Annotated in this window: 48 protein-coding genes and 1 pseudogene (2 of these 49 only partly in view); 21 read left to right on the top strand and 28 right to left on the bottom strand. The window is 73.0% G+C overall.

Translation table 11 applies throughout. The features are described 5' to 3' along the window. Both Mco01_RS14910 and Mco01_RS14905 read right to left on the bottom strand, forming a co-directional pair. A protein-coding gene (locus Mco01_RS14910) for an acyl-CoA carboxylase subunit beta (protein WP_204057564.1) crosses the window boundary here: on the bottom strand, positions 1-1,429 show its 5' portion. Its footprint begins 113 nt before the window's first position; the window shows 1,429 of its 1,542 coding nt (coding positions 1-1,429); it begins with the start codon at positions 1,427-1,429; its stop codon lies off the left edge, out of view. A gap of 307 nt (positions 1,430-1,736) precedes the next feature. Further along, a complete protein-coding gene (locus Mco01_RS14905; protein ID WP_204057485.1) occupies positions 1,737-2,780 on the bottom strand; it encodes an NAD-dependent epimerase/dehydratase family protein in 1,044 nt (347 codons plus the stop codon). A gap of 224 nt (positions 2,781-3,004) precedes the next feature. On the opposite strand from Mco01_RS14905, the gene Mco01_RS14900 reads away from it, so the two are divergent. From Mco01_RS14900 to Mco01_RS14890, 3 genes are all read left to right on the top strand, one after another. Continuing rightward, complete coding sequence (locus Mco01_RS14900) at positions 3,005-3,271, top strand: hypothetical protein (protein ID WP_204057484.1); 267 nt, start codon at positions 3,005-3,007, stop codon at positions 3,269-3,271. Between the two features lie 623 nt (positions 3,272-3,894). Beyond that, positions 3,895-4,323: a hypothetical protein gene (locus Mco01_RS14895; RefSeq protein ID WP_204057483.1), complete on the top strand. Its 429-nt coding sequence runs from the start codon at positions 3,895-3,897 to the stop codon at positions 4,321-4,323. After that, positions 4,320-7,235: a tetratricopeptide repeat protein gene (locus Mco01_RS14890; protein WP_204057482.1), complete on the top strand. Its 2,916-nt coding sequence runs from the start codon at positions 4,320-4,322 to the stop codon at positions 7,233-7,235. The genes Mco01_RS14895 and Mco01_RS14890 overlap by 4 nt, the downstream gene beginning before the upstream one ends. 199 nt (positions 7,236-7,434) lie before the next feature. Here the strand turns inward: Mco01_RS14890 and Mco01_RS14885 are convergent, their stop codons facing one another. From Mco01_RS14885 to Mco01_RS14860, 6 genes are all read right to left on the bottom strand, one after another. After that, positions 7,435-7,890, bottom strand: a complete 456-nt coding sequence (locus Mco01_RS14885; RefSeq protein WP_204057481.1) for an HK97 gp10 family phage protein — start codon at positions 7,888-7,890, stop codon at positions 7,435-7,437. A gap of 31 nt (positions 7,891-7,921) precedes the next feature. Continuing rightward, positions 7,922-8,434: a response regulator transcription factor FixJ gene (locus Mco01_RS14880; RefSeq protein WP_204057480.1), complete on the bottom strand. Its 513-nt coding sequence runs from the start codon at positions 8,432-8,434 to the stop codon at positions 7,922-7,924. Between the two features lie 330 nt (positions 8,435-8,764). Continuing rightward, entirely contained in the window at positions 8,765-9,001 is a 237-nt protein-coding gene (locus Mco01_RS14875; RefSeq protein ID WP_204057479.1) for a hypothetical protein, read from the bottom strand. Between the two features lie 155 nt (positions 9,002-9,156). Continuing rightward, positions 9,157-9,540, bottom strand: a complete 384-nt coding sequence (locus Mco01_RS14870) for a hypothetical protein (protein ID WP_204057478.1) — start codon at positions 9,538-9,540, stop codon at positions 9,157-9,159. Positions 9,541-9,830: 290 nt separating this feature from the next. Then, positions 9,831-10,781 (bottom strand): helix-turn-helix domain-containing protein, encoded by a 951-nt coding sequence (locus Mco01_RS14865; protein WP_204057477.1) that lies wholly within the window; start codon positions 10,779-10,781, stop codon positions 9,831-9,833. Between the two features lie 165 nt (positions 10,782-10,946). Next, positions 10,947-11,402 (bottom strand): MarR family winged helix-turn-helix transcriptional regulator, encoded by a 456-nt coding sequence (locus Mco01_RS14860; RefSeq protein ID WP_204057476.1) that lies wholly within the window; start codon positions 11,400-11,402, stop codon positions 10,947-10,949. A gap of 362 nt (positions 11,403-11,764) precedes the next feature. Here Mco01_RS14860 and Mco01_RS14855 point away from each other — a divergent pair, with 362 nt between their 5' ends. Further along, positions 11,765-12,262 (top strand): MarR family winged helix-turn-helix transcriptional regulator, encoded by a 498-nt coding sequence (locus Mco01_RS14855; RefSeq protein WP_204057475.1) that lies wholly within the window; start codon positions 11,765-11,767, stop codon positions 12,260-12,262. 11 nt (positions 12,263-12,273) lie between these two features. Here Mco01_RS14855 and Mco01_RS14850 read toward each other — a convergent pair whose 3' ends face one another. From Mco01_RS14850 to Mco01_RS14840, 3 genes are all read right to left on the bottom strand, one after another. Next, positions 12,274-13,305, bottom strand: coding sequence for a hypothetical protein (locus Mco01_RS14850; protein ID WP_204057474.1), 1,032 nt, complete (start codon positions 13,303-13,305; stop codon positions 12,274-12,276). 439 nt (positions 13,306-13,744) lie between these two features. Then, a complete protein-coding gene (gene cmdF / locus Mco01_RS14845) occupies positions 13,745-15,349 on the bottom strand; it encodes a tyrosine 2,3-aminomutase (RefSeq protein ID WP_204057473.1) in 1,605 nt (534 codons plus the stop codon). Positions 15,350-15,383: 34 nt separating this feature from the next. Further along, positions 15,384-18,725, bottom strand: a complete 3,342-nt coding sequence (locus tag Mco01_RS14840; RefSeq protein WP_239103620.1) for a non-ribosomal peptide synthetase — start codon at positions 18,723-18,725, stop codon at positions 15,384-15,386. 260 nt (positions 18,726-18,985) lie between these two features. Here Mco01_RS14840 and Mco01_RS14835 point away from each other — a divergent pair, with 260 nt between their 5' ends. After that, positions 18,986-19,339, top strand: coding sequence for a YciI family protein (locus Mco01_RS14835; protein WP_232326420.1), 354 nt, complete (start codon positions 18,986-18,988; stop codon positions 19,337-19,339). Positions 19,340-19,441: 102 nt separating this feature from the next. Here the strand turns inward: Mco01_RS14835 and Mco01_RS14830 are convergent, their stop codons facing one another. The 3 genes from Mco01_RS14830 to Mco01_RS14820 all read right to left on the bottom strand — a co-directional run bounded on the left by Mco01_RS14830 (position 19,442) and on the right by Mco01_RS14820 (position 23,505). Then, positions 19,442-20,821 (bottom strand): FAD-binding oxidoreductase, encoded by a 1,380-nt coding sequence (locus tag Mco01_RS14830; protein ID WP_204057471.1) that lies wholly within the window; start codon positions 20,819-20,821, stop codon positions 19,442-19,444. 16 nt (positions 20,822-20,837) lie between these two features. Next, positions 20,838-22,064: an acyl-CoA dehydrogenase family protein gene (locus tag Mco01_RS14825; protein ID WP_204057470.1), complete on the bottom strand. Its 1,227-nt coding sequence runs from the start codon at positions 22,062-22,064 to the stop codon at positions 20,838-20,840. A gap of 79 nt (positions 22,065-22,143) precedes the next feature. After that, a complete protein-coding gene (locus Mco01_RS14820) occupies positions 22,144-23,505 on the bottom strand; it encodes an FAD-binding oxidoreductase (protein WP_204057469.1) in 1,362 nt (453 codons plus the stop codon). A gap of 250 nt (positions 23,506-23,755) precedes the next feature. On the opposite strand from Mco01_RS14820, the gene Mco01_RS14815 reads away from it, so the two are divergent. Beyond that, positions 23,756-24,469, top strand: coding sequence for an SDR family NAD(P)-dependent oxidoreductase (locus Mco01_RS14815; RefSeq protein WP_204057468.1), 714 nt, complete (start codon positions 23,756-23,758; stop codon positions 24,467-24,469). A gap of 19 nt (positions 24,470-24,488) precedes the next feature. Here Mco01_RS14815 and Mco01_RS14810 read toward each other — a convergent pair whose 3' ends face one another. The 3 genes from Mco01_RS14810 to Mco01_RS14800 form a co-directional block, all read right to left on the bottom strand. After that, complete coding sequence (locus Mco01_RS14810; RefSeq protein ID WP_204057467.1) at positions 24,489-25,271, bottom strand: SDR family oxidoreductase; 783 nt, start codon at positions 25,269-25,271, stop codon at positions 24,489-24,491. A gap of 62 nt (positions 25,272-25,333) precedes the next feature. Next, entirely contained in the window at positions 25,334-26,857 is a 1,524-nt protein-coding gene (locus tag Mco01_RS14805; RefSeq protein ID WP_204057466.1) for a methyltransferase domain-containing protein, read from the bottom strand. Positions 26,858-26,891: 34 nt separating this feature from the next. Further along, positions 26,892-28,256 (bottom strand): extracellular solute-binding protein, encoded by a 1,365-nt coding sequence (locus Mco01_RS14800; protein WP_204057465.1) that lies wholly within the window; start codon positions 28,254-28,256, stop codon positions 26,892-26,894. Positions 28,257-28,494: 238 nt separating this feature from the next. Between Mco01_RS14800 and Mco01_RS14795 the strand changes: the two genes are divergently transcribed. From Mco01_RS14795 to Mco01_RS14780, 4 genes are all read left to right on the top strand, one after another. Continuing rightward, positions 28,495-30,087: a 4-hydroxyphenylacetate 3-hydroxylase family protein gene (locus Mco01_RS14795; protein ID WP_204057464.1), complete on the top strand. Its 1,593-nt coding sequence runs from the start codon at positions 28,495-28,497 to the stop codon at positions 30,085-30,087. A gap of 53 nt (positions 30,088-30,140) precedes the next feature. Next, entirely contained in the window at positions 30,141-30,431 is a 291-nt protein-coding gene (locus Mco01_RS14790) for a phosphopantetheine-binding protein (protein ID WP_204057463.1), read from the top strand. Further along, positions 30,428-31,792, top strand: coding sequence for a condensation domain-containing protein (locus tag Mco01_RS14785; protein WP_204057462.1), 1,365 nt, complete (start codon positions 30,428-30,430; stop codon positions 31,790-31,792). The genes Mco01_RS14790 and Mco01_RS14785 overlap by 4 nt, the downstream gene beginning before the upstream one ends. A 110-nt stretch (positions 31,793-31,902) precedes the next feature. Continuing rightward, positions 31,903-32,265, top strand: a complete 363-nt coding sequence (locus Mco01_RS14780; protein ID WP_204057461.1) for a YciI family protein — start codon at positions 31,903-31,905, stop codon at positions 32,263-32,265. 85 nt (positions 32,266-32,350) lie between these two features. Here Mco01_RS14780 and Mco01_RS14775 read toward each other — a convergent pair whose 3' ends face one another. The 4 genes from Mco01_RS14775 to Mco01_RS14760 form a co-directional block, all read right to left on the bottom strand. After that, positions 32,351-33,178, bottom strand: a complete 828-nt coding sequence (locus tag Mco01_RS14775) for an SAM-dependent methyltransferase (RefSeq protein WP_204057460.1) — start codon at positions 33,176-33,178, stop codon at positions 32,351-32,353. A gap of 47 nt (positions 33,179-33,225) precedes the next feature. Continuing rightward, positions 33,226-34,245 (bottom strand): alcohol dehydrogenase catalytic domain-containing protein, encoded by a 1,020-nt coding sequence (locus tag Mco01_RS14770; protein WP_036320318.1) that lies wholly within the window; start codon positions 34,243-34,245, stop codon positions 33,226-33,228. 124 nt (positions 34,246-34,369) lie between these two features. Further along, on the bottom strand, positions 34,370-35,620 hold the full coding sequence (locus Mco01_RS14765) for a cytochrome P450 family protein (protein WP_204057459.1): 1,251 nt from the start codon (positions 35,618-35,620) through the stop codon (positions 34,370-34,372). Positions 35,621-35,742: 122 nt separating this feature from the next. Continuing rightward, positions 35,743-36,924, bottom strand: coding sequence for an acyl-CoA dehydrogenase family protein (locus Mco01_RS14760; protein ID WP_204057458.1), 1,182 nt, complete (start codon positions 36,922-36,924; stop codon positions 35,743-35,745). Positions 36,925-37,325: 401 nt separating this feature from the next. Between Mco01_RS14760 and Mco01_RS14755 the strand changes: the two genes are divergently transcribed. From Mco01_RS14755 to Mco01_RS14705, 11 genes are all read left to right on the top strand, one after another. Then, positions 37,326-38,909, top strand: a complete 1,584-nt coding sequence (locus tag Mco01_RS14755; protein ID WP_204057457.1) for an MFS transporter — start codon at positions 37,326-37,328, stop codon at positions 38,907-38,909. A 257-nt stretch (positions 38,910-39,166) separates the two neighbouring features. After that, positions 39,167-40,720, top strand: a complete 1,554-nt coding sequence (locus Mco01_RS14750) for an FAD-binding oxidoreductase (RefSeq protein WP_239103610.1) — start codon at positions 39,167-39,169, stop codon at positions 40,718-40,720. A gap of 170 nt (positions 40,721-40,890) precedes the next feature. Then, entirely contained in the window at positions 40,891-41,310 is a 420-nt protein-coding gene (locus Mco01_RS14745; protein WP_204057456.1) for an SgcJ/EcaC family oxidoreductase, read from the top strand. Between the two features lie 34 nt (positions 41,311-41,344). Then, complete coding sequence (locus Mco01_RS14740) at positions 41,345-42,844, top strand: FAD-binding monooxygenase (RefSeq protein WP_204057455.1); 1,500 nt, start codon at positions 41,345-41,347, stop codon at positions 42,842-42,844. 303 nt (positions 42,845-43,147) lie between these two features. Then, positions 43,148-44,305 carry an epoxide hydrolase family protein gene (locus Mco01_RS14735; protein ID WP_204057454.1) on the top strand — a complete coding sequence of 386 codons (1,158 nt, stop codon included), beginning with the start codon at positions 43,148-43,150 and terminating at the stop codon, positions 44,303-44,305. 43 nt (positions 44,306-44,348) lie between these two features. Beyond that, positions 44,349-45,968, top strand: coding sequence for an outer membrane protein assembly factor BamB family protein (locus Mco01_RS14730; RefSeq protein ID WP_204057453.1), 1,620 nt, complete (start codon positions 44,349-44,351; stop codon positions 45,966-45,968). Positions 45,969-46,209: 241 nt separating this feature from the next. Further along, entirely contained in the window at positions 46,210-47,370 is a 1,161-nt protein-coding gene (locus Mco01_RS14725) for an inositol-3-phosphate synthase (RefSeq protein ID WP_204057452.1), read from the top strand. Positions 47,371-47,463: 93 nt separating this feature from the next. Further along, positions 47,464-48,801 carry a PQQ-dependent sugar dehydrogenase gene (locus Mco01_RS14720; RefSeq protein WP_204057451.1) on the top strand — a complete coding sequence of 446 codons (1,338 nt, stop codon included), beginning with the start codon at positions 47,464-47,466 and terminating at the stop codon, positions 48,799-48,801. 135 nt (positions 48,802-48,936) lie between these two features. Then, positions 48,937-49,665 carry a DUF2306 domain-containing protein gene (locus tag Mco01_RS14715; RefSeq protein WP_204057450.1) on the top strand — a complete coding sequence of 243 codons (729 nt, stop codon included), beginning with the start codon at positions 48,937-48,939 and terminating at the stop codon, positions 49,663-49,665. A 120-nt stretch (positions 49,666-49,785) separates the two neighbouring features. Continuing rightward, a complete protein-coding gene (locus tag Mco01_RS14710) occupies positions 49,786-50,019 on the top strand; it encodes a ribbon-helix-helix domain-containing protein (protein WP_204057449.1) in 234 nt (77 codons plus the stop codon). Further along, positions 50,016-50,468: a hypothetical protein gene (locus tag Mco01_RS14705; protein ID WP_204057448.1), complete on the top strand. Its 453-nt coding sequence runs from the start codon at positions 50,016-50,018 to the stop codon at positions 50,466-50,468. Before Mco01_RS14710 ends, Mco01_RS14705 begins: the two co-directional genes overlap by 4 nt. Positions 50,469-50,479: 11 nt before the next feature. On the opposite strand, the gene Mco01_RS14700 is transcribed toward Mco01_RS14705, so the two are convergent. The 7 genes and pseudogenes from Mco01_RS14700 to Mco01_RS14675 form a co-directional block, all read right to left on the bottom strand. Continuing rightward, a complete protein-coding gene (locus tag Mco01_RS14700; protein ID WP_204057447.1) occupies positions 50,480-51,097 on the bottom strand; it encodes an anthranilate synthase component II in 618 nt (205 codons plus the stop codon). Positions 51,098-51,222: 125 nt separating this feature from the next. After that, positions 51,223-52,467, bottom strand: coding sequence for a cytochrome P450 (locus Mco01_RS14695; protein WP_204057446.1), 1,245 nt, complete (start codon positions 52,465-52,467; stop codon positions 51,223-51,225). 132 nt (positions 52,468-52,599) lie between these two features. Next, positions 52,600-53,448, bottom strand: a complete 849-nt coding sequence (locus Mco01_RS14690; protein ID WP_204057445.1) for an alpha/beta fold hydrolase — start codon at positions 53,446-53,448, stop codon at positions 52,600-52,602. Positions 53,449-53,774: 326 nt separating this feature from the next. Further along, positions 53,775-53,902: pseudogene (locus Mco01_RS40200) on the bottom strand (IS256 family transposase); the annotation flags it as partial. Between the two features lie 179 nt (positions 53,903-54,081). Next, positions 54,082-55,089: a zinc-dependent alcohol dehydrogenase family protein gene (locus Mco01_RS14685; RefSeq protein ID WP_204057444.1), complete on the bottom strand. Its 1,008-nt coding sequence runs from the start codon at positions 55,087-55,089 to the stop codon at positions 54,082-54,084. Positions 55,090-55,178: 89 nt separating this feature from the next. After that, a complete protein-coding gene (locus Mco01_RS14680) occupies positions 55,179-56,765 on the bottom strand; it encodes an anthranilate synthase component I family protein (RefSeq protein ID WP_204057443.1) in 1,587 nt (528 codons plus the stop codon). Between the two features lie 12 nt (positions 56,766-56,777). Then, positions 56,778-56,953, bottom strand: partial view of a phenylacetate--CoA ligase family protein gene (locus Mco01_RS14675; RefSeq protein ID WP_204057442.1) — the final stretch only. It continues 1,303 nt past the right edge of the window; the window shows 176 of its 1,479 coding nt (coding positions 1,304-1,479); its start codon lies beyond the right edge, outside the window — the gene reads right to left on this strand; it ends in the stop codon at positions 56,778-56,780.

The following is a 56,953-nucleotide window of genomic DNA, read 5'->3' as shown; positions in this document are numbered from 1 at the left end:
CCACGAGCCCGCGCTCGGCGGCGTAGTGGGGGTGGACGAGCTGCCTCGAGTACTCGGCCACCAGTTCGGCCCGGAGGGCGGCGGGGTCGGCGGCGGACGCGAGCTCGCGCCGGTGGATCACGTTCACCGCGCCCTCGGCGCCCATGACCGCGATCTCGTTGGTCGGCCAGGCCAGCGACAGGTCGGTGCCGATCGAACGGGAGTCCATCACGATGTACGCCCCGCCGTACGCCTTGCGGAGGATGACCTGCACCCGGGGCACGGTCGCCTCGCAGTACGCGTACAGCAGCTTGGCGCCGTGCCGGATGATGCCGGCGTACTCCTGGTCGGTTCCGGGGAGGAAGCCGGGCACGTCGACGAGCGTGACGAGCGGGATGCTGAAGGCATCGCAGAAACGGACGAACCTGGCGGCCTTCTGCGACGCGGCCACGTCGAGCACACCCGCGAGCACGAGGGGCTGGTTGGCCACGACGCCGACCACCTCGCCGTCGATCCGGGCGAGCGCGCAGATGACGTTCCCCGCCCAGCCCTCGTGCAACTCCATGAACTCGCCGTCGTCGACCACCTCGGCGAGGACCTGCCGCATGTCGTACGGCTTGTTCGGCTCGACCGGGACGATCTCGGCCAGGCGCGGGCGCAGGTCGGACGCCGCGTCGCGGGAGGGTCCGCGCGGCGGCAGTTCGAGGTTGTTGGCCGGCAGCATCGAGACGAGGTAGCGCACGTCCTCCAGGCATGTCTCCTCGTCGTCGTGCACGAACGTGGCGATGCCGGAGCGGGTGCCGTGGACCTGGGCGCCGCCCAGCTCGTCGTGCGTGACGCGCTGGCCGCTGACGGCCTCCACGACGTCCGGGCCGGTGAGGTAGAGCTGGGCGGCGTCGCGCACCATGAACGTGAAGTCGGCCAGCGCCGTGGAGTAGGCCGCTCCCCCGGCGCAGGGCCCGAGGACCACGCTGATCTGCGGGATCACCCCGGACGCCTGGACGTTGCGCTGGAAGATGCCGCCGTACCCGTTGAGCGACATCACCCCCTCCTGGATCCGCGCGCCACCGCTGTCGTTGATGCCGATGAACGGCGAGCCGGTGGAGACGGCGAGGTCCATCACCTTCTGGATCTTCACGGCGTGGGCCTCGCCCAGGGAGCCGCCGAAGATGGTGAAGTCCTGCGCGTAGACGAACACCCTGCGGCCGTGGATCGTCCCGGATCCGGTGACGACGCCGTCGGTGTGCGGGCGGCGCCGCTCCATGCCGAGGCCGTGGGCCTGGTGCCGCCGGTACATGTCGATCTCGACGAACGACCCCTCGTCGAGCAGCAGCGCGAGCCGCTCCCTGGCCGTCCGCTTGCCGAGGGCGTGCTGGCGGTCGACCGCGGCGCGCGTCCCGGCCACGATCTCGTCGCGCAGGGCGTCGCGCCGTTCCCGCAGCGTCCGCATGGACGGGGACGGCGGCGGAGCCTGCGGCGCGGTCTGCGGCGTGGCCCGCGGTGCGGTCTGCGGACCCGCCGGGACGGGAACGGCGGGTGGCGCGGGCGGGGCCGGCGCGGCGACGCGGCCGGCCGGGGCGCCCCGCTCCGGGTCGCGCCGCCGCGGCACGGTCACCACCACGGGGTCGATGTTCGTGATCGTCATCAGCGCTCCTCGGCGTCGAGGTCGTCAATATGTCGGGCGGTTCGTGAAGGGTCTCGTTCGTACGGGGTGCGGACGGCGGCGCCGGGCCTCCGGCCGCAGGTCGTCCGGCGCGTCATCGGGCGGGCTCGGACGGGGAGCCCATCCGGGCGATCCCGGCCTGACGGGCCGACAGGTGACCGCGGTCGTGCAGCCACCGGACGGTGTCGGCGACGGTCTCGGCGAGCGGCCGGGCGGCGATGCCGCCGGTGTCGGCCGTCTCCGACGGGCGGGTGTCGCAGGCACAGGTGTAGATGCCGCCGTATTCGGCCGGGATGTGCCACGGCCACACCCGCTGCAGGAGGTCGGCTGCGCGCCCGACGGGGAGCATCGCCCGGGCCGGGAGGAACGCCGCAGGGAGCGCCCGGCCGGTCACCTCACGCAGCGTCTCCATGTAATCGCGGGTCGGCACGTGCCGCCCGGGCCCGAAGTGGCGTCCGGATCCTGCCACAGGCGAGGTGAGGACGCGCGCGTGCAACGCGGCCGTGTCCCGGACATCTCCGACGGGGAAGCCTCCCGAAGGCCACAGCGGCATCAGGCCGCGGAGCGCGTCGCGGAGACGGGCGTTCTGGTCCCCCAGGTGGGGGTCGTCCGGGCCGAGCAGCGCGGGCGGGTAGGTGATGACCACCGGCGCGCCCTCCTCCTGGTGGCGCCGGGCGACCGACTCGGCCGCGGCCTTGGTCGCCATGTAGGTCTCCTTGGGACGGCCGATGGGCGACCGCTCGTCGATTACCTGTCCGGGTGCGGGGAAGAGCGCCACCATGGTGGAGACATGAACGACGGGGTCGGCGCCGGCCCGCAGCGCGGCGTCCAGCACGATGCGGGTGCCTCGCTCGTTGACCTCGCGCATGCGGGCGTGCCGGCGGCTGTCGAAGGAGTAGACGGACGCGGCGTGCAGCGCGGCGTCCGCGCCGCGCATCGCCTCGGCGACGGAGGCGGCGTCGGTGACGTCGCCCCGCACCACCTCGACCGCGTCGGATTGGACCCCCAAAGGGGCCAGGGCGGGCTCGACCCTCGAAGGGTCGCGGACGAGCAGACGGGCCCGGTGGCCCGCGCGCACGAGGGCCGCGACGGAATGCGCGCCGACGAATCCGGTGCCACCGGTAATGCTCACCAGCATCGACATCTCCTCCAATACCCACTCCAGTCAAAGGCGGCCGCGTCGGCGCTGTCACCTTCTTGTGTGCCATCGCCCGGCCCCGTAGAAGCGCCGCGACGATGGCAGGAAGCTGTCGCCGCCCGGCAGCATGCTGCCGCCGTTTTATCTGGTTGCGGAGCCGCGAAAACCGCAGAGTTGGTTGTGCGAGAACAAAACACAACGACTCAGCGAAAAGGCGAAAAGAAATGAACACTCAGATTGTCACCCGGACCGTTTCCCCCCGCATTTCGGCCCGTTTCGTCAAGTGGTCGGTGGCCATCGCGTCCGGCGCCCTCGCCTGCGCGGTGGGGGTGGGCGGCTACCAGGCCGCGGCGGGCGGGACCACCTGGGACGCCCCACGCATCGTGGCCGCCGGCACGGACGGCACCACCTGGGACTCCGCCCCGGCGACCACGGACGGCACCACCTGGGACTCCGCCCCGGCCACGACCGACGGCACCACCTGGGACTAGGACACATCGCCGGAGGCGTGGAATCGCCGGATCGGCGGACAAAGGATCGGAAAAACGAGAAACGCCCCGCCACAGGGCGTCGAGAAACAGAAGAAAAGGCACGAAGAAAAGGCACGACCGCCGGGACGCCGGCGAAGAGGAAAAAGAAAAATCCTGGGCCCAGGAGAATGCGCGACCGGCTTGGCAGGCACCCGCGAGGCGGGCCCCCCGGACACCGCGCGAAACATCCCGAAGCACCCCGTGCAGCAGGCTCCAGCGCCACGGTGAAGCAGCCCGTGAAGCAGCCCGCGCATGACAGCCGCAGGCGCACCGCGCTGACGCATCCCGAAGCATCTCGCGGCACCCCCGTGCAGCAGGCCGCAGCGCCCGCGCCCCGGTGAAGCAGCCCGCGAAACAGCTCGCGCATGACAGCCGCAGGCAGCGCTGCATCAGCGTGGCGACGGCGCGTATCCGACCGCGATGCCGCGGCCGGGCGTGAGTTCGGCGTGCACCCGGCGGCCGCCGTAGACGCCGCGAGGGGCGGTGTGGACCTCGCGGATCATGTCAGTGAGCCAGGCATGGGATTGAACGATCCCTCCCCCGGGATGGACACTCGTGGCAGGCTTTACCCCCGAGGAGATCCGATGCTCGCAGAGGCTCTGTCCGCCCTGGCCGCCACCGCGGCCACCACCCTGGTGGGCGCGATGGCCACAGACGGATGGGAGAGCGCCAAGTCGGGCTTCTCCCGTCTGTTCTCCAGGCGCGGCCAGGCCGAACTGGACAGGATCGATGCCCAGCTCGACACCAACGCGGACCGGGTGGCGCGGAAGGACGAAGACCGGGTCCGCCAGGCGCTGATCGGCGTGTGGCAGCTGGAGGTCGAGGATCTGCTCGAAGAGCATCCGGAGCTGGCGGGCGAGCTGCGCGACCTGGTGACCGAGCTGCAGGCCGGACTCCCCGAGAAGTCGATGACGTGGGTGCAGAACAACATCGCCCGCGACCACAGCAGGCTCTTCGCCGCCCAGGGCGGCAACGTCATCATCCACGGCGACATCGACGACCCGGCTCGGTGAACGAGCCGCTCTTCCAGCAGACGGTCCAGGCCGAGGCCGGCTTCGCGTACGGCGTCATCGGCGCTGACCTGCACGTCTTCCAGGACGCGGGTCCCGTCTACACCCTTCTCGAGCGGGCAGGACCACCGGCCGCGGACGCCGCCTGGCTGCTCGAACAGCCGAGCAGGCTCCTCGACGCCCGGTACGAGGTCGTCGCCTTCGGCGGGCGGGAGGCCGAACTCGCCGACCTGACCTCGTGGCTGGAGGGGCCGCAGCTGGCGGCGCGCTGGGTGCACGGCCCGGGCGGCCAGGGCAAGACCCGCCTGGTGTCCGCGTTCGCCGACCTGGCGGCTGAGCGCGGCTGGAAGGTCGTGACCGCCGTCCACCGTGCCGTCCCGTCTCCCGGCAGCCAGGACCTCCTCCCCGGGGCGGCGCCCGGCCTGCTGCTGATCGTGGACTACGCGGACCGGTGGCCCCTCTCCCACCTGAGCTGGCTGTTCGCCAACGCGCTGCTGCACGCTCCTCGAACCGCGCGGGTGCTGCTGGTGGCCAGGTCGGTGCGCTCCTGGCCGGCGCTGCGTGCCGTACTGACCGAACATGGCGCGCGAACCGGCGACCTGCCGCTCGGACCGCTGCCCCGGACGGCGATCGACCGCGAACGGGTGTTCGCCGCCGCCCGCGACTGCTTCTGCGAACGGTACGGCCTGGCCGTACCGGATGAGGTTGCCCCACCTCGCCTTGACGGCCCCGGATTCGAGCTCGTGCTGACCCTGCACATGGCCGCCCTGGTAGCCGTCGACGCGCGTGCCAGAGGCGTCAGCCCGCCCGGCGATCCGTCGGAGTTCTCCGCCTACCTGCTCGACCGCGAACGCCGCCACTGGACAGAGCTGCACGGCAACCAGGCCATGTCGACACCTCCGCAGGTGATGGCCAGGACTGTGTTCACCGCTGTCCTGACCGGCGCCCAGAGCTACGAAGCGGCGACAGGGGTGCTGGGCGGGCTGGGCCTGCCGGGGCACCCGCACGAACTCATCGACGATCATGCCGTCTGCTACCCGCCGGCCGAGCCGGATCGGGTCCTGGAACCGCTCTACCCTGACAGGCTGGCGGAGGACCTGCTGGCGCTGGCCCTGCCCGGCCACGCGGCCAGCGGCGGCGCCGACCCGTGGACGCCGGGCGCGACCGCCGGGCTGCTGGCCCATGACGGCGACCCACCTGCCTACGCGGGACGGGCCATCACCTTTCTCGCTTCGTCGGCCACGAGGTGGCCGCACGTAGGCAAGAGCCTGGCCGACGCCCTTTCCGCGGATCCGGCCCTGGCGCTGGCTGGAGGTGGAGCGGCGCTCACCGCGCTCGCCGAGGTACCGGGCCTCGATCCGGCGGTGCTCGACGCGGTCGAGAGGCTCTTCCCCGAGCGCAGGAACATCGACCTCGACGCTGGAATCGCCGCCGTCACCGAGCGCGTCGTCGCCCACCGCCTGGCCACCGGCGTCGACCCCGCCATGCGAGCTGAGCTCCACGCCACTCTCGCCCGCCGCCTGCTGGTCGTCGACCGCACGCAGGACGCGGTCACCCACGAGGAGCGTGCGGTCGAGGGCTACCGCGCCCTCGTGGAAGAGGACCCGGCGCGGTTCACGGGCCCCTTGGCCATCAACCTGAACAACCTCGCCAACCTACTCCTGGGCACCGATCGCAACGAGGAGGCCATGTCGGCCGTGGAGGAAGCGGTGGACCTGCTCCGCGGCCTCGACGACCCGTTCAACCTCGCGATGGCACTGGGCAACCGCGCGATACTCGCCTTCCAGCTGGACAGGAACGATGAGGCGATCGAGTCGGCGCAGGAGGCCGTGCAGAACCACCGGCTGGCCGTGGCCGCCGACCCCGACGACCTCGACCTCCAGGGCGGCCTGGCCATGGCCCTGGGCAACCTCGCGTACCTGCGGATGACGCTGAAGCGGGGCGAGGAGCAGACGATCGAAGCCTCGCAGGAGGCGGTGACGCTGAGCAGGTGGCTGGCCGAGGCGGACCCTGACGCGTTCGGGCACCGGGTGGCGGCGATGCTCGGCACGCATGCCGCCCAGCTGTTCACCGTGGGACGCCACGACGATGGGGTGCGCGCTGCGATCGAGGCTGTGGCGCTGGCGCGTGAGACCGTCGTCAGACACCCGATCCGCTCCTTCCAGTCAGCGCTGGCCAGGAACGTGGTGAGCCTGATGGGCATGTACCAGCGGCTGGAACGGTGGGAGGAGGCCCTGGCCATCGGCCAGGAGCACCTGGTCGCCGTCCGAGACTTCGGCGGTCCCCTGCTCACCAACGTGCTGGCCGGGATGACGACCACACTCACCGCGCTGGGCAGGCAGGAGGAGGCGCTGCCCTACGCGCGGGAAACGGTGGAGCGGCTGCGCGCGACCGTCACGGAGGCGGATCCGTCCGATCCGAACGCGGAGGCAGCGGCCAGGCTGGAGCTGGCGCAAATGCTCAACCAATTCGTCACACTGCTGGTCGCGCTGCGCAGAAGGAAGGAGGCCGTGGCCGCGGCCGGCGAGAGGGTCGCGCTCTACGAACGGCTCGTCCAGGACGTCGGCGTGCTCAGAGCGGTGATCGACCTGCATCTGGCCCGCGAGCAACTGGCCAGTGTCCAGGGCAAGCGCAGGCGTGCGGCGGCCGAGGCACGGGAAGCGGCGCGGCTGCAGGAACAGATCGACAACATGTTCCCCAACCTGTTCGCGAACCTCCTCGGCCTTGGCCAGGACGAACCGCGAAGGCGTGCCATGGACCTGCGCACCAAGGTCGGCCTGGTAGCTGCGCCCGCGCTGGGGGCGGTCGCCTTCGTCCTCAGCTTGACGGCCGGGAGGGGGTCACTGGAGGCGACGCTCAGCGGGGTTGCGGTGGCGGTCCTGTTCTGGCTGGCCCGGCTACGTCCTCGAGGATGAGGCCGGCGCGGCTCACGGCCTTCGCAGGTCGGCCTGCATGGTGAAACGGATCGACGTCGTTCTCTGCGTGTCGATCACGAACTCGGTCGACTCCACGGCGGCCGCCGCTGCTGTTGCCATGCTTCCCCCCGGAAGATGCGATCTTGCCCCGTACGCGGGGAAGCGTATGGCCCGCCAAGCGGTAGCGCCAGGGGGGCCGTCACAGCATGGTCTTGCCCTCGTGCACGGGGTGGGGGCTCGCGGCCTTAAGCGCTTCCACGAGGAACGGTCGCGGCTTCATGCCCTTCACGTAGGCGGCGAACACCATGTTCCCCTTGCCCTTCGGCGTGGCCTTCGGGTTGCGACTCTTCCACGCGAGGACCTTCGCCGACATGGGGCGGATCAGGTGGTGCTTCGGCCCGTACAGGCCGGTGCCCTCGTGCACGTAGATCGCGTACTCCAGGTGCGACCCCACAGTGGCCCATACCCGGCCGGGACCGGCGTGCAACGCCATCTGGAGCGACGCGCGCAGGTGCCCCTCGTCGACGGGGCACCTGCGCCGCGCCTCGTTCAGCGTGCGGTTCGCGACCTGCCACACATGCCGGACGACCGGGCCAGTCGGGCTCTGCAGGAGTTCCCGCAGGGCCGTCTCGTCGATGTCGATCCGCACCGGCATGAGTCCATCATCGTGGCCTCGACGCTCAAGATCAACGCCTGTCCTGCTCGTCCTCGGGCCCACCCTGAGGAGGTTCGCCCAGGCTCCGCCGCGCTCGACCTTCTCTCAGCCTCTTCGCCAGAGCCGCACACGCCTCGAACACGAGCACGACCACCGGCACCGTGACCACGATGGCCTTGCTGTCGAACCCGAGCAGCTTCGCCAGGACGGCGACGAGCGACCCCACGGCCACAGCAAGGTGGAACCTGAGCCACCGGTCGCGAGTCCCTTCCCGGATCTTTGTGAGTGCTCGATCCCGATGCACCGGCACGCCCTTCGGGGAGAGGTCGTGCTCCTCGGCGACGTGTCGATGAGGGCGTCCTTGCTCGACCACCCCTTCGTAGACGACGCGCTCCGCCTTGGTCAGCTTCTCCTTCTTCAGCTGTTCGACGAGCTCCTTGAGCGCTTCACCGAGGACTTCCTCCTCTACCGGGGATCGTTCTTCGTCGCGCTCCTTGTCTTTCCCTTCTTGAACACCACCCTGCGGATCTTCCTTGGGCCACACGAATTCGAGTTCTTGCCCTTTGGGTACGTGTTTGAGGCCGTGCTTCTCGTTCTCCGTGCGAGCCTCGACGATCAGGCCGTCCGCGATGCTCCTCCAGACCAGCTTGGGGTTCGTAGCGGGATTGCCTCGGACCTCTGTTCCAGTCGTATCCAGGTCTTTTGCAGGACATCGTCGGGCCCGGTCGTGTGGTTAGGCAGCTGGGCAGAAACGTAGGCGAGGACGTCGTTCCGCAGGCGCGCCACCCACAGCTGCTCCAGACCTTCGACAGTCATTGGAGCTTGGGCGGCTGCCCCGCCGTCGTCGGACGGCGGGGCAAAGGGCAGACGCCGCTTAGACGGCACTTGCACCCTCCTGAGCGGCTCGCACTTCCGGGCGGTTCGGCACGCGCACGTGGCAGACGGACCCGGCCTCCTCAAGATGGATCTCCGTGCCAGGGGGAAGCTGCGCGGCTGCTTCGAGAAAGCGGGTGCGCGACCGGAAGACGAACGACTGGGCGTGCGCCTTGCCGTAGGACACCGCAAGAATCAGGCCGGCGCCGATGGCCCCGGCGGTCACAGGATCAAACATGGGGAACTCCCGAGGGTCGAGTGTGTAGACCGCTGCTGCGGCCTCACTCGTTAAGCCCGCTCAGACTCCCCGATTCATAACAAGCATCCCGGACTTTTCTGGGGACTACGGTCCGCTGCTCAGCGACCCCCGCCCTCTGAGTTGCGGTGGCCGGGTCAGCGGTGGCGGGTGATCGTCGTCTTCGAGCGGCGGGAGAGCCAGATGATCGGCCAGGCGAGGCCGCCGGTGAAGATGATCGCCATGATCTGCCCGACGGTCCAGGCCGGCTTGGTGACGGACATGCCGGTCATCTGGACCTGCAGCGGGTGCTGCGGGTACGGCTGGGCCGGGTAGGGCTGGGCGGGGTACTGCGGCTGCCCGTACGGCTGGCCGTACTGCTGCGGATACCCCTGCTGCGGGTAGCCCTGCTGCGGGTGGGGCTGCGGGGCGTACTGCGGCGGGTACGGCTGCGGCTGGCCCTGTGGGTGGCCTTGCGGGTGGCCCTGTGGCGGTCCGTACGGGCCGGGCTGGGGCTGCTGGGGGTACTGGGGGTGTCCCATGCGGCACTCCTGAGGGGTCTCGGTTTGCCGGGTGATCGTAAACCAGGACCGGTCCACAGGTGTCGCGATTCGCCCGGATACACAGAAAGGGCCGGACGGTTGCCCGTCCGGCCCTTTCTGTCAGGCCTTGCGCGCGGCGAGGACGCGCAGGCCGGTGGCGATGCTTCGCGAACCGCTGACACTCTCTTGTCGCTCACCACTGAGGCACTCAGGCACCCCGCGAGAAACAACCTCTGCCGGGCCGCCTCCTCGACGCCGAGAGGGTCCCCGTCAGGTGGAGGCCGTTCCCGTCAGATCCAGTGCTCTTCCTTGGCGCGCAGCGCCGCCTGGAAGCGGTTCACCGCGCCGAGCCGGGACATGAGGTCCGCGACGTACCGGCGGTAGGTCCGGACGGACACGTCGATCTCCCGAGCCGCGATCTCGTCCTTGTCGGCCGTGGCCATGACGGACAGGACCCGCCTCTCCAGCTCCGACAGCAGCGGCGGTTCCTTCGAGGGCTCGGTGAACTCCCGCAGGTCCGTCGCCGCGTCCCACACACCGTCGAAGTACGTGACGAGCTGGGAGACCAGCCCGGCCTCGCGGACCAGCAGCGCGCCCCGGGCGCTCTCCTTGGGGTGGATGGGGACGACGGCCACGCTGCGGTCGAAGACGACCATCCGGTCCATCGACTCCTCGGTGATGCGGACCTGGCCGCCCAGGCTGACCACGTCGCGCAGGTACGCCGCCATCAGCGGGTCGTCGAGCGCCTTGGGGTGGTAGACCGCCTTGACGGCGAGCCCGCGGCGCAGCGAGCGGGTGTCGAGCGGCAGCGCGGTCTCGATGGCGCCGCGCGACAGCGGCCCGCCGGGGTGCAGGCAGAGCGTCTCCTTGTAGGAGAAGAAGCCGAGGTCGTCCAGCCGCTGCCGGACCCGCTCCAGGCCCTCCACCCGTTCGATGTCGAGGACGCTCGCGGCCCGTTCGCCCTGCTGCTGGTCCTCCATCAAGACGGCGATGGCGTCCCGGGCGGCCAGGACGCGGCGGATCTCCGCGTTCAGCTCGTTGAGGCGCCGCTCGACGAGCCGTTCGATGCCGATCCTGGGCTCGGTGGCGACGACCTTGTGCCGGTCGCCGAGGTCGAGCAGCGACAGCCGCTCCAGATCCTCGATTGCGGCCTCGACGGTGTCGGGGTCCATGTCGAGGGCCTGCCGGGCCTCGCCGACGCCCTCTCCCCGGTGCCGGAGAAAGTACCGATAAATTTCCACCGATTCCGGTGAGATACCGATGACGGAAACGTCCATGGCACACCTCCCGGCATGCGCCACATTCCAGGGGGTGGCGGGGACGCCTCACCCTTTGCCAGGCACGCAATATGCGTATTCACAAACTATCAGAGCAGTGATAGTCCGGATCTTCTCGCAACGTGCGTATCAGGCGCCCATGACCAACTGAGCAAGAATGCGGTTGAGGCGTGTCCGGTCCTCGCGGGACAGCCGTTCCATGAGCCGGTCCTGTACGGCGGCGGCCGCCGGGTGGAGGACGTCCGCGAGGAACGCCCGGCCGCGGCCGGTGAGCGCGATCGAGTAGGCCCGGCGGTCGGCCCGGTCCCTGGTCCTGGCGACCAGACCACGGCCCTCCAGGACGTCGACGACGTGCACCATGGTGGACCGGTCGATCGCCAGACGCCGCCCGATCTCCTGCTGGGACAGCGGCCCGTCCGTCTCCAGGACGACGAGCACCCCGTACTCGCGCCGGCGCAGGGCCTCGCCCTTGAGGGCCTTCTCCATGCCCTGGGCGACCTCCCGGGCGGCGTCGCCGAGCAGCCAGCAAGTGGACGCGGCGAGCGGCCCGTCGACCGGTGCGGGCGGGTGAGCGTCTCCGTCCACGACCCCTCCCCCTCCTCGGCAGGTGCCCTCACCCTTCCCGGCCCTCGGCACTTTCCTCCAACGCTGCGTGGCTCGCTCCGTCCTGGGCCTGGTCCCAGGTGATACCGGCGCCCGGAGCCACTCTGGCCGCGGACATAACGTCCTCCTCACCGGAGCGGGCCGGAGCGCCGGACGAGGCGCGTACACCGCTCCGTACGTCAGTATCACTGACCATCATCTTTTGGGTCAATCAGCGATGCTGACGATTCGTTCTCCCCTGTTGCGCCACCGATTGCACACGTGTGACACTCGTGCAATATCTGCAGATGCCTAATTTGGCGCCCTTGCGTGGTATGCGACATATAGCGATCGAAGGGACATAGGTGAGCACCGAATCCCCCCGCACCGATCTTTCCGTCCCTGGGTTCCTGTCCAGCTCGACGAGCGTATTGATGAGCAAGGCCAACAATCTCTTCGTCGAGATTTTCGAGTCGGCCATGGAGCCCTTCGGGCTGCGGTCGAAGGATTTCGCCGTGCTCACCGCGATCGACGCGATGGGGCCGCAGTCCCAGCAGCAGCTCGCGCGCAGCCACGGCATCGACAGGACGACGATGGTCAGCGTGGTGGACGGTCTGGAGCGGCTGGGGCTGGTGCAGCGTTCGCGCGACCCCGACGACCGCCGCAAGTACGCGATCGCGCTGACGGGCGAGGGGGTGTCGTTGCTGCGCCACAAGCTGGGGCCGGCGATGCTGAGCGCGCTCGACGCGTTCCTCACCCCGCTGTCGCCCGACGAGCGGGAGCAGTTCAACAGGTTGCTATGGCGCCTGGTCCACGAGCGGGACGGCGTCGCCGCCGGCAACGGGCGGGCCCGGCAGGGCTGAGGGCGGCCCGGTCACGGGACGGGGCAGGGCAGGGTGGTGCCGGGCGGGGCGGTCCGGTAGCAGGCGGCCCCCGGGCAGACGACCTTGACCGGCTCCCCCGACGGGTTTCCGATCAGGATCGGCTCGTGCCCGAAGCGGCGGCAGGCGAGGTCGGGCCAGCTCATCAGCCTCTCCCAGACGGCCGGCTCGTCGAGCACCGGAGGGTCGGCGTCGATGGCGGAGCGCTCGAGGTAGGCGAGGTAGTCGGACTCACGGTGCCACACGGTGAGGCGCCGCAGCGAGTCGCCGGTGGGCAGGGTGTTCCAGGGCTGGGCCCGGGCGGCCATCGCCCGCAGGAACGCCTCCCCTACGGCCTCCCCGACCGTCCTGGCGGCGGCCGTGGCCACCGTCGTCCCCTCCCCGCCGACGCCGACGAGGGCGATGCGGAAGTCCGGGCCGGGCAGCACGAACGCCGAGACCCACAGACCGAGGGCGGACGCCGCGGCCACGACGCCGGGCGGGAGCAGCCGGTCGAGGTACGCGGACACGCGCAGCAGCGGGAAGCGGGGGCTCGACCACCAGCGGATCACCACGTCGTGGGCGAGCAAATCGGCGATCGCCTCGTCGATGCCGTCGTCGACGACGCCCACCAGCGTCGGCTCGACGCGGGAGCCGCGCTCGCCCAGCCAGACGACCTCGACGGGCAGGTTGTAGCGCTCCCGGCTGAGCAGGCCGACGCCGGTCACCCGCAAGCGGCTCTCCTCCGGGGGCTCGGGCACGAAGTCGGCCAGGCCGAGGGGCCGGTCGCCCTCCCCCACGGCGGACGGCGCGACGCCCTCGGGCAGCCGGTAGAGGCAGTCGAGCGCGGACGCCCTGGCCTCGGCCCGGGCCCGGGCGGTGTCCGGGGAGAAGCCCGCGGCGACGGTCATCGCGCCGCTGCCGGGCCGCTCGGCGTACGCGAGGTGGACCTCCCCATCGAGGCACTCGGCGATCTCACCGCGGCCTTCCGGCCACCCGGACGCGCTCGACGTGGCGGACCAGGGGCTCGCAGGTGTGGGGGCCATCAGTACCTCCTCGCCGGCGACCCCGGGGATCCCCCGGCGGAGCCGGCCGGCTCGCGTCCGCCGGACGGGGCACGCACCGGGCGGCCCCGCCAGGCGAGCTCCCCGGCTCTCGACGCTCCGATCGGCGCCGACGACGGCACGAGGGGCTTGCTCACAACCAATGGAAACGTCCAGCACGGGCACCGTCAATATGCACCGTCGATGTCGGGGTGGTATTCAGCAATGTGCGAGAAAGCCGCCATTAGGTGCCGGAATTCAGCGGCGTGAAAAAGCACGCAGAAAGGGCTCCGAGCGTTTGTCCGGCGATTTCCGGGGCCGTTCCCGGCCCATTTTCACGTGAAGACGGGGACGGCCGGGGAGACGGCCGCGCCGGCGGGGGAAGGGGGTGCGGCGCGGCCGTCTCCCCGGCCAGGCTCGGGGCCCGGCGGGGCGGGCTCGGTCAGCGGAGGCCGACGCCGGCCTGCGCGACCGCGTCCGCGAACCGGCCCTCCGACAGCGCGGCCGCGACGACCTCGATGTCGTCGGCCATGAAGCGGTCGGCGTCCAGGGTCGGCACGAGCGAGCGCACCGCCTCGTACGTCGCCTTGGCGGCCGGGCTCAGGCCCTCGTACCGGCCGGAGATGTCCACGGCCTGGGCGGCGGCGAGGAACTCCACGGCGAGGATCTTGTCGTTGTTCTGCAGGACCCGGCGGGCGTTGCGGGCCGAGATCAGGCCCATGCTCACGATGTCCTGGTTGTCGCCGTTCGACGGGACGCTCTGGATGCTGGCGGGGCCGATCGTGCGGTTCTCGGCCACCAGCGCGGTGGCCGGGTACTGCGCGCCGGCGAAGCCGCTGTTGAGGCCGGGGTCGCCCGCGACGAGGAACTCCGGCAGGCCGTAGCTGAGGTGGCGGTTGAGCAGCCGGTTGGTGCGCCGCTCCGACAGCACGCCGAGCTGGGTCAGCGCGATCGTGGTGAAGTCCATCGCGAACGCGATCGGCTGCCCGTGGAAGTTGGCGCCGTGGAAGATCTCCTGGCCCTCGAAGAACAGCGGGTTGTCGTTGGAGGAGTTGAGCTCGATCTCCAGCTTGTCCACCGCGTGGTAGAGGGTGTCGCGGACGGCGCCGAGCACCTGTGGGATGGCGCGCAGCGAGTACGCCTTCTGGAGGTAGACCTGGGTGCGGGCGACGACCTGGTCGTGCCGGCTCTCCTGGGCCTGACGGCGCAGGTCGGCGTGGTCGACGGTGAGCCCGCTGCCGTCCATGAGGGCGCGCATGTTGGCGGCGCTGTCGATCTGGCCGCGGTGGGGCCGGGCGATGTCGTGCCCGACGGCGAGGAACGGGCTGGTCGAGCCCTGCAGGGTCTCGATGACCAGCGCCGCGACGATCTCGCCGTGGCGGACCTGCTGGAGCGCCCGGCCGGCGACGAGCGCGCCGAGGCCGGTCATCGCGGAGGTGCCGTTGATGAGGGCGAGCCCCTCCTTGAACCGGAGCGTGAGCGGCTCGATGCCGAACTCGCGGAGCACCTGGCCCGTCGGGACCCGGTGCCCGTCGCGCAGGACGTACCCCTCGCCGATGACCGTGCTGGCGATGTGGGCCAGCGGAGCCAGGTCGCCGCTCGCGCCCAGTGAGCCGATCTCGGGGATGGCCGGGATGATGCCCTCGTTCAGGTAGAGCGCGAGCCGTTCGAGCACCACCGGCCGGACAGCCGAGTAGCCGCGGGCCAGCGCGTTCAGGCGGGCCGCGACGATCGCGCGCGCCTCGTCCTCGGCGAACGACGGCCCGACGCCGGCGCTGTGGCTGCGCACCAGGTTCGTCTGCAGCTCCACCTCCTTGGAGGTGCCCACCAGCATGTAGATCATCTCGCCGAAGCCGGTGGTCACGCCGTAGATGGGGATGTCCTGGCGGGCGATGTCCTCGAAGATCTCCCGGCTCCGCGTCGCCCTCTCCAGGGCGGCGGGGGCGATGCTGCACGGCGCCCGGTCCTCGGCGACGCGGCGGATGCCCGCGATGTCCAGGCTCTCGCCGTCGAAATCGACCGCAACCTCGGTCTCGAGCAGAGTCAACTCACTCACTCCTTCGTAGCCTTGCCGACAGCTGTCATGAACGGCGTTGCGCCGGCACCGAGCGGTTCGACGGGCCGGTGGTGCTCTCATCGGCCGGCTCTCCCCCGCCCGCCGCGTCGACCATCGCGGACAGGGCGGCCAGCGAGGGGTTGGCGAGGCAGTCGCGCGGCGACACCCGTACGCCCAGCCGCTCCCGGATCCGCCTGGCGAGCAGCGGGACGAGCATGGAGTGCCCGCCGACGGTGAAGAACGTGTCCTCCGTGGTGATCGTGTCGACGCCCAGCAGCTCCGACCAGATCGCCGCCATGGCCTTCTCCACGGGCGTCCGCGGCGTCGTCGCGTCCTCGTCGAGCAGCGGGCCGGCGTCGGGGAGGCGGCGCCGGTCGACCTTGCCCGCCACGTTGCGCGGCAGCGGCCCGTTCATGACCTTGAAGAGGGCGGGCAGCGTGAGGGCGCCGAAGCGGGCGCGCAGGTGGGCCCGCCAGGCGGCGGGCGAGCCCGCGACGGGCGCGTCCGGCCGCGGGACGACGTAGACGACGAGGCGGCTGACCAGGCCTTCCCGGTTGGCGACGGCCACGGCGGCGCACTCGGCCACCGCCTCGTGCGTGGCGAGCGCCGCCTCGATGTCGGTCAGCTCGATCCGGTTGCCGAGCAGCTTGATCTGGAAGTCCTTGCGCCCGCGGAACTCCAGCAGCCCGTCCGGCCGCCTGCGCCCGAGGTCGCCGGTCCGGTAGCACGGGACGTCCCCGCCGGCCCGCGCGTCGCGGATCGGGGCGAACGCCTCTCCCGCCTCCGCGTTGGTGTATCCGGGGGTGACGTACGGGCCGCGCACGACGATCTCCCCGGTCACGCCCACCGGGCAGGGCCGGTCGCGCTCGTCGAGCACGAGCACCTGGCGCCCGGGGATCGGACGGCCGATGGGCGCCGTCCCCCGGAGCGTCCGGGAGACCTCGTGCCAGGTCGCCGCGATCGTCTCGGTCGGGCCGTACAGGTTGACCAGCCGCGCGGCCGGCAGGGTGGCGCGCAGGCCGTTCGCCAGGTCCTCGCTGAGCGCCTCCCCCATCAGCACGAGGTAGGAGAGAGGCGTGAGGTCCTCGGCCGTGCCCCGGCCGGTGACGGCCGCGAGCAGTTCCCTGGCGAAACTCGGCACGGTCTGCAGGAACGAGATCCGCTCGCGCGCCAGCCAGTCGGCCAGCTTCTCCGGATGAACGCGGGTCCGCTCGGGCGGCGGGCAGAGCGTCGCGCCGGAGACCAGCGCCGCGAAGACCTCGCACAGGGCCGGGTCGTGGTCGGGGGCGACCCACTGCGCCACCCGGGAACCCGGGCCCATCCCGAAGCGGGCGGCCATCCACGTTGTGAACTGCGCCAGCGCCCGGTGCGACTGCGGGATGCCCTTGGGCCGCCCGGTCGAGCCGGAGGTGTAGGCGACGTACGCCCGGTCGTCGGGGCGGGCCGGAGGCGCGGCGTACGGCTCGACGCCGGACAGGTCCACGGCCGACAGGTCGGCCACCACGCCGCCCAGATCGTCGCGGAACCACGCGGCGAGGACGTCGGACGAGGGGTCGCCGTCGACCAGCAGGCAGGCCGGGCGCAGGTCGTCGAGCACGGCCCTCCCGCGCTCCCCCGTGTCGCCCGCGCCGAACCAGACGAGGTGCGCCCCCGCCTCCAGCACGCCGAGGAGGGCGGCGAACCGGCGCGGCCCCGCCGGCATGCGCACGGCCACGGCCGCGCCCTCCAGCGAGCCCTCCAGCGAGCCCTCCGCCAGGCCTCCCGCCGGGCCCTCCGCCAAGCCTTCCGCTGGACCGGCGACTCCCGCCGTCCGGCGCAGCCACGCGGCGATCCGCCCGGCCTGGTCGACCAGCTCCCGGTACGTGAGGTCGCCCTCGGGCCACGCGACCGCGACCGCGTCCGGGTGCAGCTCAGCCTGGGCGCGCACCAGCTCGTGCACGGCCCCGGCGGCGTGGGCGCCCTCCTCGATCAGGTCGGCCCCGCGCAGGGCCGCGCGGGCGGCCTCCGGCCCCTCCAGCGGCAGTTCGTCGACCGGCAGCCCGGGCTCGGCGACGGCGGCCGCCAGCAGCGTGCGGAGCTGGTCCGCCACGGCCCGCGCCGTCTCCGGGTCGAACAGGCTGCCGCGGTACGCGAGCGACCCCGAGCAGGAGCCTGGCGTCACCTCCACGGTGAGCGTGAGGTCGGTCGCCACCCAGCCGTTGTGCACCGGGATGCGGCGCACCTCCGTGCCGGGGAGGACGGGCTCGGCCTCCGGCTCCTCCCGTACGGCGAGCAGGACGTCGCACAGCGGGAAGCGGTGGGGGTCGCGCTCGACGTTCAGCGCCCGGACCAGGTGCGCGAACGGCAGGTCGCGCCGGTCGAGGGCGTCCCGCACGTGCCCGGCGACCCGGCCGAGCAGGTCGCGGAACGCGGGACCGTCCGACAGGTCGGCGCTCAGCACGAGCGGGTTGAGGAAGGGGCCGGCGAGGGACTCGGCCGCGCTCCCGCCCACCGGCACGGGCACCCCCACGGCCACCGGCCCCTCGGTGCCGTACCGGTGCAGCAGGGCCTGGAGCCCGGCGAGCACGACGGCGAGGGGAGTGGCGCCCTCCGCCTCCGCAAGGCGGGCGATGCCGCGGGCGAGGCCGGCGCCCCAGTCGAACCGGACGGCGCCGCCGCGGAAGCACGGCTCGGCGGGACGCGGCCGGTCGGCGGGCAGCGCCGGGGACGCGGGCGGCGGCGTGAGCGCCGCGGTCCACCACTCCAGCAGCTCCGGGGACGGTTCGCGCTCGCGCTGGGCACGGGCGTGGTCCGCGTACTGCGCGGGCAGGGCAGCCAGCACGGGCGATCGGCCCTCGGCGGCCGCGGCGTAGCCCTCGGCCAGCTCCCGCATGATCACGGCGGGGGTGCTCTCGTCGGCGACGGCCTGGTGCAGCACGAGCACCATGACGTGCTCGGTGGCGCTCTGCCGCGCGACGACCAGGCGGGCGAGCGGCCCGTCCACGAGGTCGAACGACCGGGCGGCCTCCGCGGCGCACAGCCGGTCGGCCCACGCCTCCCGGTCAGCCGGGGGCACCGCGCCCAGGTCGAAGAAGAAGACCGTGTCCCCCGCCTCGGCGGCGATCCGCTGCACCGGGCGTCCCTCGGCCTCCGCGAGCGTGGTCCGCAGGATCTCGTGCCGGTCGACCACGGCCTGCCACGCGCCGCGGACCGCGCTCAGGTTCAGCCGCCCCGAGATCCGGTACGCCCGGTACACGTTGTACGCCGGAGAACCGGGAAACAATTCGTTTAAGAACCAGGCCCCATCTTGCGCATACGACGTCGGAGCTTCCCCGGCGCCGAACTCATATCCGCGCGATAAACCGGTCGCAACCGCATCATTCAGCACGTTCACAGTTTCATCCCGGGTGTCGCCGGGGCGCCTCTTTCAAAGTGCGGTCCCGCCGTACGGCATTCTCGGAACGGGCGCGGATTCGGCGTCGTTTTTCGTTTCGCCGGCGCCGGACGGGACGCGCGGCGGCAGGCCGGCGGGCCGGCGCGAAAATTCCCCGCGCGGGGATGTCGAGGCCGCGGTCCCCGCTCCGACCTTTCCGTGAGAGGCGCCGGAACGGGCGCCGCCTACCGCGTGAGGAGCGGGACGTGAAGTACATGCTCTCCGTCTACGGGAACGAGGACACCTGGGGCGCGCTGTCGCCGGAGGAGTTCGCCGAGCTGATCGCCGAGGACGCGGCGTTCCAGAAGGAGCTGCGCGACTCGGGTGAGCTGGTGAGCGTGCACGGGCTGGCCGACGCCGTGAACGCGAGGACCGTGCGGGTGCGCGGCGGCAGGCTCGTCGTGGCCGACGGACCCTACCTGGAGACGAAGGAGCACCTGGGCTGCTTCTTCATCATCGACTGCGACGGCCTCGACCGCGCCCTCGAGCTGGCGTCCCGTTACCCGGCGGCCCGTGACAACGGCGTCGAGGTGTGGCCGCTGCTCGACCAGGGCGGGACGGAGATGTGACGGGCCCATGACGACCATTCCCGGCCGGGACCTGCCGGAGCGCACCGGCAGGTCCCGGGCCGCCGCGACGGACGCCCTGACGGGCCTCGACGGCCCGGCGGGCTATGCCGCCGCGGACGCGCCGGGAGTCACGTCCCCACGGAACAGGCCCGGCGGGTCGACCCGCCGCCTGACGCGGTCGAGGGTCTCGACCTGCTCCGCCGTGAGGTGCCCCTGCGGCCGTTGCGTGCTCTCCACGAACGTGGGAGCCGTGCGGCCGGTGTCCCAGGGCGCGAGCGCCGCGCGGACCAGCGCGAAGCGCCGCCCGATCGCCTCCTCGCTCTCCGGCCCCTCGGGAAGCCCCGCGCCCATGTACGCGTAGCACGCGTCGATGTGGTCGAGCGCGCCGCCGTCCGCCACGGGCACGGCCAGCGCGCCCCCGAGCTGCCGCAGCTCCGCCGAGACCAGCGGCGAGCCCGACCCCTCACCGGTTACCCGGCAGAACGCGTCCACGGCGTCGTCGCCGATCTCCCCCAGCAGCAGGTGGTCGCCGTGCAGGGCGACCGGCTCGGTGGGGTCCATGTGCGTCTCCAGCACCTCGGCCGGCCGGGCGGGCCGCCAGGTGTCGAGCAGCGGCGGGGCCGCCGACCGCAGCGGGCCGAGCAGCTCCTCCGCCTGCGCCGGGGCCGACGCCGGGTGGTCGCCCGCCAGCACGACGCCGGCCAGGCAGAGCACCGGGCCGGCGCGCAGCTCGGCCGGGATCTCCGGCAGGTCGGGCAGGTTCAGGATCCGCACGGACGTGGCGGCCTCCCAGGGCGCGTGCCGGGCCCACCGCCGCCACAGGCGCAGCAGCCGGGGCGCGTGCGCGGCCGGCCAGAACGCCGCCCCCGTCACCACACCCCTGGCCGGGAACAGGTCGAGCTCGACGGAGGTCACGACGCCGAAGCCGCCGCCTCCCCCGCGCAGCGCCCACAGCAGCTCGGGGTCGGACGCCGCGTCCACCCGGCGGACGTCGCCGCCCGCCGTCACCAGCTCCACCGCGCGCACGCCGTTTGCGGCGACGCCGACCTTGCGGCCGTAGAAGCTGACGCCGCCGCGCAGCAGGTAGCCCACCACGCCGACGGTCGGCGAGGAGCCGTGGGGCGCGGCGAGGCCGTGCGGCGCGGCCGCCTCGACCACCTCCCGCCAGCGGGCGCCCGCGGGCACCCGGGCCACGCGGCGGCCGGGGTCGACCTCGACGCCGCCCGCCAGCCGGGTGCGGATCAGCAGCGCGCCGTCCATGGGCGCCACGGACCCGGCGGCGTGCCCGGTCGCGTGCACCCGCACTCCCAGGCCCTCACTCTCGGCGTACCGGACGGCCGCCCGCACCTCGTCGAGCGTGCGGGCCGTCACGGCGGCCGCGGGCCGGGCGGGCGCCGCGAGGTTGAACACCCGGGTCGCCGTCTCGTACGCGGGCTCTCCCGGCGCCGCGACGAAGACGTGCCGGGGTCCGGCGATCGTCATCGGGTCAGCTCCCCCCTCAGGCGAACCGGGCCTTGGCCCGCTCGCGGGTGGCGACCGTGGCCAGCAGCACGGCGATGCCGGCGTGGCTGTGCAGGGTGGACATGTCCCGCCAGATCCGCTCCAGCCGCTCGCCGCGCCGCGCGGAGCTCGACCCCGCGGTCGGGAACAGGTACGACTCGACCGCCCGCCAGGACAGGGCGATCACCTCGCGGCAGATCGTGGCGATGCGGACGTCCTGCTCCCGGGTGAAGGCCGCCGGGCCGCGGGCGCAGGTCTCGCTCCACTGCCGGACGGCGTCCGAGACGGCGGCCTCGGCCGTGGCGATCATCCCGGAGGCCTGGCCGTACCAGAACTGGAAGTCGGGGTCGTCGGCGCGCAGGACGTCGGTGAACATCGTCCGCTTGGTGCGCATCAGGTCCTCGTAGGTGTCGAGCGCGCCCTTGGCCATGCCGACCGCCAGTGTGGCCGCCTCCAGCAGCATGAAGCTCAGCGGGCCGCCGCCGTACTGCGGGTTGCCGTGCAGGGTGCGGCCGACGCTGCCCGTGCTCACGTCGACCTCGCTCATGTGGAGCGCCTCGAACGCGTAGTGGGCGGGGATGCGGCCGTTCTCGATGACGACGCTGTGCGAGCCGCTGCCCCGCAGGCCGAGCTGGGCGCCCCAGTCGTCGAGCCGCCGCCACTCGCCGCGCGGGGCGATGAACAGCAGGGGCTTGGGCTCCCCGTCGGCGGAGGGCACGAGCGTGTGGCCGATGAAGTGCGTGGCGTACGGGACGCCCGAGCAGTAGCTCCAGGTGCCGTTGACCAGCCAGCCGTCGGCGGTCCGCTCGGCCGTGCCGCTCGGGGCGATGACGGCCGGGCTGATGAAGTCGCCGCCGGCGAAGATCTCGGCCTGGGCGCGCTCCTCGAACAGCGTCGCCACGAACAGCGCGTGCGCGGCGCCGAGGCAGTACATCCAGCCGGTGGAGGGGCAGCCGCGGGCGAGCGCCATGGACACGCGCAGGAACGTGTCGACGCCGAACTCGTACCCGCCGTAGCGCCGGGGCACGAGGATCCGGTAGAAGCCGGCCTCGGCGAACGCCTCGTGGGTGTCGGGGGCGTAGAAGGTGCGCTCCTCGGTCTCGGCCTGGCGCGCCACCAGGGACGGCGCCATCGCCTCGGCCCGCGCGACGATCTCGTCCGGGGTGAGCCCGGGCTCGGGCGGGAGCGTGGTTTCCCGTTCGGGGGCGTTCGTGGCGACTGTCATCGCTGCGCGGTCCTTCGTCTCGGATGGCCTGGCACTCGCGCGGCGCGGCCGCCGGTCCGGCGGCCACGCCCGGGGGTGGTCACGACGTCGCGCTGATCGGCTCGCGCACCGGCGTGACGTTGGGGTTGCGGCTGAAGACGTTGCCGGGGTCGTAGACGGTCTTGACGCCGCTCAGGCGGGCCAGCGTCTCCGGCGGGTAGACGGCCGCGACGTCGTCCTCGTCCACCTGGCTCAGGAAGTTGCTGTACGCGCCCTCGGTGTGCTCCGCGAGCGTGGCCCAGAACGCCTGGAACGCGGGCTCCTGCGGCCGGGTGTCCTCCACGGCGCCCAGCAGGACGGTGGTGAGCAGGACCTCGTTCGCGCGGTGGGCGAACGCCGTGGCGTCGCGGGGGACGCGGCCGACCGCCCCGCCGAGGCTGCGCAGCTCCACGAACAGCGTGTCGAAGGTGCGGGCGCCGGTGATGAGGGTCTCGACGAACTCGTCCCCGCAGACCGGGGCGAACGCGCTCTTCACGCGGGGGATCCAGCCGGGCGGCAGGTCGGACGGGTCCTCCAGCACCCCGGCGTACGGCATCGGCCTGATCGTGTTCTCGATCGGCTCGCCGAGCCGGAGCAGGGGGTCGACGGCGGCGGCCGCGGCCGCCGGGTCGTCGCCGGCGTAGCAGACCGTGATGATGACGGGCGGCGGCGCGTCGCCGAAGCCGGGGTACAGCGCCACGGTCGAGGTGACCTCGTCGGGCGCGGTCCGCATGGCGCGGCTCCAGTTCCGCACGACGGCGACCGCGTCCTCGGCCGGGTAGGTGACCGCGCCGAAGTGGACGCCGGAGTCCGGGCGGGCCACCACGTCGAAGGTCGTGACGACGCCGAAGTTGCCGCCGCCGCCGCGGATGGCCCAGAACAGGTCGGGGTTGTCGTCCGCGCTCGCGCGCAGCACCCGGCCGTCCGCGGTGACGACCTCGGCGCCCACCACGTTGTCGAGGGCGAGGCCGTCCCTGCGGACCATCCAGCCGATGCCGCCGCCGAGCAGGAGCCCGCCGACGCCTACGGTCGAGGTGTCGCCCGAGGAGATCGCCAGGCCGTGCCCGGCGAGGGCGGCCGCCACCCGGCCCCACCGGGCGCCGGTGCCGATCCGCACGACGTTCCGGGCGGGGTCGACGATCTCCACGCCGTCGATGAGGGACAGGTCGAGCACGAGGCCGCCCTCGTCGGTGCTGAAGCCGGCGTTGCTGTGGCCGCCGCTGCGCACCGAGACCGTCAGGCCGGCGTCGCGGGCGAACCGGAGAGCCGTGCGGACGTCGGCCGTGTCGCGGCAGCGGACGACGACGTCCGGGCTGCCGGGGTGCACGAAGACGTTCCGCAGCCGCTCGTAGGAGTCGTCGCCGGGGAGGACGACCTCGCCGGCGATCTCCTGCCTGAGCGCGGTCAGCGCAGCGGTATCCATGAACACTCCTGATCGGATCGCGTAAGTGGCGGGGGTGGCGGGGCGCCCTCGCACGCGCCGCCGAAGGCCGCCGCACCCCACGACCGTCCCACGCGCCCTTCCGGCGGCGCATCTTCTGGATTGCGGCCCGGGAACGCCATCCACGATCTTCCGACTGTTTGCCGGTCCCTCGTGGACAGCCGTCGGAGGTGGCCCCTAGCGTGGGAATAGTTGACCGGTCGGTTAGTTCCGTTCTCCGAAGAAGGTCATCATGAGCGTTCCTGGGCAGAAGGTCGCGATCGTCACCGGGGCGTCGCAGGGCATCGGAGCCGGCCTGGTCGCCGCGTACCGCAAGCTCGGCTACGCCGTGGTCGCCACCTCCCGCACCATCGCGGAGTCGCTGGACCGGGACGTCCTCAGCGTCCGGGGCGACATCGCCGACCCCACCACCGCCGACCGTGTGATCGAGGCCGGCGTCGAGCGGTTCGGCCGCATCGACACCCTGGTCAACAACGCCGGGTTCTTCGTCGCCAAGCCGTTCACCGACTACACGCCGGAGGAGTTCTCCTCACTGGTGGCGGTGAACGTGGGCGGGTGGTTCCACGTGACGCAGCGGGCCCTGCCGCACCTGCTCGCCCAGGGCGGCGGGCACATCGTCCAGATCACCACCAGCCTGGTCGACCACCCCAACTCCAGCCTGCCCTCGGTGCTGGCGTCCCTCACCAAGGGCGGTCTGCAGGCCGCCACCAGGGCCCTGGCCGTCGAGTACGCCGGCCGCGGCGTCCGCGTGAACGCCGTCTCGCCAGGGGTCGTCAAGACCCCGATGCACGACGCGCAGGCCCATGAGTTCCTCGCCGGGCTGCACCCGCTCGGCCGGATGGGCGAGGTGGGCGACATCGTGGACGCGGTGATCTATCTGGAGAACGCGCCGTTCGTCACCGGCGAGATCCTCCATGTCGACGGCGGCCAGAGCGCCGGTCACTGAGCCCCGGCGCCCGCGGGCGTCAGCGGTGGTATTCCCCGCCGTTGACGTCGAGGCACTGGCCGGTGATGGCGGCGGCCATGCCGGACGCCAGGAACACCACGGCGTCGGCGACCTCCTCCGGCTCGGGGAGCCGGCGCAGGTCGAGGTCGGCGGCCACCTCGTCGTAGATCTGCCGGGCCGGCACGCCGCGCTCGCCCGCCATGTAGTCGAAGTACGCCTTGAGCGGCTCGGCCCAGATGTAGTTCGGGACGACCGTGTTGACCCGGACGCCCTGGGGCCCGAGCTCGGTCGCGAGGTTCTGCGCGAGCGCGAGCAGCGCGGCCTTGGCCATCTTGTACGGCCCGAACGACCGCTTGGAGTGGCGCAGCACGGCGGCGTTCACCATGACGATCGACCCCCCTGCGGAGGCCAGCGCGGGACGCAGCAGCTGGGTCAGCCGCAGCGCCGCGAACACGCTGGTCTCGAACCCGCCGCGGACGGCGTCGACGTCGACCGTGACGAGGTCCTCCATCGGCGGGACCGCGAACGCGTTGTGCACGAGCACGTCCACGTGCCCGAAGGTGCCGACGGCGACCTGCGCGAGCGCCTCGGCCGAGGCGGCGTCGGTGATGTCGGTCGGCACGGGCAGCGCCCGGCGGCCGGTCTTCTCGACCTCCTCCGCGACCTCGGCGAGGACCTGCTCCGTCCGCGCGGCCAGCACGACGTCCGCGCCCGCGAGGGCCGACCGGACGGCGAGGGCCCGGCCGAGGCCGCGGCCCACGCCGGAGACCACCACAACCTTGTTGTGCAGCAATTCGCCCATGCAGCCACGGTCACACGGGCGGGCGGGGCCGCGCATCTCGCCGATTGCGGGGTTCGCGCCGGTCAGGCCTTCTCGGCCGTCACGAACACGAACGTCCCCGGCCGCGACTCCTCCCGGACCACCAGGCCCGCTCCGTCCAGCCAGCCGCGGATCTGCTCCGGCTCGAACAGCTCGATGCCGTCGGGGCTGCCCGGGAAGCTGTGGGCGTGCTGGAAGTACCGGTAGACGGGGTCGGGCGACCAGCGGAACGTCAGCATCGTGAGCACGCCGCCGGGCCGCAGGCAGCGGCCGATCTCGTCGATGGCGGCCTTCGGGTCGGGCAGCGCCTGCAGGGCGTTCCAGCAGTTCACGCCGCCGAGGGTGGCGTCGCCGAACGGCAGCCGCAGCGCGCTGGCGCGGACGGTCTCGACCTCGGGCAGCCGGGCCGCCAGGTCGGTCAGCATGGGGGTGATGACGTCGAGCGCGACGACCCGGCCGGCGCCTGCCGCCTCGGCGACGACGGCCGTCCACCGGCCGGCCCCGGCCGCCAGGTCGAGCAGCGGGCCGTCCGCGGGCCGGGTGTGGTCGAGCAGGTAGGCGTCCTCGTCGGCGGGGGTCACCGCGCCGCCCCAGTTGGAGCCCATGACCCGCAGGAACGCCGGGCGCAGCACGTTCTCGTAGTAGTGCCCGATGCCCTGCATGCCGGCCGCGTTCTGCAGCACGTCGTCGGCGTCGCGGGCCTCGTCGGCGCTGCTGAGGAAGTCGAGCACGCCGCGGGCCACGGGGTAGGCCGCCGGGCAGGCGCGGCACGTCACCCGGTCGGCGCCGAACTCCAGCTCGCCCCGGCAGGTGGGGCAGCGGAAGGCGTCCGCGTGCCGCGTGGTGACCTCCCGGGCGCCGGTCGCCGCACCGCCGTCGTCGCCGCGGGTGTCGGCCACGACGGTCGGCCTCCCGTGCCGGACGGCCCAGTACGCCTTGGCGCCCGTGTAGGCGAGGACGGAACGGGTGTCGCCGCGCCAGGTGGCGGTGATCTGCTCGGGGGTGAGCGTGCCGATCCAGCCCCGGTCGAAGTCGCGCTCGCTCTCCGACAGCGACCACTCCCACGGCGACGGCCACACCCGGCCCAGCACCACATCGTCGGGGTCGAGACTCTGCAGGCACCGGTCGAGGCGGGTGAGGTCGTCGAGGTCCAGCCCGAGCCCGCCGGCGACCGCGAGGACGCGCTCGCGGTCGCCGGGCAGGTGCGACAGCAGGTAGAGCAGCGCCAGCGTGAGCGGCTCGCCCTTGGCGCAGCGACCGAGCAGGGCGAGGTACCCGTCCAGGCCCTCGCGCACCGCGGCGGTCACCGGGCCCTCGGTGTCCGGGTACTCGGCCTCGGCCAGCAGGCCCAGCAGCACCAGGAGGTGGCCCTTGCGGTCGTCGCCGGCCCGGTCAAGCCGCTCCAGGACCAGCGGCACGGCGGGGAGGGCGAGGCCGGTGAGCGTCCCGCCGTCCCAGAGCGCGTCGACCAGCCGGAGGAACTCGGCGTCGAGACGGACGGCGGGCGCGGATATGACGGCGTCCAGCAGGTCGGAGACGGTCACGTCGGCGGCGGTGGTGACACTCATGGAGCACGTCCCTTCGTAGAGGTGGCGGGCCCTGTCAGCCCACGCGGAAGCGGTTGGGGCCGCGGGGGCCGGGGGCGGTGCCGAGACAGTGGGCGTTGTAGTCGTCCAGCAGCGCCTGGGCCTCGGCGGTGGCCCGGGTGAGGCGGGCGGCCGGCTCGGCGCCGTGGGCGAGCACGTCGTGCATGGCCGCGGTCATGACGTCCTGGATGCCGACGAAGTCGCCGAGCAGGGCGCCCCGGGCCGCGGGCGAGCCGTCGCCGGCGGCGAGCTGGTCGAGCGCGACCCGGTGGTGCGGGTTGGCGTCGAACCAGCCCTCCTCCTCCAGCAGGTCGGCCGAGGCCCGCGTGATCGGGATGAAGCCGCTGGTCCTGTGCCGTTCTGCGGCGTTCGCGGGGTGCACCATGAACTGCAGGAACGCCAGCGCGCCGTCCTGCGTGGCATCGTCGAGCCCGCCCGACAGCCACAGGGAGTCGCCGCCGATGAGGTTGCCGGCGTACGGGACCTCGCCGTTGCACGGCATCGGGCTCGCGACGACGGTGAAGCCGCCCTCGCGGCCGGCCCCGACCATGCGCTCGGCCTCCACCGAGGTGCTGAGCACGAGCGCCGTCCGCTGCCCGGCGAACGCCGCGTAGTTCTCCTCCCAGGCCCGGTACGTGTCGGTCCCGGCGGCCCGCACCCCCGTGTAGAGGTAGTGGCCCTCGCGGTGGAGGCGGGCCCACCACTCGGCGAAGGCGAGCATCTCGTCCGAGGCGAGGTCGACGGTCTCGGCCCGGCCCGACCGCCCGTTGCCGTGGTCAGCGAGCAGCCCGCCCTGCTGGGCCACGGCCTGCTGGAAGATCCAGCCGTGGTTGGGCCAGGTGATCGCGTGCTCCGGCCCGCCGCGCAGCGCCGCGACCGCCTTGGCGGCGGCCTCGACCTCGTGCCAGGTGCGCGGCACCTCGGTCACGCCCGCGGCCCGCAGCAGCGTCGTGTTGGCGTACAGCAGCGTGGTGGAGGTGAGCGGCGGCATCGCGGCCAGCTCGCCGTCGATCGTGTAGTAGTCCCGGGCGGCCGGGACCAGGTCGTCCAGCACGACCGGCTCGCCGAGGATCCACTCGCGCCCGGCCACGGCGCGGCCGACGGGGGTGAACAGCGGGCCGCCGTCGGCCCCCAGGATGTCCCGGGCCAGCTGGGTCGAGGTGTAGAAGTTCTGCACGATGGCCGGGGGGTCGCCCCGGCGGGCCGCCTCCGCGACCCGGCGCGGCAGCTCCAGGAAGTCGCAGCCGCGCACCTCGATCTCATACTCGGGATGGGCCTCCCCGAACCTCCTGGCCAGCTCCTTCGTCTCCGTCAGGAACAGCGGGACCACCGGGTAGTCGTTGAGCCAGACCCGGACGACGACCTTCTCGCGACTGTTCATTCAGATGTCCTCGTGTCCTCGGGTTTCCTCGTGGCGGGGGGCGAGGGGCCTGCGGCCCATCATCGGCGGCGTGGGACGAGGCGACATCTCCCCGAATGCGCTCTTCGCCCCGTACCGCCCGGTCGTCGTGCCCGTGGGCCGGACCGGGACGAACTCCGCAACCTGGAAGAGGTGGGGCGGCGCGGCCCGGTGCCACGATGAGGTTCGCCCACGCCCGACTCACCACTGGGAGCAGTCGATGGCCGACCCTCGCACCACCGACCACGGCGGCGGCGTCGCCGCCGAGGACAGACCCGCGACGCGGCCGCTGACGGGCGCGGAGTACATCGACAGCCTGCGCGACGACCGCGAGATCTACATCTACGGCGAGCGGGTCCGGGACGTCACCTCGCACCCTGCCTTCCACAACCCCGTGCGGATGACGGCCCGGCTGTACGACGCCCTGCACGACCCCGAGCGCGGGCCGGTGCTGACCGCCCCCCTCGACAGCGGCGGCCAGGGGTACACCCACCGGTTCTTCACCACCCCGCGCACCGTGGACGACCTGGTGGCCGACCAGCGGGCGATCGCGGCCTGGGCCCGGATGAGCTACGGCTGGATGGGCCGCAGCCCCGACTACAAGGCCTCCTTCCTCGGCACGCTGGGCGCCAACGCCGACTTCTACGAGCCGTTCGACGACAACGCGCGCCGCTGGTACCGCGAGTCGCAGGAGAAGGTCCTCTACTGGAACCACGCGATCGTGCACCCTCCGGTCGACCGCAACCGGCCGCCGGACGAGGTGGAGGACGTGTTCGTGCACGTCGAGCGGGAGACCGACGCGGGCCTGGTGGTCAGCGGGGCCAAGGTGGTGGCCACCGCCTCCGCGCTGACGCACTACAACTTCATCGCCCACTACGGCCTGCCGATCAAGAAGAAGAAGTTCGCCCTGGTCGCGACCGTCCCCATGGGGGCGCCGGGCCTGAAGCTCATCTGCCGGCCGTCCTACAGCGCGACGGCCGCGGTGATGGGCAGCCCGTTCGACTATCCGCTGTCGTCACGCCTCGACGAGAACGACTCGATCCTCGTCCTCGACAAGGTGCTGATCCCGTGGGAGAACGTCTTCATCTACGGCGACCTGGGCAAGGTCCAGATGTTCACCGGAAGGTCGGGGTTCCCCGAGCGGTTCACCTTCCACGGCTGCACGCGTCTCGCCGTGAAGCTGGAGTTCATCGCCGGCCTGCTGACCAAAGCCCTGGAGATCACCGGCACGAAGGACTTCCGCGGCGTGCAGTCCCGGCTCGGCGAGGTGCTGGCCTGGCGCAACCTGTTCTGGGCCCTGTCCGACGCCGCCGCCCGCAACCCCGTCCCGTGGCGCAACGGCGCGCTGCTCCCCAACCCCCAGTACGGCATGGCCTACCGGTGGTTCATGCAGATCGGCTACCCCCGCATCAAGGAGATCGTGATGCAGGACGTGGCCAGCGGGCTCATCTACGTCAACTCCAGCGCCGAGGACTTCGCCAACCCCGACGTCCGGCCGTACCTCGACAAGTACGTGCGGGGCTCGGAGGGCGTGGACGCGGTCCAGCGGGCCAAGGTGATGAAGCTGCTGTGGGACGCCGTGGGCACCGAGTTCGGCGGCCGGCACGAGCTGTACGAGCGCAACTACGCGGGCAACCACGAGAACACCCGGGTGGAGCTCATGTTCGCCCAGCTCGCCTCTGGCCAGATCGACCAGTACACGGCCTTCGTGGACGAGTGCCTGAACGAGTACGACCTCGACGGGTGGACCGTGCCGGACCTGTCGTCGTTCGAGGAGCTGCGCCACGTCAGGAAGAGCACGCTCGGCGGCTGAGCCGCGACGCCGCGGGCGCACGGCCGGCGGCCCACGACTAGCGGGAGGAAACCATGGAGAGCAACCGGCTCCGGGAGGCGGCCCTGCCGGACATCGAGCGGTGGGTCGAGGAGATCTGGAGGGAGATCCTCCGCATGCCGGCGGCGCTGGAGAACGCCACGTTCTTCGAGCTGGAGGGCCAGTCGATCTCGGCCGTCCGGATCACCGCCCGGATCGAGGACGAGCTCGGCGTCCCGGTCGACCTCGGCGAGCTGTTCGAGGACCCCGACCTGCGGACCTTCGCCCGCAGCGTGGCCGCCCGCGCGGCCTCCCTCGCCGAGGCGCCGGAGGCCGCGGCGTCATGACCGTCTCCGAGACCGCCCACGCCCCGGCAGGCGAGCGGATCCCGCTGTCGGTGCAGCAGGAGTTCCTGTGCATGTGGGACAAGGGCGACGACATGGGCCCGTTCGGCCCGCGCTACCACATCGTCGACGGCTGGCGGATCGGCGGGGAGCTCGACCTCGACACGCTGCGGGCCGCCCTGGACGACGTGGTCGCGCGGCACGAGGCGCTGCGCACCACCGTGGTGCGGGACGACCGCTACCAGCGGATCCTGCCGCCGAGCCCGGTCCCGCTCACCGTGCTCGACCTGCCCGGCGTCGACCCCTCGCTGCGCGACCTGCGCACCGAGGAGCTGCTCAACGACATCGCCGCCGGCACGATCAGCGTGCGCGAGCTGCCCCTGCTGCGGGCCGTCCTCGGGCGCTTCGACGAGCGGGACGCCGTCCTCGCGCTGATCGCCCACCACACCGCGGCCGACGCGTGGTCGATGCAGCTCATCATGCGCGACCTCGCCGCGTGCTACGGGGCGCGCCTGGCCGGCGCCGCGCCGGACCTGCCCGAGCCCGCGCAGTACCGCGAGTACGCCGCGTGGCAGCGGGAGCGGCTGTCGGCCGCGTCCACGGCGACGGCCCGCGACTACTGGCGCGAGCGGCTGCGGGACGCCCGCGCGCTCGCCCTGCCCACCGACCGGCTGCGGTCGCAGGAGCCCGAGTTCTCGACCGCGTGGTACCGCTTCTCCTACGGGCCGGAGCTGCGCACCGCCCTCACCGGGGTCGCCGCGCGGACCCGCAGCTCGCCGTTCATGGTGCTGCTGGCCGCCTTCGCGGTGTTCGTCCACCGGACGATCGGGACGACCGACGTCGTGGTGCCGACGTTCACCCCGGGCCGGGACCAGGCGCAGTTCCAGGACGCCGTGGGCTCGTTCTTCAACTGCCTGCCGCTGCGCGTCGACCTGTCCGGCTGCGCGACGTTCGCCGACGTCGTGGCCCGCACCCGGTCGGCCTGCCTGTCGGCCTACTCCCGCGAGATCCCGCTGGCCCAGGTGCTCGGCGAGGCCCCCGAGCTCATGAGCCTGACCGCCGTGGACGGGCTCGCCTCGTGCGTGTTCCAGGTCATCCAGACCCCGCACATGATGGAGCGCGACCGGGTGGGCGACCTCGAGTTCTCCGCCGTACGGCGGCGGATGCTGGCGCAGACGGTCGGCTCGGACATCCCGGACGGCACCCTCCTGTGCCTGGAGCTCGACTCGACCGGCGACCTGATCGGCGAGCTCGGCTACAGCAGCAACCTGTACGACAAGAGCACGGCCATGCGCATCGTCGCCGAGCTGGGCGAGGTGCTGCGCGACGTGCTCGGCGCCCCCGCCGCCCCGCTGGGGACCTGAGAGACCCCCGGGGACCTGAAAAAGGCGTCGCGGCGACGTCGAGGACGGGCCGGCAGCTCCGACCCCCTTGTGACAGGCGCCGCGGCGCCCCGACCCATGAGGAGCCACGCATGAAGTACCTGCTGATCATGTACATGAACCCCACGATCTGGGAGTCCCTGTCGGAGGAGGAGCAGAACGCCGTCTTCCAGGGCCACGACGAGTTCCAGAAGACGATCATCGCCTCGGGCGAGATGGTCGGCACCAAGGCGGTCGGCGACCCTTCCCAGACCACGGTCGTGCGGGTGCGCGACGGCGCCGCCAACGTCGCCGAGGGCCCGTACGTGCCGGGCGAGGAGTTCTTCTGCGGCTACTACGTCGTCGACTGCGCGACGCGGGAGCGGGCCGACGAGCTCGCCGCCCTCATCCCGGACGCCCGCCACACGGCCGTCGAGGTGCGGCCGATCGTGTTCGAGGGCGGCCCCGAGCTGTAGCCGCCCCCCGCGCTTGTCACCCTGCTCATGACCGTGGCCGAGGTCCGTGAGACCTCGGCCACAGTCATGAGCACGCCCGCCGGCGTCAGCCGGGCTTGCGCGCCGAGACGATCACGTACCCGATGCGGTCGGGGCCGGGGGCGAAGAAGTCGCGCAGCGCGTCCTTGAGGCCGGTCACCATCTCGTCGCCGAACCGCTCGGCCAGCACGCCGCGGGCGGTCTCGGCCGACTCGACGAACTTCGGCCCCATGCCGAAGACCCGGGGGCCGCACTGGGTGTACTCCTCCACCGCGAAGCCGGCCGCCCCCAGGGCGGCGAACCACTCGGGCAGCGTCGGCAGCCGGTTGAGGTTGATGGCGGCCGCGAACGCCTCGGCCTCGTCGAGGCCCATCCGCTCCTCGGTCGTGTAGTCCGCGAACGTGATCCGGCCGCCCGGGCGCAGCACCCGGAACAGCTCGGCGAGGGTGGCGCCGAGGTCGGGGGCGCACTGCAGCGACTCCATCGCCAGCACCGCGTCGAAGTGGCCCTCGCCGTACGGCAGGGCGGAGAAGTCGGCCTGCTCGAACCGGACGCGCTCGGCGATGCCGCTCGCGTCGGCCTTCCGCTGCGCCTCGCCCGCCTCGACCGCGCTGACCGTGACGCCGGTGACGTCCGCGCCGGTCTCCCGGGCGATCAGGATCGCCGGCGCGCCGAGGCCGCACCCGGCGTCCAGCACCCGCTCCCCGGGGCGCAGGCCGAGCGCGTCCGCCACCTTGCGGGTGATGCGCTTGGACGCCTCGACCATCGGGGTGTCGTCCCCGTCGCCGTACCAGTACGCCAGGTGGATCTGGCCCTCGTTGAAGGTGTCCGAGATGGGGGCCGACTCGTCGTACATCTTGCCGATGTCGACGGGGTCCACCGTCGTTCTCGCCATCGCTTCCTCGCTCTCTCGCCGCTGTACGTGTGGTGTGGCCACGCGGCCTAGTGGTAGGTGACGACCGCGCGGAAGCGCACCTCGCCCTTGTCGACCTTGTCGATCACGTCCGCGATCTGCTCCTTGGGGAACACTTCGACGATCGGCGTCACCCGGCCGCTCGCCACCAGGTCGAGCGCCTCGGCCAGGTACGGCAGGCCGTCGTGGCTGGCGCCGACGATCCGCTGCCGCTGGGCGAAGAACTGGAGCGTCGGGTCGATGGCGAACGACCCGGCCGGGTCGATGGTCGCCAGGACCATGCGGCCGTTCACTCGCAGCCCGCGGAGGGCGTCGGAGGCCGCCGGGTACGACGTCCCGGTGACCAGGATCACGTCGGCGCCCCCGGCCTCGCGCAGCTCCTCGCCGCCGCCCACGACGATGTCGGCGCCGAGGTCGCGGGCCAGCTCGTGCTTGTCGGGCGAGCGCGTCACGGCGACCGTCTCGTAGCCGCACGCCTTGCTGTACTGCAGGGCCATGTGGCCGAGGCCGCCGACGCCCAGCACCGCGACCCGCTCGTACGGCCGGGGCTCGCCCGCCCGCAGCGCGCTCCACGCGGTGTACCCGGCGCAGAGCACGGGCGCGGCCTGCTCGTACGTGACGTTGTCGGGGAGGAGGACCGTGCTGTCGGCCGCCACCGCGACGTACTCGGCGTGCCCGCCTGGCGCGGTCATGCCGGTCATGACGGGCGCGGCGCAGTTCATCCCGGTCTGCCCGGTGACCGGAAGGCCGAGCCGGCAGTAGTCGCACCGCCCGCAGCCCGCCTGCACCCAGGTGGCGCCGACGCGGTCGCCCACCTTCCTGGACGTGACGCCCTCCCCCACCTCGACGACCTCGCCGGCGGGCTCGTGCCCCACGACGACCGGGTCGAGCGGGGGGAAGGGGTAGACGCCGCTGGTCAGCCACACGTCGTTGTGGCAGACGCCCGACGCGTGCACCTTGATGAGCACCTGGCCCGGGCCGGGCCGCGGCGTGGGGACCTCGCGGATCTCCCACCGGGCGCCGGCCTGGGCGACGACAGCAGCCTTCATGGACGACTCCTTGGTGATGCGCGGACGCGTCCGGCCCGCCACCGGGCCGGGCCGGTGGCGGGACGGACGCTCGCTGCGGGTGGATCGGAAGGGGCGCCGGGGGCCTCGTCGCCCCCGGAGCGGCTCAGGCGGGGGCGCCCGCGCCGGCCGGGACCTTCGCGGTCAGGTACACCGGCAGGGTCCTCCTGCCGTTCATGATGAACGTGACCTGCGGCTCGACCTCCTCGGGCGAGACGGCGAGCGTCAGGTCGGGGAAGCGCTCGAACAGGGCCGACAGCGCGATCTCGGCCTCCAGCAGCGCCAGCGGCGAGCCGATGCAGCGGTAGACGCCGTGCCCGAACGACAGGTGGTCCTTGTCGTCCCGGGTGAGGTCGAACTCGGCGGCCGTCCCGCCGTGCACCTCGGGGTCGCGGCCGACGCCGGCGAAGTGGACGAGGATCGGCTCGCCCTTGGGGATCGTCACACCGCAGACCTCGATGTCCTCGGTGGCGAACCGGAAGGGCAGGTGGGCGACGGGGGCCTGCACCCGCAGCGTCTCCTCGATCACGTCGCGCCAGGTCGCCCGTCCGCTCCGGACCAGCTCGAGCTGGCCGGGGTGGGTGAGCAGCGCCCAGACGGCGTTCGTGATGAGGTTCATGACCGGCTCGGTGCCGGTGGCCAGCAGCAGGTGCAGCGTGCCGACCATCTCGGTGTCGTTGAGCCGCGAGTCCTCGTCGCGCGCCGCGATGAGGTCCGTGGTCAGGTCGTCCCCCGGCTCGCGGCGCTTCGACTCGACGAACTCGTGCATCTCCCGGTGCCACTGCTCGACGTTGGCCGCGGCCTCCTCCGGGCTGATGGTGGTGTCGACGTTCACCTCGCCGCCGCGCAGCATGTCGGCGCGCGACTCCGCCGGCACCCCGAACAGGTCGCAGATGACCTGCGCGGGGAACGGGTGGGCGAAGCGGGCCTTCAGGTCCACCGCCTCCCCCGGCTCGGCCGACGCGAGGTCGTCGAGCAGGTCGGAGACGATCTGCCGGACGCTGTCCCGCATGGCCTCCACCCGGCGGGGGGTGAAGGCGCCCGCGGTCAGCCTGCGCAGGCGGGTGTGGTCCTTGCCGTGCATGGTGGTGAGGTTCTCCATCAGCACCCACCCGATGAGCGGGAAGTCCTCACCGATCTCCCCGTTCACGTACGCCAGCCAGTGGCGGCGCGGGTCCTTCGAGACGGTCGGGTCGCTGAGCACCTGCTTGGCGGCCTCGTGGCCGGTGACCGACCAGCCGGGGACGCCCCCCGGCAGGACGATCCGGCCCACGGGACCCTGCTCGCGGATGCGGGCGGCCTCCCCGTGGATGTCGTTGCCGGCGGGGTCGATGGTGACGGGGCAGCGGCTTTCCATGGAACCTCCAGACGATCGTGAGGCCGGTCGGCTGGCGGGACCGCCGCCGGACGCCGACGGACAGCCGTACGCCGGCACCGACCACTGCGTTCAGCCGGGCGACGCGGCGGGGAACGGAACGGTCAGATGTAGACGGTGTTGGGCTCCAGGCCGCAGACGACCCGCCCGTACAGTTCGAGGTTGGTGTTGGGGTGCAGGATCGCGTGCAGGTTGATCGTCTGGATGTCCCGCTCGATGCGCTGGATCGGCACCGAGGTGTAGATCGACGAGCCGCCGCTCGCGGTGTTGAGGATGTCCACGGCCTCCTTGGCGCGCTGGCACACCGCACCCAGGTCGAGGCGGATGCGGGCGCGCTCCTCCAGCGTCCACGGCTCGCCGGTCGGGCCCTTGGTGTCGACCAGGTCGGCCGCGCGGTACGCGTGGAACTGCGCCTCGTCGATCTTGATGGTCGCCTCCGCCACCTGCAGGTGGGTGATCGGGGCCTCGCTCTGGTTCTCGTAGTTCGTATAGGTGATCTTGCGACCGGGCAGGCGCTCGAAGAACGCCTCCTTCGCGGCCTTCGCCAGGCCGAGCGCGGGGGCGCTGACGGTCGCGCAGGCCGTCGGCATGAACGGCGCCCGGTAGATCGGGGAGTCCGCGTTGGCGACCGACCGGTGCTGGCCCATGAGGACCGGGATCATCGGCAGGACCCGCGCCTCGGGCACGAAGACGTCCTTGGCCACGGTGGTGACGCTGCCCGTGCCGCGCAGGCCCGCGGTGTGCCAGTCGTCGACGACCGTCAGGTCGGACAGCGGAACGGCGATCATGACGGGCTCGAAGCCGCCGTCGGGGGTCGGCCGGACGGCCGCGTTCGTGTTCCACTGGCTCTGCTGGGAGCCGCTGTTGAACTTCCACGCGCCGTTGACCACCACGCCGCCGTCGGTCGGGACGGCCAGGGCGCTCGGGCTGAGGATGCCGCTCACGCGGACGTCGGGGTCCGCGAAGATCTCGTCCTGGACCTCGTCGGGGAACAGGCCGACCATCCAGGCGCTGATCGCCCAGACGGCGGCGGTCCAGGAGGCCGAGCCGTCGCCGCGGGCGAGCTCGGAGACGACCTCGACGACCGTGCGCATGTCGGACTCGTAGCCGCCGTACCGGGTGGGGACGCGCATCTTGAGGATGCCGGCGTCCGTCAGGGCCTCGACCGTCTCGTCGGCCAGGCGCCTGTTCTCCTCCCCCCAGGCGGCGTTCCGCTGCAGCAGGGGCACCAGCTCCGACGCGCGGCGGACGAGTTCCTCCCGCGGGGGGGCTTGGGTGGTTTCCATCAGTTCCTCCTCTGGACTGCGGCAGGAGCCGGAGCACGCCCGGCGTGCGCGTCGTGACGGGGGATCGGGCGCCGGCGTCGCGGCAGGTCCTCGTCCGGCCCGGCCGTCCGCCGATCCGCACCACCCGACCTTCACATCCGCGCTGACGGCGGCGCATCTCTCGGATTGCGCTGTCGCGAAATGCCGGATCCGTCGCATTCGGATCGCGCACGTTGGAAGAAGCCGCAGGTCGGACCCGGTTGATACGGTCGGTGACCCAGAGTGACCACAGGCGGAACCCCAACGGCGGCGACCACGACGGCCGGGCGCGCCGCCGGGGTGTCGATGTCGAGATCCCGGAGCCCGCTCCGACCTCTTCATGAGAGGCGCCGCTGGCGTCCGAGAGCCGGAAAGGATCTCCCATGCACGACACGACCTCTGCCGTGGCCGGCCCGCGCGCCGGGCGGCGGGAGTGGATCGGGCTGGCCGTGCTGGCCCTGCCCACGCTCCTGGTCTCCATCGACGTCTACGTGATGCTGCTCGCCCTGCCGTACCTCAGCACGGACCTCGGCGCGGGCGGCACCCAGCAGCTGTGGATCATCGACATCTACGGCTTCATGCTGTCCGGGTTCCTGGTGACCATGGGCACCCTCGGCGACCGCATCGGCCGCCGGAGGCTGCTGCTGATCGGCGCGTCCGCGTTCGCCGTCGCGTCCGTGGTGTCGGCCTACTCGCGCAGCCCCGAGATGCTGATCGCCGCCCGCGGCGTGCTCGGCGTGGCCGGGGCCACGCTCGCGCCGTCGACGCTGTCGCTGATCACCACGCTGTTCCGGGACGCCCGTCAGCGCGGCACGGCCATCGGCATCTGGGCCATGTGCTTCTCGGCCGGCGCCATCATCGGCCCGCTGGTCGGCGGCGCCATGCTGGAGCACTTCTGGTGGGGCTCGGTCTTCCTGCTCGGCGTGCCCGCCATGGTGCTGCTGCTCGTGCTCGGTCCCGTCCTGCTGCCCGAGTACCGCGACGCGGGCGCGGGCCGGCTCGACCTGGCCAGCGTCGCGCTGTCCATGGCCGCGATCCTGCCGATCATCTACGGGCTCAAGGAGCTGGCCAAGAGCGGCTGGAGCGCCGGCGCGCTGTCCGCGATCGTGGTCGGCCTCGCGCTCGGCGTGGTGTTCGTCCGGCGCCAGCGGGCGCTGGCCAGCCCGCTGCTCGACGTGCGGCTGTTCGCCCACCGGTCGTTCAGCGCGGCGCTGGTGAGCATCCTGTTCGGCACGCTGCTCATGGGCGCGATCATGATGTTCATCACCCAGCACTTCGAGCTGGTGCAGGGGCTGTCGCCGCTCCAGGCGGGCGTGTGGATGCTGCCCGCCGTGGCCGCCAACACGGTGAGCTTCATGGTCTCCCCGATGCTGGCCCGCCGGTTCCGCCCGGCGTACTGCATCGGCGGCGGCCTGGCGATCTCGGTGGCCGGGCTTGTCGTGATCACCCAGGTGCAGACCGCCTCGGCGCCCGGTCTCCTGGCCTCCGGCTTCGCGCTCATCTTCCTCGGCGCCGGCCCGCTCGTCACGCTCGGCACCGGCCTGGTCATCGGCTCGGCCCCGCAGGAGAAGGCCGGGTCGGCCGCGGCCATCAACGAGACGAGCGGCCAGTTCGGCTTCGCGCTCGGCATCGCCGCGCTCGGCAGCATCGGCGCGGCCGTCTACCGGGCGACCATCGCGGTCCCGGACGGCGTGCCGGCCGCGGCGGCGCGGGCGGCGCGCGAGAGCATCACCGGCGCCGCGAGCGCGGCGGCCGGGCTGCCCGCCCAGGCCGGCGAGGCGCTGCTGGCTCCGGCCCGCGACGCCTACACCAGCGGGCTGAACGTCGTGGCCGCGGTCAGCGCCGTCCTGCTGGCCGCCGTGGCCGTCCTAGCCGCCACCCTGCTGCGGCACGTGCCGCCGACCGGCCGGGCCGAGCAGGACGAGCAGGCGGCCGCGGACGAGCCGGCCCTCCAGACCGCGGGCTGATCCCCCGCCGGTACCGGACCACCGGCCTCGCCTCCCATCCGGCCCCCCGGGAGGCGGGGCCGGTCGCGTGCGCGGGCCGTCCCCGTCTCCCGCCGTGGGGCCGTCCCCTCTGCGGCTGCGCGGGGCGTCCCTTTGCGGCCGCGTGAGGGACGCCGTCACCGCGCCGCGCGGGCTCGGGCAAGGAGGCAATCGGCGAGATGCGGCGCCGGGAGGCGGCGTGCCACGGTCAGGTGACGTCTTCCACGGAGGTGAGGACCATGACCGAGATGACCGCCGTCCGCCCCGGGCCGGGCCCGGGGACGCCGGTCCCGGCCCCCGGGCCGATCACCGTCACACCGGACGACCCGCGCTACGGGGACCTGGTCTGCGGATACAACCACCGCTTCACGCCCGCCCCCGACTACGTCCGCCTGGCGGCCACCACCGAGCAGGTCGCGGCGGCCGTGGAGGAGGCCGTGGCCGCCGGGAGGCGCATCGTGGTCCGCAGCGGCGGCCACTGCTTCGAGGACTTCACCGCCTCGCCCGACGTCCAGGTCCTGCTCGACCTGTCCCCCATGTCGGCCGTCTACCACGACGAGGAGCGGCGGGCGTTCGCGGTCGAGGGCGGCGCCACCCTGGGCCACGTCTATCGGGTGCTGCACGACGGGTGGGGGGTGACGATCCCCGCCGGCACCTGCTTCGAGGTGGGGGTCGGCGGCCACATCACGGGCGGCGGCTACGGCCACCTGTCCCGCCGGGACGGCCTCGTGGTGGACCACCTGTACGCGGTCGAGGTCGTGGTCGTCGGCGAGGACGGCCGGGCCCGGGTGGTGGTGGCCACCCGCGAACCGGACGACCCGCACCGCGACCTGTGGTGGGCCCACACGGGCGGCGGGGGCGGCAACTTCGGCGTGGTCACCCGCTTCTGGCTGCGCAGCCCGGGAGTGGAGTCGGCCGACCCGGCCCGCCTGCTGCCGGCGGCGCCCACCCACATGCGCCGGCGCGACCTGGCGTGGCCGTGGGCGGGGATGACCGAGGAGGCGTTCACGACGCTGCTGCGCAACTACTGCGCCTGGTTCGAGGCCAACAGCGAGCCGGACTCCCCGTACCGGCACCTGTGGACCAACCTCATCGTCACCCACCGGTCCGCGGGCGCGTTCGGGCTGACCTCGGTGATCGACGCGCACGTCCCGGACGCGGAGCGGCTGCTGGCGGCCCAGGTCGAGGCCCTGACGGACGGCGTCGGGGTGGACCCGGTCGCGGACGCCGAGCAGGTGGTGCCGTGGATGGAGACGTGGATGCCGTCGTACAGCTGGCCGAGCGACCCGAACGGCCGTTACAAGCACAAGGCCGCCTACCTGCGCCGCCGCTACACCGACAGGCAGATCGCGGCGATCTACCGGCACCTGGGTGGCGAGGGCTACCACAACCCCGCGGCGTGCCTCGTGCTCACCGGCTTCGGCGGCCGGGTGAACGCCGTCGCCCCCGGCGCGACCGCGATCCCCCAGCGCGACTCGATCCTCAAGGCCTCCTACAGCGCCGGGATGTGGGTGTCGGAGGAGGAGGACCCGGCGCACATCGGGTGGGTCCGCGAGTACTACCGCGACGTCTACGCCGAGACCGGCGGCGTGCCGGTGCCAGGCGAGGTCGACGACGGCTCGTACATCAGCTACCCGGACGTCGACCTGGCCGACCCCGCGTGGAACACCTCCGGCGTCCCCTGGCACGAGCTGTACTACAAGGGCAACTACCCCCGCCTCCAGGCCGTGAAGGACCGGTACGACCCGCGCAACGTCTTCCATCACGCGCTGTCGATCGAGCCGTCGTCCTGACCGGTTGAAAGGTGCATTGATCCGCAATTCAGGAGATGCGGGTCACAGCGGCGGAATAGGACGATTCAAAAGTCAGGATCGGCGAACGGAAACGCGACCCGACCGCCTTTCCCCGGATTCCCTGCAGGCGAACTCCTTTCGCGTGCGCGCCAACACTCCTGGAGGCAGAGATGCCCGTGAACTCGCCGACCACCGTGGCGGTCGAGGCGACCGCGGCGGCGGCCGTCCCCCAGCGCGTCATCGCGGCGTGGGCCGACAACGACGCCGCCGGCTTCGCCTCGGTCTTCACCGAGCACGCCACCATGATCCTTCCCGGTGACGTCTTCGTGACCGGGCGCGACCGGATCCGGGCCTACATGGAGGCCGCCTACGCCGGGCCGTACGCCGGCAGCCGCGTGACGGGGACGCCCCTGGCCATCCGCCGCCTGTCCGACGACCTCGTCCTCATGATCACCCGTGGCGGCGTCATCGAGGCCGGCCAGACAGAGCTCGCCCCCGGCAAGGCCGTCCGCGCGTCGTGGCTGCTCGCCCGCGTGGACGGCGAGTGGCTGGTGACGGCCTACCAGAACACGCCCATCAGCGCTTTCTGACCGGACCGCGACACGGATTGAGGAGGTGACCGCGATGGGTGCCCGAGCCGGCGACCGCGTCGTGGTGCTCGGCGGGAGCATGGGGGGCCTGCTGGCCGCCCGGGTGCTCTCCGAGAGCTTCGCCGAGGTTCTCCTGGTGGACCGCGACGCGCTGCTGGGGGTCTCCGGCCCCCGCCGCGGCGTCCCCCACGGCCGCCACGCCCACGGACTGGTGGCGCGCGGCCACGAGATCCTCGAAAGCCAGTTCCCTGGGCTCACCGCCGAGCTCGAGGCCGCCGGCGTGCGGCCCGGGGACTTCAACGGGGACATCCGCTGGTACTTCAACGGCCAGCGGGTCAAGCCGGCCCACTCGGGGCTGCTGTCGGTGCCGGCGACGCGGCCGGTGCTGGAGCACCACCTGCGCGAGCGGGTGCGGGCCATCCCGAACGTCCGTTTCCTGGAGCGGCACGACATCCTGGGCCTGGCGACGACGCCGGGCGGCGGGCGTGTATTGGGCGCCCGGGTGCAGCCGCAGGGCGGCGGCGGGGATCCGCTGGTCCTGGACGCGGACCTGGTCGTCGACACGACGGGGCGCGGCTCCCGCACCCCCGTCTGGCTGGAGGAGCTCGGCTACGGGCGTCCCGAGGAGGACCGGGTCAAGATCGACCTCGCGTACACCACCCGCCACTACCGGGTCGACGTCGACCCCTTCGGCAGCGACCTCGCGATGATCCCGGCCGCCACGCCCGCCCACCCGCGCGGCGCCTTCTACTACCGCCTCCCGGGGAACGACGGCCTGCTGGAGCTGTCGCTCACGGGCATCCTCGGCGACCACCCGCCGACCGACCCCGACGGCTTCCTGGAGTTCGTCCGCTCGCTGCCGATCCCGGACATCTACCTGTCGGTGCGCGACGCCGAGCCGGTCGACGACCCGGTGATGTTCAAGTACCCGGTCAGCGTGTGGCGGCACTACGAGCGGCTGACCCGCTTCCCTGAGCGGCTGCTGGTCATGGGCGACGCGGTGTGCAGCTTCAACCCGATCTACGCCCAGGGCATGACGGTCGCCGCGCTGGAGTCGCTGGTGCTGCGCCGCCATCTGAGCGAGGGGTCCCTGCCCGACCCGCGCGCCTTCTTCCGCGACATCGCCCGCGAGATCGCCTCGCCCTGGGAGCTGTCGGCCGGCGCCGACCTCGGCTACGCCGGCGTCGAGGGCCGCAGGACGCCGAAGGTCCGGCTGATCAACGCCTACGTCTCCCGGCTGCAGCGGGCCGCCGTCCACGACAGCGCGCTCGGCAACGCGTTCATCCGGGTGGCCGGCCTCATCGACCCGCCGCAGGCGCTGCTGCGCCCCGGCACCGTGCTCCGCGTGCTGCGGCACGGCGGCCGGGCCCCCGAGCCGGCCGTCGCGACGGAGCCCGCCGCCCAGCCGGTCGACCAGCTCGCTGCGCAGCCGGTCGCCCAGCCGGTCGCGCAGCCCGACGTCCCGTCCGGGCAGGACGGCACGCGGTCCGCGTCCCCGGCGTCCACGGCGTCCACGGCGGGCCGGGGGGCCTGAACCCCCTCGCCCGTGCCCTCGCCATCCCGGCGCACCGGCCTCCGCCGGTGCGCCGCGGCCGTGCCCCAGCCTCCCCGAACCAGCCCTCCCCGAACCAGCCCCAGCCCTCCCCGAACCAGCCCTCAGCCCCAGCCCCCCGGCTCAGCCCTCAGTCCCCAGCCCCGCCCCGGGCGTGCCCGCGGCCGGCCGGGTCCCGGCCGCAGCCGCTCGCAGCCGTACCCCCGCCGGCGTGGCTGCGAACCGCCACCCCCGGCCGGTCACGGCCGGCCCCACCGCCGGCGGACGTGACCGAAAGGCAGTCAGATGCGTCCCTTCCGAATCGACATCCCCGAGGCGGACCTCGACGACCTCCGGCGCCGGATCGCCGCCACCCGCTGGCCCAGCGAGGTGCCCGGCGTGGGCTGGGACCGCGGCGTTCCCGTGGACTACCTCAAGGAGCTGGCCGAGTACTGGCGCACCGAGTTCGACTGGCGGGCCGCCGAGGCCCGGCTGAACCGGTACCCGCAGTTCATCACCGAGATCGACGGGGTCGACGTGCACTTCCTGCACGTCCGTTCGCCGGAGCCGGACGCGGTCCCGCTGATCGTGACGCACGGCTGGCCCGGCTCGGTCGCCGAGTTCCTCGACGTCATCGGCCCGCTGACGGACCCGGCCGCGCACGGCGGCGACCCCCGCGACGCGTTCCACCTGGTCATCCCGTCGATCCCCGGGTACGGATTCTCCGGCCCCACCGGCCAGACCGGCTGGGACGTCCGCCACGTGGCGCGGGCCTGGGCCGAGCTGATGCGCCGTCTCGGGTACGACCGCTACGCCGTCCAGGGCGGCGACTGGGGCATGGCCATCTCGCTGGAGCTCGGCCTCGCCGACCCCGAGCACGTGGCCGGCGTGCACGTCAACATGTTCGTCACGTTCCCCCCGGACGACCCGTCGGCGTTCGCCGAGCTGGACGACACCGACAACGCCAGGCTCGGGTTCGCGCTGCGCTTCCAGCAGGACGGCATGGGCTGGCAGCGCATCCAGTCGACCCGCCCGCAGACCCTGTCGTACGGGCTCACCGACTCGCCCGTGGGGCAGCTCGCCTGGATCGTCGAGAAGTTCAAGGAGTGGACCGACTCGGACAAGGCGCCCGAGGACGCGGTCGACCGCGACCACCTGCTGACGAACGTCACCATCTACTGGCTCACCGCGACCGCGGGCTCCAGCGCCCAGCTCTACTACGAGTCGGCCCGCGGCGACGAGGCGTTCGTCACGACGTGGGGCGGGCCGTGGCCGCTCCGCGCGCCCGTCGGCGTGGCCGTCTTCCCCCACGACGCCGCGCTGCCGATCCGGCGGTGGGCCGACCGGCTGCTGCCGACGCTCGCCCACTGGACCGAGTTCGACCGCGGGGGCCACTTCGCCGCGATGGAGCAGCCGGAGCTGCTCGTCGAGGACGTGCGGGCGTTCGTCCGCCCGCTGCGCTGACTCCCGGCGGAACCACGCCGGGTTCGTTCACAAGGGAGAACACGTGGACACCATAGGAACAGGACCGGCCCCCGACCCCGCGCCACGGCGGCGCGGGCGGCGGCGCAGGATCGCCCTGGCCGCGCTCGTCGCGCTCGCGGTCCTGCCCGCGGTCGCGGCGGCCCGGCCGGGCGCCGCCGCCTCGCACGCGGCGGGCACGAGCGCCGCGGCCTCGCTGCCGGCCACGGACGCCCCGCCGGAGTGGGGCTCGACCGCCGGCGTCTGGGCCGGGCACAACTACGACCTCGCCAACACCCGCGCGACCAAGCGGACGTCCATCACGTCGAAGAACGTCGCCGGGCTCAAGGTGAAGTGGCGCTTCGCGCTCGACAGCAACGAGTTCTTCGGCACGTTCTCGTCCAACCCCATCGTCGTGGGCGGGACGGTCTACCTGATCGACCTCAACAGCAAGGTGTCCGCGCTCGACCAGGCCACCGGCCGGGTCAAGTGGCAGCGCTCCTTCGACAGCCCGAACGTCGGCCCCAACGGCGTGGCCTACGGCTGGGGGCTGCTGTTCGGCACCACCCACACCGGCGTCTTCGCGCTCGACCCGCGCACCGGCGCGACGGTGTGGTCGCGCGAGCTGGTCAAGGAGGGTGACGGAGGCGTCGACATCGCGCCGCAGCTGTACGACCGCACCGTGGTGGTCAGCACCGTGCCGTCCACCCTCACGACGTACGCCCCCGGCTCGATGGGCACGGTCTGGGCCTTCGACGCCGCCACCGGCACGCCGAAGTGGTCGTTCAACACGATCAAGGACGGCTACCTGTGGGGCCACCCCGAGATCAACAGCGGCGGCGGCCTGTGGTTCCCGCCGGGCGTCGACGACCGGGGCCGGGTGTTCGTCGCGGTCGGCGACCCCGCGCCGTTCCCGGGCACGTCTGAGTACCCGAACGGCGCGAGCCGCCCCGGGCCGAACCTCTACACCAACTCGCTCGTCGCCCTCGACGGCAAGACGGGCAAGGTGCTGTGGTACCAGCAGGTCGCCCCGCACGACCTGCGCGACTACGACCTGCACATCTCGCCGATCATCACCTACGCCACGCTCAACGGCGTGCGGACGGAGGTCGTGGTGGTCGCCGGCAAGATGGGCTCGGTGCACGCCTACCGGGCCGACGACGGCAAGCCGCTGTGGTCGCTGCCGGTCGGCAGGCACCAGAACGACACCGGGCCGCTGCCGGACCAGCCCGTGCAGGTCTACCCCGGCATCTTCGGCGGCGTCCAGACGCCGATGTCGGTCTCGGACGGCCGGCTGTTCGTGCCGTGGGTGGACGCGTCGTCCCCCATGAGCTCGACCAGCTACGACTTCCCCGACCTCGCCTCGGGCACGGGCGGCATCCTCGCCGTGGACGTGGCCACCGGCAAGGTGCTGTGGAAGCGCGACCTGCCGTCGGAGAACTTCGGCGCCGCGACCGTCGCCAACGACGTCGTGTTCACCAGCACCTACGACGGCACGATCTACGGGCTGGACGTGCGGACCGGCAAGACGCTGTGGAGCACCACGACCAAGGCGGGGATCAACTCGTTCCCCGCCGTGGTGGGCGACACGCTCTACATCGGGGCGGCCTCGCCGATCTTCTTCGACCAGCCGGTGCCCGAGTTCCTCGCGTACTCGCTGTCCTGACCCCGTCTCCTCCCGGCGCGTGGCGGGCCTCCCATCGTGGGGGCCCGCCACGCCCGCGTCCGGGCCCGCGTCCGAGCCCGCGCCCGCGAGCCCGCCGACGCGGGCGGGAGAGCACGCTGGGAGAAGGCGTCGCGATCATCCTGATGCACGCTGGGTGGGTGGCGGTCCGCCAACGGCGCCGGACCCCTTCCCATCGGGCGGAACGCCCCGGACGACCGGCTCCCCGGCTGGAGGTCTTCTCATGCGGACAGGTGTCTGGCTCGTCGGGGCGCGCGGCTCGGTCGCGGTGACCACGGTCGTGGGCGCGGCGGCGCTCGCCCGCGGCCTGCGGCCCCCGGTGGGCTGCGTGACGGACTCGCCGCAGTTCTCCTCCGTGCCCCTGCCGGCGTACGGGGACCTCGTCTTCGGCGGCCACGACGTGGCCGGCGTCCCGCTGCGGGAGCGCGCCGAGCGCCTGGCGCTGGACGGGGTGGTCCCGGCCGGCCTGCCCGCGGCCGTCGCCGACGACCTCGACGCCGCCGAGGCGCGTGTGCGGCCCGGCGTGGACGGCGCGGACCGGCGTTCCCAGGCGGAGCAGGTCGCCGGCCTCGCCGCGGACCTGGCCGCGTTCCGCGAGCGCGAGGGCCTCGGCGCCGTGGTGGTGGTGAACGTCTCCTCCACCGAGCCCCCCGCCGAGCCCCACCCGGCGACCGCCGACCTCGCGCTGCTCGACGAGGCGCTCGCCGCCGGGGTGGACGCGCTGCCGGTCAGCTCGCGCTACGCCTACGCCGCCCTGTCGGCCGGATGCGCGTACGTCGACTTCACCCCGTCGAGGGGCGCCCGGCTCGTCGCGCTCGACCAGCTCGCCCTGCGGCGCGGCGTGCCCTACGGCGGCAGCGACGGCAAGACCGGCGAGACGCTGCTGAAGACCGCGCTCGCGCCGATGTTCGCCACCAGGGCGCTGCGGGTGACCTCCTGGTCGGGCACGAACCTCCTCGGCGGCGGCGACGGCGCCACGCTCGCCGACCCGGCCGCCGCGGCCAGCAAGATCGACTCCAAGGAGCGGGTGCTCCAGGCGCTCCTCGGCCATCCCGTGAGCGGGGGCGTGCACATCCACAACGTCCCGGAGATGGGCGAGTGGAAGACCGCCTGGGACCACGTCACGTTCCAGGGGTTCCTCGGCACCCCGATGCGCATGCAGTTCACCTGGGAGGGGTGCGACTCCGCGCTGGCCGCCCCGCTCGTGCTCGACCTGGCCCGGCTGACCGCCCGGGCGCTGGCGGCGGGACGGCGTGGCTGCCTCCCCGAGCTGGCGTTCTTCTTCAAGGACCCGGCCGGCACTCAGGTCCACGGACTGGACGAGCAGCACCGGATGCTGGTCGCCTGGGCCGCCGGGCTGGCGTCCGGTCATGCGCCCGCGTGAGCTGCCGAACCCCCCGCCGCTCCCAACCGGACGGCCGTCCGTGAGGGGCCGCCGGCCCGCCTGACACCGACCCCACCTCGCAGGAGGATCACCATGTCGTGGCTGGACAGCACCACCTCCGCCAAGCTCGGCCGCGTGTCGGTCGTCGCGGACGGCCTGTCGTTCCCCAGCGCCCTCGCGTTCGACGACGACGGCGGGGCGTACGTCGCCGAGACGGGCCTGCCGTTCGGCGGCGCCGCGCCGGGCGGCCGGGTCCTGCGCGTCGAGCCGGACGGCGGCACGACCGTGCTCGCCGAGGGGCTGGGCTCCCCGGTGACCGGCCTGGTCTTCCACGACGGCTCGCTGTGGGTGTCGCAGGGCAGCGATCCGGGACGGGTGTCGCGCCTGGAGCTCGACGGCCGCGTCACCCACGTCCTCGACAACCTGCCGGGGGGCGGCAACTACCACACCAACGAGGTCGCGTTCGGCCCGGACGGCAAGATGTACTGGGGTCAGGGGGCGATGACCAACACCGGCCTGGTCGGCCTCGACGCCCTGATGATGGGCTGGCTGAAGAAGCTGCCGCACAGCGTGGACGTCCCCGGCTACGACGTCGAGCTGACGGGCGTGGCCGTCGAGACCCGCGACCCGTTCGGCGACGACCCCTCGGCCACGCTGGTCACCGGGCCGTACACGCAGTTCGGGGAGCGGCTGCCCGCCGGGACGCGCCTGCCGGGACGCACGCCGGCCACCTCCGCCGTCCTGCGCGCCAACCCGGACGGCACGGACGTCGAACTGGTGGCCTGGGGGGTGCGCAACGCGTTCGGGCTGAAGTTCCTGCCGGACGGGCGGCTGCTCGCCCTCGACCAGGGCGCCGACGACCGCGGCAGCCGCCCGGTGGCCAACGTGCCGGACTACCTGTGGGAGATCCGGCCAGGCGCGTGGTACGGCTGGCCCGACTTCATGGGCGGCGTGCCCATCACCGACCCCCGGTTCACGCCGGAGACCGGCCCGGCGCCGGGCTTCATCCTGGCCAACCACGCGGAGCTTCCCGAGCCGGAGCGCCCGCTGGCCGAGTTCCACAGCCACACGGCCGCGACGAAGTTCGACGTGGCGCCCGGCGGCGGCTTCCTGGCGGTCGCGCTGTTCGGCGACGAGACGCCGATGACGGCGGCGCCGGGCCACCCGGAGGTGGGCCGGGCGCTGACCCTCGTGCGGACCTCGGACTGGCGGCAGCACGTGCTGCTCAGCTCGGAGCTCAGCCGGCCCATCGACGTCCGGTTCCACCCCGCCGACGGCTCCCTGTGGGTGGTCGACTTCGGCTCGTTCGAGATGCGGGGCGAGCCCGGCGGCGTCACCGTGGCGGCCGCCGGAGGCTCGGGAGCCGTCCTGCGCATGGAGGAGCCGCTCGCCTTCCCCCACACCGAGGATCTCCCCCGCCACCAGCGCTAACTGCGCAAGCAGGGAGGTGCCCGGCACCACGGGCGGGTGTGACGCTGGCCGCGTGGGCGGCTGTGCGACCGCCGGGCCGCGACGACAGCCGGAGGGGACCCCGAGGCCCGGCCAGAAGCGAGAAAGGAACCCGCCGTGACACAAGATGTGGAGACCGCCGGAGTCCAGGCCACCTGGACCCATGAGCCGCCCCAGCGGACCCGGGGCCGGGCCGCCGCGCCCCGCGAGCGGGTCCCGTGGTGGCGCGGCGCGTGGGCCGTCGCCTTCGCGGTGCTCGTCGTGTTCAACCTGATCTGGGCGCTGCCGACGTATCTCACGTTCGACCCTGCCCTGTCCCGGATCCCGCTGAGCCCGAACTTCCCCGGGCACCTGCACTACCCCACCGTGGTGATCCACGCGATCACCGGCAACGTGACGATGGTGACGGGCTTCCTGCAGCTCCTGCCGTGGCTGCGCCGCAGGAGCGTCCGGTTCCACCGGGTGAGCGGGTGGCTGTACGTCTTCGCCGGAGCCCTGCCGGCCGCCCTGCTGGGCCTCGCGCTGCTGCCCTTCTCCCAGGCCCCCACGGGCCGCGTCGGGCTGTTCGGGATGGCCGTGGCCTGGATCGTCACGACCGTGCAGGGCTACCGGATGCAGCGAGCCCACCGGTACGCCGAGCACCGCCGCTGGATGTACTACAGCTTCGCGCTCGCCCTCGGCACCTCGTGGGGCCGGGTCGTCGTGATCTTCATGGGGATCACGGGCGTCCAGTTCGACATGATGCTGTTCCTGGAGGCCATCTCCTGGGGCTGGGTCCTCAACGTCCTGGTCGCCAAGTGGCTGGTGGAGCGCCGGCGCCGCCGCCCCGCCAGGGCGGCCGCCTGACCGCCTCCGTGTCCCGGGAAGGGGCGTCCGTCCACACCGGCGGGCGCCCCTTCCGCCGTCCCGGGGCCTCTTCCCGGGAACCGGTGGACCGGCCGGGTATGACTGAGTACTCTCCCAAGTATGACCAAGAAGATTACGATCTCTTTGCCCGACGAGCTGGCCGACGAGGCGCAGGCGTCGGGCAACGCCTCGGCGTACATCGCCGCGGCGCTCCGGGAGCGCCGCCGCATCCAGGACGACCTGGCCATCATGGCCGATTTATGGGGTCCCGGCTGGCAGGACGGCATCGGTGACGAGGACCGCGCCCGGGCGGCCCGCCTCTTCGGCGGCGACGCCACGGCGGACGCCGCGTGAGCGACCCCGTCCCACCGGCGGGCGTCCTGTCCGGCCACGTGCTGGACCTCGACGCCGTCGTCCACCTCATCGAGGGAAAGAGCATGTACGGCCGGGTCGTGGTGCTGCAGTCCTCCGCCCACGGCGTCACCCTCCTCGTCCCCGCGCTGGCGGTCCAGGTCCTGTCCCTGGGCCCGATCCAGCCCCGTCTCGAACGCTTCCTCCGCATGTCCATGGTGGTGACCGGCGCCCTGTCCCCCGACGACGCCGTGGCCGGCGGCCCGTACGCCCAGGCCATCATGGCGAGCCTGCGCCGGCACCGGCCGGCCGCCGCCGCCGACGCCCAGCTGCCCGAGGTCCTCGTCGCCGCCCACGCGGCCGTCCACGCCGTACGGCGGGGCTGGCGGATCGTCACCACCACGCCGTACCTGTACGAGGGGCTCGACGTGCGGCTGGAGATCCTGCCCTGAGGCCCGCGCACTCAGGCGGCCACGGCGCGGCTCCAGGCGGGGAAGCCCGCGTGGGCCCGGACGAAGTTGCCGATGATGCGCATGCCGCCCTCGGTGCAGATGCTCTCGGGGTGGAACTGCACCGACTCGATCGGCAGCCAGCGGTGCCGCAGCCCCATCACGTACCCGTCGTCGAGCGACCGGGCGCTCACCTCCAGGCAGGACGGCACGCTGTCCTCCTCGACCACGAGCGAGTGGTACCGGGTGGCCGGGAAGGGGTCGGGCATCCCGGTGAACAGGCCGCGCCCGTCGTGCCGGATGGGGCTCGTCTTGCCGTGCATCAGGTGCTGCGCCCGCGCGATCGTCGCGCCGTACGCCAGCCCGATCGCCTGGTGGCCGAGGCAGACGCCCAGGATCGGCACCTCTCCCCCGTAGGCCCGCACGATCTCGACGTGGCCGGACTCCGACGGGTGGCCGGGGCCGGGGCCGAGCAGCACCGCGTCCGGGCGCATCCACCGCACGTCGTCGAGGTCGAGCTCGTTCGAGCGGACCATCACCGGCTCGGCGCCGGCGGACATCAGGTACTGCCGGATGATGTAGACGAAGCTGTCGAAGGCGTCCACCACGAGGATCGTCGGTGCGTCGGTCATTGTCGCCGTCCTTGTCGTCGGGGGCCGCGGGTGTTCCCGCATCCCCACTGTGCGGCACGGACGGCCGGCGATCCGGACACGCGGCACTCAGCAAGTTGACGCGCGGTGACCTGTTCCTGCCAGGCCTATCGGACGGACACGGGGAACCGCTCGAACCCGGGCACGACCAGGCGGTTCCGGTAGGCGGGGGCGCCGGCCGGGGCGATGCCGGGGAAGCGGCGCAGCAGCCGGGGCAGCGCCACCGACGCCTCCATGCGGGCGAGGCCGGCGCCGACGCACAGGTGCACGCCTCCCCCGAAGCTCAGCGGCCGGTTGTCCGGCCGTTCCGGGTCGAACCGATGCGGATCGGGGTGACGGCGGGGGTCGCGGTTGCAGGCGGCCAGCAGGAGCAGCAGCTTCGTCCCCTCGGGCACCGGCGTGCCCATGAGGTCGAACGGCGCGCCCGCCCAGCGGCTGGTGGCCTGGACGGGCGGCTCGACCCGCAGCGTCTCCTCGACGTACGCGGCGGCGAACCCGGGCTCCCCCTCCCGCAGCCGCGCCGCGTGCGCCGGGTGCTCGAAGGCCAGGCGCAGCGCGTGGCCCAGCAGGTTCGTGGTGGTGTCGAAGCCGGCCACCAGCAGCAGCACGAGGTTGCCGATCAGCTCGTCGCCGCTGAGCCGGTCGCCGTCGTCGTCGTGGACCCGCACCAGCGCGCTCAGCATGTCGTCCGCCGGGCGGCGGCGCCGCTCCTCGACGAGAGCCGTGAAGTACGCCGACAGCTCGTCCATGGCGGCGTCCGCGCGGGCGAGCCGGGACAGGTCGGTGAGGCCCTCGAGGGCCAGGGTCACCTCGGCCGCCGCGGCGCGGAACCACACCTGGTCGTCCTCCGGGACGCCCAGCAGCACCCCGATGACCGCGACCGGCAGCCGGAAGGCGAACTCCGCCATGAAGTCCACCGGCGTCCCTCCGGCGGCCGCCGTGTCCATGCGGTCGAGCAGCCGGTCGGTCAGCCGCTCGACGGCCGGCTGCAGGGCCGCCACCCGGCGGGCGGTGAAGGCGCCCGTCACCAGTCGGCGCAGGCGGGTGTGGTCGGGCGGGTTGGTGTAGAGCATCCAGTCGGTGAAGCCGCGCAGCGACGAGTGCGACCGCCAGCCGGGGTGCACGACGTCGTGGCTGCGCTCGTCCTGAACCCGCAGCTTGGGCTCCCTGAGAGCCCGCAGGCACTCGGCGTACCCGAGGACCGCCAGCAGGCCCTCCCCGGCCGCCACGACGCCCCCGTGGGCCCGCAGCGCGTCGTAGACCGCGTGCCGGTTCCGCCGCCCCTCACTGGACACCAGGGTCGCCATCAGCTCGGCCGGACTCCCGGCGAGCCCGGTGACGTGCTCGGCCATGCGTCTCCTTCCGCCGTACGGGCGCCCGCGCCGTCCGCCCCGGGACGAGGACGGCCCGCGGCGGGGCGCCGCGGGCCGTCGGAGTGGTCGTGGGGGGTCGTCGGGGTGGTCGTCGGGGTGGTCGTCGTCTGCTCAGTCGTTCTGCAGGATCTTGTGGAGGGTCTCGGCGAACGCGTCGGGCTGGGTGGTGAAGCCGCCGTGGTCGCCGGGGACGTCCACGATGCCCGTGCCGAGGCGGTCGGCCAGCGCGGCCGCGGCCTTCCGCGGGACCTGCCCGTCGGAGGCGTCGCCGCCCGCGATCACGACGCGCGGCTCGGCCGAGCGCACGCCCTCGACGTCGGGGGTGTGGCTCATGAACGAGCTCCACACGTGCTTGAAGAAGAAGTCGGCGTTGGCCTCGAACCGAGCCATGGCGGCGAGCATCTCGGGGTCGGGCTCGCCCTGCTGCTCCCACTCGCCGCCGTCGCCCTCCTCGGGGCCGCCGAGGCCCATGCCCTCGCCGAAGCGGCCCATGGCGGCGCCCCAGCCGGCGGCCGCGTAGATGTCGGAGATCTCCTGTGTGAAGGCCGCCCAGTGGTCGGCGTCGGGCAGCAGGACCACCGCCGGCGGCTCGTGCGCGACCAGCGCCCGCACCTGCTCGGGGTGGCGGGTCAGCAGGTCGAGCGCGACCAGGGCGCCGCCGCTGGCGCCGAACACGTAGGCCGGCTCGCTCGTGACGGCCGACAGCAGCCGGTGGGCGTCGTCGGCGTGGACCTCGATCCGCTGGTCCTCGGCCGGGCCGTCCAGCGTGCTGCGCGACAGGCCGCGCGCGTCGTACGTCACGACCGTGTACCGGTCGGACAGGGCCTCCGCGAGGCCGCCGAACATGGCGGCGTCGCCGGGGGCGCCGGGGATCAGCAGGAGCACGGGTCCGTCGCCCCGCACCTCGTAGTACAGGCTCGCGCCCGGAACCTGCAGCGTGTCCGTCTTCGTCGCGCTCATCGAGTCGCCTCCTGGTTACGTTTGTCGTGTCGGAGCCACCGCCCTGGGGCTCCTCGCTCGTCTGCGTGTCGTTCGGCTACCGGACGTCGCTCCGGGCGCCTCCTCCGTATGTGGGTCGGAGCGGGCCGGCGGTTCTCGACATCCGGGGCGCGATCGGTGAGGCCCAATCGCGACTGATTTCCGCGACGCCGTGGGAGTGGGGCCCGGCGGCCCGCCGGGACGGGCTCTCACCTGGTGCGCGCTCGCCCGCGGTCACTCTCCGTCACTGAGTTTATCGGCCGGGGAGCCTCCGGGGTTCTTCCAGAATGCTCAGTCGACCGATCGGCGGTCTTGTGAACCCGGCACCTCTGCTCGCGAGTGTCAGTGAAGACCTCGCGCAGCGCCGTCAAGAACCCGAGTGGCCATCGCCGGCCGCCGGCACGGGCGCGCGCATGCCCCGCCAACTCAGCTGTAGAGCCGTTGACGTCGGCTTCCAGCGTGGCGGCCAGGGTGCTGCCGCCCACGACGTGCATGGCGGACCGGCAGCTCAGCGCACAGCGGTATAGGCCGGGTATAGGTTGCGCGACCACCTGCACTGATGCGCGGTCTGTTCTCTGCGGCCGTCCGACGGACGCGGCCGCGAGTTGCGATCGGTCAGTCCGCCACGATGACGACCTTGCCCAGGTGGCGGCCGGACTCGAGGTGGCGGTACGCGGCGACCGCGTCGGAGAACGGGAACGACCGGTCGACGAGCGGGCGGAGCCGGTGCAGCCCGATCGCCCGGTTCATCGCCTCGAACGCCTCCCGGCTGCCGACGTGCAGCCCCTGCACGATCAGTGCCTTGCGCAGCAACGGGACCGGGTCGATGCCCTGTCCGGGGCTCAGCACGCCGACGACGCTCACCCGGCCGCCGGTGCGGGCGGCCCTGATCGACTGCGGCAGCGTGCCCCCGCCGCCGACGTCGATGACGTGGTCGACCCCGCCGTCCGTGAGGTCGTGGACGTACCGGCCCCAGTCGCGCACACGGGCGTGGTTGACGCCGTGGGCCGCGCCCAGCGCGAGCAGCCGCTCCAGCTTCGCGTCGCTGCCCGACGTGGCGACCACCTCCGCGCCGGCCAGCGACGCGAACTGCAGCGCGAACACCGACACTCCGCCGCTGCCCAGCGTGAGGACCCGCTGCCCGGGGCCGAGCCCGCCCTGCACCACGAGGCACTGCCACGCCGTGACCGCCGCGCAGGGCAGCGTGGCCGCCTCCGCGTCGTCCAGGTGGTCGGGGGTCGCGACGATAGCCTCCTCGTCGAAGGCCACGTACTCGGCCAGGACGCCGTCCACGGTGCCCCCGAGCGCCCTCGCGAGCCTGGCCGCGGTGACCGGGCCGCCGAGCCACCCGGGCAGGAACACGCCGGTGACCCGGTCGCCCACCTTCCACCGCGTCGCCTCCGGGCCGGTCTCCACCACCTCCCCCGCGCCGTCCGACAGCGGCACGAGGTCGGGCTTCATGCCCCGGCCGTACGCGTCGCGCGCGATGAGCAGGTCGCGGTGGTTGAGCGACCACGCGCGCATGCGGACGAGCACCTCGCGCGGCCCCGGGACGGGGACGTCGCGCTCGTCCAGGCGCAGCGCGTCGACGCCGGAGAACTGGGGCAGGTGGTAGTACCTCACGACTTCCTCTCGTCAGCCACGTCAACGATCGCTGTCAGGCTGGACGGCGCGCGAGAGCCCGGGCCGGTCCCGGCCCGGGCGTCAGGCTGTCACAGCAGTTCCCGGCCGGTCACCGCCCAGTACGCGGCGCTCGACTTGGCGAGGGTCTCGGTCCACTCGCGCTCGGCGGAGGAGTCGGCCACGACGCCCGCCGAGGCGCGCGTGCGGTAGACGCCGTCGCGGTGGATGAGGGTGCGGATGCACAGGGCGAGGTTGACGTAGCCGCCCACGTCGATGAGGCCGAGAGCGCCGGCGTACAGGCCCCTGCGGGTGGTCTCCAGCTCCTCGATGATCTCCATGGCCCGGATCTTCGGGGTGCCGGTCATGGTCCCGGCGGGGAACAGCGCGCGGATGACGTCGAACGCGTCGACTCCGCCCTCGGCCCGCCCGGTGACGGTGGACACGAGGTGCTGCACGTGGGAGTAGCGCTCGACGACCATCGTCTCCCGCACGCCGAGGCTGTCGCGGGCGCAGATGCGGCCGATGTCGTTGCGGCACAGGTCGACGAGCATGGTGTGCTCGGCGACCTCCTTCGGGTCCTCGCGCAGCCGGGCCGCCAGGGCGTCGTCCTCGGCCTCGTCGCCGTCGGCGCTTCTCGGGACCGTGCCCGCGATGGGCCGCATGGTCACGGCGCCGTCCTCCACGCGGACGAACAGCTCCGGGCTCGCCCCCACGATCGTGTGGCCGTCCACCGACGTCAGGTACATGTACGGCGAGGCGTTGCGCGCGCGCAGCCGGAGGTAGACGTCGAGCGGGTCGGCGGCGCTCGCGACGGTCAGCTCGTGGCCGATCTGCACCTGGTAGATGTCGCCCACCGCGATGTGCTTCAGGCATCGCTCCACGTTGCGCGCGAACCGGGCGGCATCGGTGTCGTCGTACATCCACGCCTCGGGAACGGGGGCCGGAACCGGCTCGGGATGGGTGTGGTCCGCGTCGCCGACGAGGGCGGCGATCTCGGCGGGATCGAGCGCCGGCCAGGCCGGGCACTCGTGCAGCAGCAGTTCCGACCGGCCGGTGGCCAGGTCGACGACGAGACAGCCCCGGTGGAGCACCAGGTAGACGTCCGCCATGCCGCCGTCGCCCTCGATGAGGTACGGCAGGTCCTCGATGTAGCGGGCGGTGTCGTAGCCGAAGTAGCCGAGGAAGCCGAACCGGAAGCGCGAGGCCGAGCCCCGGGCGTCGAACACGCCTCCCACGGCCCGCAGGACCTGCCACAGGTCGCGCGGCCGCCGCAGCCGCAGCCCGCCGCCCTCGCGACCGCCCGTCCGGGCACCCTCGGGGGCGCCCCCGTCGCCGTCCACATCGGGGTCCACATCGGGGTCCACGGCCCGGCTGTCGCCCGATTCCGCGTCGCGGTCCAGGAGCGGGCGGATCCGGGCGAGCACGGCGTCGCGGACCTCCGGCACCCCCTCGACCCGCACCACGCCGCCGGTCACCGCGACCGTCAGCAGGGCGCCGAAGCCGGTGAAGCGGTAGCGCCGGTCGCGCACCGAGCCGGCGGCCGACTCCAGCAGGAACACCTCGTCGCGGCCGAACCGCTCGGCGAGCGCGAGGTACGCGGACAGGCTGCCCGTGGGCGGCACCTCGCGGCGCGACGTGCTCACGCGCAGCGCGGCTCGGTCGATTCGCTCCCTCATGCCGCACCCCCGTCAGGTCGTGATCGCGTAGCGGTGGGCCACCTGCCGGGCGACCACCGCGGCGTGGTCCGCCTCGGTCCTGTTGTCCAGGATCCGGGCCGCCTTCCAGCTCACGAAGGCGCCGGTGTTGGTGACCGGGTCGAGCTCGGCGTCGACCGCGATGCCGGCGCTCACCCCGGTCCGCTCGC

It is taken from the genome of Microbispora corallina, assembly GCF_016863035.1.
GTDB classification, from domain to species: Bacteria; Actinomycetota; Actinomycetes; order Streptosporangiales; family Streptosporangiaceae; genus Microbispora; species Microbispora corallina.
Note: the sequence above shows the minus strand (reverse complement) of the source record. Positions and strands in the feature narration are given on the sequence as shown.

What these genes read in the sequence shown, in the direction of transcription:
- Mco01_RS14905 (WP_204057485.1), bottom strand. Translation starts at nt 2,780, where the DNA reads ATGCTGGTGAGCATTACCGGTGGCACCGGATTCGTCGGCGCGCATTCC.
- Mco01_RS14900 (WP_204057484.1), top strand. Translation starts at nt 3,005, where the DNA reads ATGAACACTCAGATTGTCACCCGGACCGTTTCCCCCCGCATTTCGGCC.
- Mco01_RS14895 (WP_204057483.1), top strand. Translation starts at nt 3,895, where the DNA reads ATGCTCGCAGAGGCTCTGTCCGCCCTGGCCGCCACCGCGGCCACCACC.
- Mco01_RS14885 (WP_204057481.1), bottom strand. Translation starts at nt 7,890, where the DNA reads ATGCCGGTGCGGATCGACATCGACGAGACGGCCCTGCGGGAACTCCTG.
- Mco01_RS14875 (WP_204057479.1), bottom strand. Translation starts at nt 9,001, where the DNA reads ATGTTTGATCCTGTGACCGCCGGGGCCATCGGCGCCGGCCTGATTCTT.
- Mco01_RS14870 (WP_204057478.1), bottom strand. Translation starts at nt 9,540, where the DNA reads ATGGGACACCCCCAGTACCCCCAGCAGCCCCAGCCCGGCCCGTACGGA.
- Mco01_RS14850 (WP_204057474.1), bottom strand. Translation starts at nt 13,305, where the DNA reads ATGGCCCCCACACCTGCGAGCCCCTGGTCCGCCACGTCGAGCGCGTCC.
- Mco01_RS14835 (WP_232326420.1), top strand. Translation starts at nt 18,986, where the DNA reads ATGCTCTCCGTCTACGGGAACGAGGACACCTGGGGCGCGCTGTCGCCG.
- Mco01_RS14830 (WP_204057471.1), bottom strand. Translation starts at nt 20,821, where the DNA reads ATGACGATCGCCGGACCCCGGCACGTCTTCGTCGCGGCGCCGGGAGAG.
- Mco01_RS14825 (WP_204057470.1), bottom strand. Translation starts at nt 22,064, where the DNA reads ATGACAGTCGCCACGAACGCCCCCGAACGGGAAACCACGCTCCCGCCC.
- Mco01_RS14820 (WP_204057469.1), bottom strand. Translation starts at nt 23,505, where the DNA reads ATGGATACCGCTGCGCTGACCGCGCTCAGGCAGGAGATCGCCGGCGAG.
- Mco01_RS14815 (WP_204057468.1), top strand. Translation starts at nt 23,756, where the DNA reads ATGAGCGTTCCTGGGCAGAAGGTCGCGATCGTCACCGGGGCGTCGCAG.
- Mco01_RS14810 (WP_204057467.1), bottom strand. Translation starts at nt 25,271, where the DNA reads ATGGGCGAATTGCTGCACAACAAGGTTGTGGTGGTCTCCGGCGTGGGC.
- Mco01_RS14805 (WP_204057466.1), bottom strand. Translation starts at nt 26,857, where the DNA reads ATGAGTGTCACCACCGCCGCCGACGTGACCGTCTCCGACCTGCTGGAC.
- Mco01_RS14800 (WP_204057465.1), bottom strand. Translation starts at nt 28,256, where the DNA reads ATGAACAGTCGCGAGAAGGTCGTCGTCCGGGTCTGGCTCAACGACTAC.
- Mco01_RS14795 (WP_204057464.1), top strand. Translation starts at nt 28,495, where the DNA reads ATGGCCGACCCTCGCACCACCGACCACGGCGGCGGCGTCGCCGCCGAG.
- Mco01_RS14790 (WP_204057463.1), top strand. Translation starts at nt 30,141, where the DNA reads ATGGAGAGCAACCGGCTCCGGGAGGCGGCCCTGCCGGACATCGAGCGG.
- Mco01_RS14785 (WP_204057462.1), top strand. Translation starts at nt 30,428, where the DNA reads ATGACCGTCTCCGAGACCGCCCACGCCCCGGCAGGCGAGCGGATCCCG.
- Mco01_RS14780 (WP_204057461.1), top strand. Translation starts at nt 31,903, where the DNA reads ATGAAGTACCTGCTGATCATGTACATGAACCCCACGATCTGGGAGTCC.
- Mco01_RS14775 (WP_204057460.1), bottom strand. Translation starts at nt 33,178, where the DNA reads ATGGCGAGAACGACGGTGGACCCCGTCGACATCGGCAAGATGTACGAC.
- Mco01_RS14770 (WP_036320318.1), bottom strand. Translation starts at nt 34,245, where the DNA reads ATGAAGGCTGCTGTCGTCGCCCAGGCCGGCGCCCGGTGGGAGATCCGC.
- Mco01_RS14765 (WP_204057459.1), bottom strand. Translation starts at nt 35,620, where the DNA reads ATGGAAAGCCGCTGCCCCGTCACCATCGACCCCGCCGGCAACGACATC.
- Mco01_RS14760 (WP_204057458.1), bottom strand. Translation starts at nt 36,924, where the DNA reads ATGGAAACCACCCAAGCCCCCCCGCGGGAGGAACTCGTCCGCCGCGCG.
- Mco01_RS14755 (WP_204057457.1), top strand. Translation starts at nt 37,326, where the DNA reads ATGCACGACACGACCTCTGCCGTGGCCGGCCCGCGCGCCGGGCGGCGG.
- Mco01_RS14750 (WP_239103610.1), top strand. Translation starts at nt 39,167, where the DNA reads ATGACCGAGATGACCGCCGTCCGCCCCGGGCCGGGCCCGGGGACGCCG.
- Mco01_RS14745 (WP_204057456.1), top strand. Translation starts at nt 40,891, where the DNA reads ATGCCCGTGAACTCGCCGACCACCGTGGCGGTCGAGGCGACCGCGGCG.
- Mco01_RS14740 (WP_204057455.1), top strand. Translation starts at nt 41,345, where the DNA reads ATGGGTGCCCGAGCCGGCGACCGCGTCGTGGTGCTCGGCGGGAGCATG.
- Mco01_RS14735 (WP_204057454.1), top strand. Translation starts at nt 43,148, where the DNA reads ATGCGTCCCTTCCGAATCGACATCCCCGAGGCGGACCTCGACGACCTC.
- Mco01_RS14725 (WP_204057452.1), top strand. Translation starts at nt 46,210, where the DNA reads ATGCGGACAGGTGTCTGGCTCGTCGGGGCGCGCGGCTCGGTCGCGGTG.
- Mco01_RS14720 (WP_204057451.1), top strand. Translation starts at nt 47,464, where the DNA reads ATGTCGTGGCTGGACAGCACCACCTCCGCCAAGCTCGGCCGCGTGTCG.
- Mco01_RS14710 (WP_204057449.1), top strand. Translation starts at nt 49,786, where the DNA reads ATGACCAAGAAGATTACGATCTCTTTGCCCGACGAGCTGGCCGACGAG.
- Mco01_RS14700 (WP_204057447.1), bottom strand. Translation starts at nt 51,097, where the DNA reads ATGACCGACGCACCGACGATCCTCGTGGTGGACGCCTTCGACAGCTTC.
- Mco01_RS14695 (WP_204057446.1), bottom strand. Translation starts at nt 52,467, where the DNA reads ATGGCCGAGCACGTCACCGGGCTCGCCGGGAGTCCGGCCGAGCTGATG.
- Mco01_RS14690 (WP_204057445.1), bottom strand. Translation starts at nt 53,448, where the DNA reads ATGAGCGCGACGAAGACGGACACGCTGCAGGTTCCGGGCGCGAGCCTG.
- Mco01_RS14680 (WP_204057443.1), bottom strand. Translation starts at nt 56,765, where the DNA reads ATGAGGGAGCGAATCGACCGAGCCGCGCTGCGCGTGAGCACGTCGCGC.